The 57,671-nt window shown below is 70.8% G+C and carries 44 protein-coding genes and 2 pseudogenes (2 of these 46 running past the window's edge); 23 read left to right on the top strand and 23 right to left on the bottom strand.

The window, feature by feature from the left end; genetic code table 11:
• The 4 genes from MRBLMI12_RS10730 to MRBLMI12_RS10715 all read right to left on the bottom strand — a co-directional run.
• On the bottom strand, positions 1-2,297 hold the 5' portion of the coding sequence (locus tag MRBLMI12_RS10730) for an excinuclease ABC subunit UvrA (protein ID WP_363356464.1). 79 nt of this gene lie to the left of the window's left edge; 2,297 of the gene's 2,376 nt are visible here — the first part of the coding sequence; the start codon lies at positions 2,295-2,297; its stop codon lies off the left edge, out of view.
• Positions 2,298-2,703: 406 nt separating this feature from the next.
• Positions 2,704-4,983 carry an LLM class flavin-dependent oxidoreductase gene (locus tag MRBLMI12_RS10725; protein ID WP_363356462.1) on the bottom strand — a complete coding sequence of 760 codons (2,280 nt, stop codon included), beginning with the start codon at positions 4,981-4,983 and terminating at the stop codon, positions 2,704-2,706.
• 9 nt (positions 4,984-4,992) lie between these two features.
• Positions 4,993-5,601 carry a TetR/AcrR family transcriptional regulator gene (locus tag MRBLMI12_RS10720; protein ID WP_349425882.1) on the bottom strand — a complete coding sequence of 203 codons (609 nt, stop codon included), beginning with the start codon at positions 5,599-5,601 and terminating at the stop codon, positions 4,993-4,995.
• Positions 5,602-5,640: 39 nt separating this feature from the next.
• Complete coding sequence (locus tag MRBLMI12_RS10715; RefSeq protein ID WP_363357045.1) at positions 5,641-6,210, bottom strand: DNA-3-methyladenine glycosylase I; 570 nt, start codon at positions 6,208-6,210, stop codon at positions 5,641-5,643.
• A gap of 174 nt (positions 6,211-6,384) precedes the next feature.
• Between MRBLMI12_RS10715 and MRBLMI12_RS10710 the strand changes: the two genes are divergently transcribed.
• Positions 6,385-6,789 carry a glucose-6-phosphate dehydrogenase gene (locus tag MRBLMI12_RS10710; RefSeq protein ID WP_363356461.1) on the top strand — a complete coding sequence of 135 codons (405 nt, stop codon included), beginning with the start codon at positions 6,385-6,387 and terminating at the stop codon, positions 6,787-6,789.
• Between the two features lie 259 nt (positions 6,790-7,048).
• Here the strand turns inward: MRBLMI12_RS10710 and MRBLMI12_RS10705 are convergent, their stop codons facing one another.
• On the bottom strand, positions 7,049-9,154 hold the full coding sequence (locus MRBLMI12_RS10705) for an acyl-CoA dehydrogenase (RefSeq protein WP_363356460.1): 2,106 nt from the start codon (positions 9,152-9,154) through the stop codon (positions 7,049-7,051).
• Between the two features lie 194 nt (positions 9,155-9,348).
• Between MRBLMI12_RS10705 and MRBLMI12_RS10700 the strand changes: the two genes are divergently transcribed.
• Both MRBLMI12_RS10700 and MRBLMI12_RS10695 read left to right on the top strand, forming a co-directional pair.
• A complete protein-coding gene (locus tag MRBLMI12_RS10700; protein WP_363356458.1) occupies positions 9,349-9,708 on the top strand; it encodes a VOC family protein in 360 nt (119 codons plus the stop codon).
• A 78-nt stretch (positions 9,709-9,786) separates the two neighbouring features.
• Positions 9,787-11,058 (top strand): GNAT family N-acetyltransferase, encoded by a 1,272-nt coding sequence (locus MRBLMI12_RS10695; RefSeq protein WP_363356456.1) that lies wholly within the window; start codon positions 9,787-9,789, stop codon positions 11,056-11,058.
• Between the two features lie 347 nt (positions 11,059-11,405).
• Here the strand turns inward: MRBLMI12_RS10695 and MRBLMI12_RS10690 are convergent, their stop codons facing one another.
• Positions 11,406-13,370, bottom strand: a complete 1,965-nt coding sequence (locus MRBLMI12_RS10690) for a formate--tetrahydrofolate ligase (RefSeq protein WP_363356454.1) — start codon at positions 13,368-13,370, stop codon at positions 11,406-11,408.
• Positions 13,371-13,510: 140 nt separating this feature from the next.
• Here MRBLMI12_RS10690 and MRBLMI12_RS10685 point away from each other — a divergent pair, with 140 nt between their 5' ends.
• On the top strand, positions 13,511-13,972 hold the full coding sequence (locus MRBLMI12_RS10685) for a GNAT family N-acetyltransferase (RefSeq protein WP_363356452.1): 462 nt from the start codon (positions 13,511-13,513) through the stop codon (positions 13,970-13,972).
• 92 nt (positions 13,973-14,064) lie between these two features.
• Here the strand turns inward: MRBLMI12_RS10685 and MRBLMI12_RS10680 are convergent, their stop codons facing one another.
• A complete protein-coding gene (locus MRBLMI12_RS10680) occupies positions 14,065-15,861 on the bottom strand; it encodes a glycoside hydrolase family 3 protein (protein ID WP_363356450.1) in 1,797 nt (598 codons plus the stop codon).
• Positions 15,861-17,165 carry an MFS transporter gene (locus MRBLMI12_RS10675; RefSeq protein ID WP_363356448.1) on the bottom strand — a complete coding sequence of 435 codons (1,305 nt, stop codon included), beginning with the start codon at positions 17,163-17,165 and terminating at the stop codon, positions 15,861-15,863. Before MRBLMI12_RS10675 ends, MRBLMI12_RS10680 begins: the two co-directional genes overlap by 1 nt.
• A gap of 162 nt (positions 17,166-17,327) precedes the next feature.
• On the opposite strand from MRBLMI12_RS10675, the gene MRBLMI12_RS10670 reads away from it, so the two are divergent.
• The gene (locus MRBLMI12_RS10670; RefSeq protein ID WP_363356446.1) at positions 17,328-18,608 is read left to right on the top strand and encodes a TetR/AcrR family transcriptional regulator; all 1,281 of its coding nucleotides are present in this window, start codon (positions 17,328-17,330) and stop codon (positions 18,606-18,608) included.
• 136 nt (positions 18,609-18,744) lie between these two features.
• On the opposite strand, the gene MRBLMI12_RS10665 is transcribed toward MRBLMI12_RS10670, so the two are convergent.
• Entirely contained in the window at positions 18,745-19,128 is a 384-nt protein-coding gene (locus MRBLMI12_RS10665) for a hypothetical protein (protein WP_363356444.1), read from the bottom strand.
• A 38-nt stretch (positions 19,129-19,166) separates the two neighbouring features.
• Here MRBLMI12_RS10665 and MRBLMI12_RS10660 point away from each other — a divergent pair, with 38 nt between their 5' ends.
• Entirely contained in the window at positions 19,167-19,814 is a 648-nt protein-coding gene (locus MRBLMI12_RS10660; RefSeq protein ID WP_363356442.1) for a TetR/AcrR family transcriptional regulator, read from the top strand.
• A 117-nt stretch (positions 19,815-19,931) separates the two neighbouring features.
• On the opposite strand, the gene MRBLMI12_RS10655 is transcribed toward MRBLMI12_RS10660, so the two are convergent.
• The 4 genes from MRBLMI12_RS10655 to MRBLMI12_RS10640 all read right to left on the bottom strand — a co-directional run bounded on the left by MRBLMI12_RS10655 (position 19,932) and on the right by MRBLMI12_RS10640 (position 25,234).
• Positions 19,932-20,960 (bottom strand): NAD(P)-dependent alcohol dehydrogenase, encoded by a 1,029-nt coding sequence (locus MRBLMI12_RS10655; protein WP_349425872.1) that lies wholly within the window; start codon positions 20,958-20,960, stop codon positions 19,932-19,934.
• Between the two features lie 176 nt (positions 20,961-21,136).
• Positions 21,137-22,174 carry a hypothetical protein gene (locus MRBLMI12_RS10650; RefSeq protein WP_363356440.1) on the bottom strand — a complete coding sequence of 346 codons (1,038 nt, stop codon included), beginning with the start codon at positions 22,172-22,174 and terminating at the stop codon, positions 21,137-21,139.
• Between the two features lie 155 nt (positions 22,175-22,329).
• Complete coding sequence (recQ, locus tag MRBLMI12_RS10645; RefSeq protein WP_363356438.1) at positions 22,330-24,339, bottom strand: DNA helicase RecQ; 2,010 nt, start codon at positions 24,337-24,339, stop codon at positions 22,330-22,332.
• Positions 24,340-24,697: 358 nt separating this feature from the next.
• Complete coding sequence (locus MRBLMI12_RS10640; protein ID WP_363356436.1) at positions 24,698-25,234, bottom strand: DUF1697 domain-containing protein; 537 nt, start codon at positions 25,232-25,234, stop codon at positions 24,698-24,700.
• A gap of 275 nt (positions 25,235-25,509) precedes the next feature.
• Between MRBLMI12_RS10640 and MRBLMI12_RS10635 the strand changes: the two genes are divergently transcribed.
• The gene (locus MRBLMI12_RS10635; protein WP_363356434.1) at positions 25,510-26,382 is read left to right on the top strand and encodes an SDR family oxidoreductase; all 873 of its coding nucleotides are present in this window, start codon (positions 25,510-25,512) and stop codon (positions 26,380-26,382) included.
• Between the two features lie 55 nt (positions 26,383-26,437).
• On the opposite strand, the gene MRBLMI12_RS10630 is transcribed toward MRBLMI12_RS10635, so the two are convergent.
• Both MRBLMI12_RS10630 and MRBLMI12_RS10625 read right to left on the bottom strand, forming a co-directional pair.
• On the bottom strand, positions 26,438-29,002 hold the full coding sequence (locus MRBLMI12_RS10630; protein ID WP_414686217.1) for a DEAD/DEAH box helicase: 2,565 nt from the start codon (positions 29,000-29,002) through the stop codon (positions 26,438-26,440).
• A gap of 178 nt (positions 29,003-29,180) precedes the next feature.
• On the bottom strand, positions 29,181-30,020 hold the full coding sequence (locus tag MRBLMI12_RS10625) for an SGNH/GDSL hydrolase family protein (protein WP_363356432.1): 840 nt from the start codon (positions 30,018-30,020) through the stop codon (positions 29,181-29,183).
• A gap of 172 nt (positions 30,021-30,192) precedes the next feature.
• Between MRBLMI12_RS10625 and MRBLMI12_RS10620 the strand changes: the two genes are divergently transcribed.
• Complete coding sequence (locus MRBLMI12_RS10620; protein WP_349425867.1) at positions 30,193-30,513, top strand: GNAT family N-acetyltransferase; 321 nt, start codon at positions 30,193-30,195, stop codon at positions 30,511-30,513.
• Between the two features lie 14 nt (positions 30,514-30,527).
• On the top strand, positions 30,528-31,520 hold the full coding sequence (locus MRBLMI12_RS10615; RefSeq protein WP_363356430.1) for a pirin family protein: 993 nt from the start codon (positions 30,528-30,530) through the stop codon (positions 31,518-31,520).
• Positions 31,521-31,644: 124 nt separating this feature from the next.
• Here the strand turns inward: MRBLMI12_RS10615 and MRBLMI12_RS10610 are convergent, their stop codons facing one another.
• A complete protein-coding gene (locus MRBLMI12_RS10610) occupies positions 31,645-34,662 on the bottom strand; it encodes a S8 family serine peptidase (protein WP_363356428.1) in 3,018 nt (1,005 codons plus the stop codon).
• A 140-nt stretch (positions 34,663-34,802) separates the two neighbouring features.
• Between MRBLMI12_RS10610 and MRBLMI12_RS10605 the strand changes: the two genes are divergently transcribed.
• The 5 genes from MRBLMI12_RS10605 (at position 34,803) to MRBLMI12_RS10585 (ending at position 39,734) form a co-directional block, all read left to right on the top strand.
• The gene (locus MRBLMI12_RS10605) at positions 34,803-35,354 is read left to right on the top strand and encodes an ECF transporter S component (RefSeq protein WP_363356426.1); all 552 of its coding nucleotides are present in this window, start codon (positions 34,803-34,805) and stop codon (positions 35,352-35,354) included.
• Between the two features lie 86 nt (positions 35,355-35,440).
• Positions 35,441-37,348: an ABC transporter ATP-binding protein gene (locus MRBLMI12_RS10600; RefSeq protein ID WP_363356424.1), complete on the top strand. Its 1,908-nt coding sequence runs from the start codon at positions 35,441-35,443 to the stop codon at positions 37,346-37,348.
• Entirely contained in the window at positions 37,345-38,193 is an 849-nt protein-coding gene (locus tag MRBLMI12_RS10595; RefSeq protein WP_414686216.1) for an energy-coupling factor transporter transmembrane component T, read from the top strand. The genes MRBLMI12_RS10600 and MRBLMI12_RS10595 overlap by 4 nt, the downstream gene beginning before the upstream one ends.
• Positions 38,194-38,262: 69 nt before the next feature.
• Positions 38,263-39,138 carry a siderophore-interacting protein gene (locus MRBLMI12_RS10590; RefSeq protein WP_363356422.1) on the top strand — a complete coding sequence of 292 codons (876 nt, stop codon included), beginning with the start codon at positions 38,263-38,265 and terminating at the stop codon, positions 39,136-39,138.
• Positions 39,135-39,734 (top strand): ECF transporter S component, encoded by a 600-nt coding sequence (locus tag MRBLMI12_RS10585; RefSeq protein WP_363356420.1) that lies wholly within the window; start codon positions 39,135-39,137, stop codon positions 39,732-39,734. The genes MRBLMI12_RS10590 and MRBLMI12_RS10585 overlap by 4 nt, the downstream gene beginning before the upstream one ends.
• An 87-nt stretch (positions 39,735-39,821) precedes the next feature.
• Here the strand turns inward: MRBLMI12_RS10585 and MRBLMI12_RS10580 are convergent, their stop codons facing one another.
• Positions 39,822-40,985, bottom strand: a complete 1,164-nt coding sequence (locus MRBLMI12_RS10580; RefSeq protein ID WP_363356418.1) for an acyl-CoA dehydrogenase family protein — start codon at positions 40,983-40,985, stop codon at positions 39,822-39,824.
• Between the two features lie 205 nt (positions 40,986-41,190).
• Positions 41,191-42,528 carry a M15 family metallopeptidase gene (locus tag MRBLMI12_RS10575; RefSeq protein ID WP_363356416.1) on the bottom strand — a complete coding sequence of 446 codons (1,338 nt, stop codon included), beginning with the start codon at positions 42,526-42,528 and terminating at the stop codon, positions 41,191-41,193.
• A gap of 120 nt (positions 42,529-42,648) precedes the next feature.
• Between MRBLMI12_RS10575 and MRBLMI12_RS10570 the strand changes: the two genes are divergently transcribed.
• Positions 42,649-43,776 (top strand): Rv2578c family radical SAM protein, encoded by a 1,128-nt coding sequence (locus MRBLMI12_RS10570; protein WP_363356414.1) that lies wholly within the window; start codon positions 42,649-42,651, stop codon positions 43,774-43,776.
• A 21-nt stretch (positions 43,777-43,797) separates the two neighbouring features.
• Here MRBLMI12_RS10570 and MRBLMI12_RS10565 read toward each other — a convergent pair whose 3' ends face one another.
• Complete coding sequence (locus MRBLMI12_RS10565) at positions 43,798-44,757, bottom strand: alpha/beta fold hydrolase (protein WP_363356412.1); 960 nt, start codon at positions 44,755-44,757, stop codon at positions 43,798-43,800.
• A gap of 70 nt (positions 44,758-44,827) precedes the next feature.
• Between MRBLMI12_RS10565 and MRBLMI12_RS10560 the strand changes: the two genes are divergently transcribed.
• Positions 44,828-45,490 (top strand): TetR/AcrR family transcriptional regulator, encoded by a 663-nt coding sequence (locus tag MRBLMI12_RS10560; protein WP_363356409.1) that lies wholly within the window; start codon positions 44,828-44,830, stop codon positions 45,488-45,490.
• A gap of 55 nt (positions 45,491-45,545) precedes the next feature.
• On the opposite strand, the gene MRBLMI12_RS10555 is transcribed toward MRBLMI12_RS10560, so the two are convergent.
• On the bottom strand, positions 45,546-47,312 hold the full coding sequence (locus MRBLMI12_RS10555; protein WP_363356407.1) for a DEAD/DEAH box helicase: 1,767 nt from the start codon (positions 47,310-47,312) through the stop codon (positions 45,546-45,548).
• Positions 47,313-47,585: 273 nt separating this feature from the next.
• On the opposite strand from MRBLMI12_RS10555, the pseudogene MRBLMI12_RS10550 reads away from it, so the two are divergent.
• The 3 genes and pseudogenes from MRBLMI12_RS10550 to MRBLMI12_RS10540 all read left to right on the top strand — a co-directional run.
• Positions 47,586-48,275 (top strand): annotated as a pseudogene (locus MRBLMI12_RS10550) (DUF998 domain-containing protein); the annotation flags it as partial.
• A 140-nt stretch (positions 48,276-48,415) separates the two neighbouring features.
• Complete coding sequence (locus MRBLMI12_RS10545; protein WP_363356405.1) at positions 48,416-49,036, top strand: antibiotic biosynthesis monooxygenase; 621 nt, start codon at positions 48,416-48,418, stop codon at positions 49,034-49,036.
• Positions 49,037-49,124: 88 nt separating this feature from the next.
• Positions 49,125-50,210: a DUF998 domain-containing protein gene (locus tag MRBLMI12_RS10540; protein WP_363356403.1), complete on the top strand. Its 1,086-nt coding sequence runs from the start codon at positions 49,125-49,127 to the stop codon at positions 50,208-50,210.
• A 98-nt stretch (positions 50,211-50,308) separates the two neighbouring features.
• Here MRBLMI12_RS10540 and MRBLMI12_RS10535 read toward each other — a convergent pair whose 3' ends face one another.
• The gene (locus MRBLMI12_RS10535) at positions 50,309-50,635 is read right to left on the bottom strand and encodes a putative quinol monooxygenase (protein WP_363356401.1); all 327 of its coding nucleotides are present in this window, start codon (positions 50,633-50,635) and stop codon (positions 50,309-50,311) included.
• A gap of 148 nt (positions 50,636-50,783) precedes the next feature.
• Here MRBLMI12_RS10535 and MRBLMI12_RS10530 point away from each other — a divergent pair, with 148 nt between their 5' ends.
• From MRBLMI12_RS10530 to MRBLMI12_RS10515, 4 genes are all read left to right on the top strand, one after another.
• Positions 50,784-51,932 (top strand): flavin-containing monooxygenase, encoded by a 1,149-nt coding sequence (locus MRBLMI12_RS10530; RefSeq protein ID WP_363356399.1) that lies wholly within the window; start codon positions 50,784-50,786, stop codon positions 51,930-51,932.
• A 113-nt stretch (positions 51,933-52,045) separates the two neighbouring features.
• Complete coding sequence (locus tag MRBLMI12_RS10525) at positions 52,046-52,222, top strand: hypothetical protein (RefSeq protein WP_363356397.1); 177 nt, start codon at positions 52,046-52,048, stop codon at positions 52,220-52,222.
• A gap of 93 nt (positions 52,223-52,315) precedes the next feature.
• The gene (locus MRBLMI12_RS10520; RefSeq protein WP_349425851.1) at positions 52,316-52,546 is read left to right on the top strand and encodes a YkvA family protein; all 231 of its coding nucleotides are present in this window, start codon (positions 52,316-52,318) and stop codon (positions 52,544-52,546) included.
• Between the two features lie 113 nt (positions 52,547-52,659).
• Positions 52,660-53,097 (top strand): VOC family protein, encoded by a 438-nt coding sequence (locus MRBLMI12_RS10515; RefSeq protein ID WP_363356395.1) that lies wholly within the window; start codon positions 52,660-52,662, stop codon positions 53,095-53,097.
• A gap of 1,033 nt (positions 53,098-54,130) precedes the next feature.
• On the opposite strand, the pseudogene MRBLMI12_RS10510 reads toward MRBLMI12_RS10515, so the two are convergent.
• Positions 54,131-57,262: pseudogene (locus MRBLMI12_RS10510) on the bottom strand (efflux RND transporter permease subunit); the annotation flags it as partial.
• A gap of 117 nt (positions 57,263-57,379) precedes the next feature.
• A protein-coding gene (locus MRBLMI12_RS10505) for a fluoride efflux transporter FluC (RefSeq protein ID WP_363356393.1) crosses the window boundary here: on the bottom strand, positions 57,380-57,671 show its 3' portion. It continues 86 nt past the right edge of the window; 292 of the gene's 378 nt are visible here — the last part of the coding sequence; its start codon lies beyond the right edge, outside the window; its stop codon occupies positions 57,380-57,382.

Below are 57,671 nucleotides of genomic sequence, written 5' to 3'. Positions count from 1 at the left end.
AGGTCGGCCGGGGTGCCCTCGAACACGATCGCCCCGCCGTCGTGGCCGGCGCCGGGCCCGATGTCGATGATCCAGTCGGCGTGCGCCATGACCGCCTGGTGGTGCTCGATCACGATCACGCTGTTGCCGGCTTCGACCAGGCGATCGAGCATGCCGAGCATGTTCTGGACGTCGGCGAGGTGCAGTCCGGTCGTGGGCTCGTCGAGCACATAGATCGCACCCTTCTTGGCCATCGAGATCGCGAGCTTGAGGCGCTGCCGCTCACCGCCCGACAGCGTGTTGAGCGCCTGGCCGAGGGTCAGGTAGCCGAGGCCCACGTCGATCATGCGCACCAGGATGGTGTGCGCGGGGCCCTTGCCGAGGAACGCGGCCGCCTCGGTCGCCGACATCGCGAGCACCTCGGCGATGTTCTTGCCGTCGAGGGTGTACTCCAGCACCTCGTCGCTGAAGCCCGAGCCTTCGCACAGCTCGCACAGCGTCTCGACGGTCTGCGTGAAGCCGAGGTTGGTGATGATCACGCCGAGGCCGCGGCATGCGGGGCACGCCCCTTCGGAGTTGGCGCTGAACAGCGCCGGCTTGACCCCGTTGGCCTTGGCGAACGCCGAGCGGATGGTGTCGAGGATGCCGGTATACGTGGCCGGACTCGAGCGCCGGTTGCCCTTGATCGGCGCCTGGTCGACCACGACGACATCGTCGAAGCCGGGCACGTTGCCGTGGATGAGCGACGACTTGCCGGAGCCGGCGACGCCGGTGACGACGGTCAGGATGCCGAGCGGCACGTCCACGTCGACCTCTTTGAGGTTGTGCTGGGTCGCGCCGCGGATCTCGAGCGCGCCCTTCGCGTCGCGGGTCGACTCCTTGAGCCGCGCTCGGTCGTCGAGGTGACGGCCCGTGATGGTGCCGGACGCGCGCAGGCCGGCGACATCCCCCTCGTACTGCACCTCGCCACCCGCGCGACCGGCGCCCGGCCCCAGATCGACCACGTGGTCGGCGATCTCGATCACCTCGGGCTTGTGCTCGACGACCAGCACGGTGTTGCCCTTGTCGCGCAGCAGCTTGAGCAGCCGGTTCATGCGCTCGATGTCGTGCGGGTGCAGGCCCGCCGTCGGCTCGTCGAACACGTAGCTGATGTCGGTCAGCGCCGAGCCGAGGTGCCGGATCATCTTGGTGCGCTGCGCCTCGCCGCCCGAGAGCGTGCCCGACGATCGGTCGAGCGACAGGTATCCGAGCCCGATGTCGATGAACGACGCGATCGTCTGACGCAGGCCCACCATCAGCGGCGCGACGGACGGGTCGTCCACCGTGTCGAGCCACGCCGCGAGATCCGTGATCTGCATGGCCGCGGCATCCGCGATGCTGGTCCCGTTGATCTTCGACGACCGGGCGCCCTCGTTGAGACGCGTGCCGCCGCAGTCAGGACACGGCATGAACTTCACCGCGCGGTCGACGAAGGCGCGGACGTGCGGCTGCAGCGAGTCGCGGTCCTTCTGGAGGAACGACTTGGTGATCTTCGGCACGAGGCCCTCGTAGGTCATGTTGATGCCGTTGATCTTGACCTTCGTCGGCTCCTTGTAGAGGAAGTCCGCGCGTTCCTGGTCGGTGTAGTCCTGGATGGGCTTGGCCGGATCGACGAAGCCCGACTCGGTGAACCCCTTCACCATCCAGCCGTCGACGTTGTAGCCCGGCACCGTCATCGCACCCTCGGCGAGCGACTTGGTCTTGTCGTACAGCTCGTCGAGGTCGACGTCGCTCACCTCGCCGAGGCCCTCGCAGCGCGGGCACATGCCGCCGGTGATCTCGAACGAGCGGCGCTCCTTGACCTTCTTGCCCGACTTCTCGAAGGTGACCGCGCCGGCGCCCGAGACAGACGGGATGTTGAACGAGAACGCCTGCGGAGAGCCCACATGCGGCTGCCCGATGCGGCTGAACAGCAGCCGCAGCATCGCGTGCGCGTCGGTCGCGGTGCCGACGGTGGACCGCGCGTTGGAGCCCATGCGCTCCTGGTCGACGATGATCGCGGGGCTGACGTTCTCGAGCGCGTCGACCTCTGGGCGGCTGAGCTGCCCCATGAACTGCTGCACGAACGTCGGGTAGGTCTCGTTGATGAGCCGCTGCGACTCGTTCGCGATCGTGCCGAACACCAGCGACGACTTGCCCGACCCGCTCACCCCCGTGAAGACCGTGAGCCGGCGCTTCGGGATCTCGACCGACACGTTCTTGAGGTTGTTCTCGCGCGCACCCACGACCCGGATGACCTCGTGCGAATCGGCGACGTGCGAAGGGGGGTTCTCTGCCATGCCCACAGTCTGCCCGGCGATGCGGACACCGCGCTTCCTGAATCCTGCTCGATCCGTTTCCTACCCCAGCCCCCTCCCCGGGTTTGGGGCGCACCGCGAACGTTCGGGGCGCGCGGCGTGCCGGCGGCCGGGCTCCTATCCGGGTTTGGGGCGCACCGCGAACGTTCGGGGCGCGCGGCATGCGCCCCAAGGGGACGCCATGCGCCCCACACCCCGAGAATCCAGGACGGATGCCGCGGCTCGGCCGCGTCGGCGGGGGCATGCGTCGGCGGGGCCTGCGTCAGCTGGGGCGGCCTCGCTCCCTTCCGGGTTTGGGGCGCACCGCGAGCGTTCGGGGCGCGCACCGTGCGCCCCAAACGCACGGCGTGCGCCCCAAACCCGGAGAACCCAGGACGGATGCCGCGACTCAGGCCGCGTCGGGTTCCGCAGCGTCGCCGGCGGCGGCGTCGCCGGCGTCGGCGGCCGGCTCGATCGCGAAGTTGTCGCGGAAGACGCAGGCCGGGTCGTACGCGGCCTTGATCGCCCGGAGGCGAGCGAGCGTCGCGGGCGGGAAGGCCTCGGCGATCCGCTCCGGCCGCTCGGACGAGTCGAAGCTCAGGTACATGCCGTCCACGTGCGCGGCGAGCGCGCGCCACTGGGCGTCGAGGCGGTCCGGGTGGGATCCGAGCGCCGCCACCGAGAAGTTCGCCGCGCGGTGCGCGTAGGCGGTCGCGTCCTCGGCGACGTCGGCCACCGCCCCGCCGACCGCGCGCAGCTGGAAGAACGGCACGGCGCCGGATTCCAGCATCCGTGCCGCCGCCGCGGCGAAGGCCGGCGTGACGTGCTCGATCAGCCCGGAGCGCGAGTGCGGCTCGCCGGCCCCGTGCTGCGGGCCGAGGTCGGCGTTCGCCATGATCTGCGCGTACGTCGTCAGCTGCACCGACTGCTGCACGAGCGGGGCGAGTTCGGCGAACGGCTGCAGGCGGGCGATGATCGTGTCGGGATCGTCGGAGTCGACCACGCCGTACAGCTGCACCACCTGCGGCTGCCCCGGTCGGGGGCCGCCGGTCAGCAGGAACAGCGTGAGATCGCGGGGCGACGACTCCACGATGCGGCCGTAGCCCTCGAGGAACGCCGCGACGTCGTCGACCTGGAACGCGAGCTGCGCGTAACCCACCTGACCGACCTCGTCGACCTCGAACTCGAAGGCGGTGACGACGCCCACGTTGGCGCCGGCGCCCCGGACGGCCCAGAACAGCTCGGGGTGGGTCGAGGCGTCCGTCCGCACGATCGAGCCGTCGGCGAGCACCACCTCGGCCGCCCGCAGGTGGTCGATGGTGAGACCGTGCTCGCGCGCGAGCAGGCCGATGCCCCCCGCGGTGGCGAGCCCGCCGACGCCCACACCGCCGTAGTCGCCCGAGGTCAGCGCCCAGCCGCGCTCGCCCAGCACCGCGGCGACCTGCGCCCAGCGCGCGCCGGGTCCGATCCGCACGAGACGCCGCTCGGCGTCGAGCACCTCGATCCCATCGAGCCGCCGGAGGTCGATCACGATGCCGCCGTCGTTCGTGCTGCGGCCGCTGATGCCGTGGCCGCCGCTGCGGACCGAGAGCGGCAGTTCGGGATGCCGCCGCGCGAAGGCGATCGCCTGCCCGACCTGCTGCGGCGAGGCCGGCTGCAGCACGAGGCCCGGTGCGCCGCCGCGCATGTAGGTCGCGCGCACGTCGCCGTAGTCGAAGTCGCCGGGCTCGATGGCCGTCAGTCCTGCCGGAACGTCGTCGTACGCGATGCCGTCACGGCGGGCGGCGAGCGCAGCCGACGACCGCACCGGCGCCGCCGAGACGCCACGGGTGCCGCGTTCCACCGCCACGAGCTCGCGGACCGCCGGCGCCACGTCCTCCCCGAAGCGCTGCAGCAGGTTCGGGTCGTCGCCCGCGAGGATGAAGGTGCCGATGCCGTCCTCGAGCGCGAGGCGCGCGAGACGCTCGGCGAACTCCCGGGGGTCGGCGGCGAGCTGCCCGACGTTCAGCAGGCGCCGGATCTCGCGCGGATCACGGCCGACGGACTGCGCGGCTTCGTCGATGGCGGCGTTCCCCTTGGCGAGGTCGCCGGGCTGCATGTAGCCGAGCGAGGGCAGCCAGCCGTCGCCCTTGCGGCCGGTCAGCGCCAGCATGCGCGGCTTGTACGCCCCGATGTGGATCGGGATGTCGTGCGCGGGCCGCGGGCCGCGCTTCGCCCCGTGCACCCGGTGGTACCGGCCGTCGGTGAAGACGCCGCCCCTCTCGTCGGTGCGCCAGAGCGCCCGGATCACGTCGATCGCCTCTTCGAGGGCCGTCACCGCCTGACCGGGAGTGAGGCGCGTGCCTCCCATGGCCTCGATGGCATCCCAGAAGCCGCCGGCGCCGAGCGCGAGGTCGAAACGCCCGCCCGAGAGCAGGTCGATGCTCGCCGCCGCACGCGCCACGACGGCGGGCGGGCGCAGCGGCACATTGAGCACGTTCGGCGCGATCCGGATCGAGTCGGTGCGCGCCGCGACGAACGACATGAGCGTCCACGTGTCGAGGAACGCCGGCTGATACGGGTGGTCCTGGAAGGTGACGAGATCGAGCCCGGATGCCTCGGCCACCTGCGACAGCAGCACCGGGGCTTCGGGGGTCGCGGCCGCGGGGGTGATGAAGGCGCCGAATTCGAGGGAGTGTCCGTAGTCCATGGGGTCCTTTCAGCCGATGGCCGCGCTGCGGCGGATCGGCGCGGCCGTGGTCGCGGCCGGTGAGTCGAGGGCTGCCGGGCGCATGCCCGAGAGCAGGATGTCGAGCAGCAGGTCGCGATCGGCAGGAGCGCCGAGACGCACGGCGTGCTCGACCCCGCAGATCAGGCGCTGAAGCTGGGCGACCGAGAGGTCGCGGCGCACCACGCCGTCCCGCTGCGCGCGCGAGAGCACCGCGTCGTACCCCGTGAAGACCTTGCCTCGCGCGACGGTGCATTCGTCGTGCAGGTCGGGGTCGGTGAGGGCGAGGTCCGTGAGCACGGTCTCGAGGCCGCTGTCCTGCAGCTGCAGCGTGAGCGCGTCTTCGAGGAATCCCCGGAACGCCGCGTGCGCATCGGGCTCGGCGACAGCGCGGTCTGCGGCGGCGCCCAGCCGCATCAGGGTTTCGACGCTGAGAGCCTCGATCAGGGCCCGGACGGTCGGGAAGTGGCGGTAGACGGTGCCGATCCCGACGCCGGCATCACGGGCGATGTCATTGAGACGGAGGGTGCGGGCGTCGCGTCCGCGCGCGACCTCGAGGATGCGCTCACGGCTGCGAACGGCGTCGGCTCGGGGGCTCATGCCTCCAGCGTACACCCGAAACGGATAGACTATCCGTTTCTACGAAATCACCCGCCAGCAGCCGTCGACGTGGTCGTCGACCATGCCGGCGGACTGCATCAGCGCGTACATCGTCGTCGGTCCGACGAACCGGAAGCCGCGCTTGCGCAGGGCCTTGCTCAGAGCGTCCGACGCGGGAGTGGTGGCGGGCACCTCGGCGAACGTCGCCGGGCGACGGTGGGATGCCGGCGCGAACGACCACATGAATGCGTCGAGCTCACCCGGTTCGAGGTCGAGCACGAGCCGTGCGTTGGAGATCGTGGCCTCGATCTTGGCGCGATTGCGGATGATGCCGGCATCCGTCATCAGTCGCGCGATGTCGTCGTCGCCGAACGCCGCCACGGTCTCGGGCTCGAAGCCGGCGAACACCTCACGGAAGCGCGGACGCTTGCGCAGGATCGTGATCCACGAGAGGCCGGCCTGGAAGCCTTCGAGGCTCATCTTCTCGAAGAGCGCCCGGTCGCCGTGCAGCGGCACGCCCCACTCCTCGTCGTGGTAGCGGGCGTACTCGAGGTCGTCGCCGACCCACGCGCAGCGCGCGCGGCCGTCGGCTCCGAGGCGGACGTCGATGCTCACCCGGTCAGACTATGCGCGGGCGCCGACGCCCGGTCGGCAGCGAAGAGGCCGATGGACGGCATCCCCCAACCTTCATGTGGAGGTCGCACCTTCGGTCGCCGGATGCCTCCCCCGTCGCTTACCGTGGAATGTCGGGCCTCTGCCGGGCCCGCGCTGGGAGGAAACGCCATGAAGATCGTCGCTTCGTCGGACTGGCGGGACGCCATCCCCTTCGACACTCTCGTGCTGGTCGCCGACGTCGTGCCCGGGGAGCCGACGCGGTGCTTCACGTGCGGCGCGGACTCCGAACCGCGGGAGCGCACCGAACTCTGGGCGTACAAGCACCGGCACCCGAAGAACCACGACGGCTACGTGCGGTTCTACTGCGCGGAGCACCGCCCGGTCATCCAGCGGCCGCCGGCTGCGGCATCCGTCGCCCCGGCGCGCGGAACCGGGCGACCTGCATCGCGTCCTGCAGCCGAGCGCCGCGTCTCGAAGCCCACGATCCCCGACCGCGTGCGCGCGATGTGCCCGAACTGCTTCGTCGAGGTGTCGGCGACCGGCGAGTGCGGCATGTGCGGCTGGGCCGCCTGACCCGGACAGGGTCGCCGCATCCGTCCACTTCCGGGTTTGGGGCGCACCGCGCGCAGTTGGGGCGCACGGCGCACGCCCCGAACGTTCGCCGTGCGCCCCGAACCCGAGAGGACACGCCGGATGCCGCGGGCACAGCCGTCGACGACGGCGACGACTCGGAAGCCGCCTTCAGACGGAATATGTCCGGAACCCCGCGATTCCGGACACCCTTCCGCGCATCGTTACCGTTCCGTGACCTTCGCGGGCGGCAACCCCGCGGTCACTTCTTCTTGAGCGACTTCTCCGACACCGGCGCCTTGCCCGACGCGGCGAGCGCGCGGTAGTATTCGCGGGCCTCGTCCTGACGGGCGCGCTCGGCACCCGACGCGATGGGCGCCCGCACGTGCTCGGGCGCGAAGCCGTAGGCGTCGACCAGGTCCTGCGCGTGGGGGCGGAGCCGCGCGCAGAGGCGGTCGATGTAGCGGGAGACGGAGGCCGCACGCTGCGCCGACAGACGCCCGCTGACGAGGTACCAGGCGAGGTGCTTCTCGATCAGGTGCATCCCGAACAGATCGCGCAGCCAGGTCAGCACCTGCGTGGTGCCTTCGTCGGAGACGCGGTTGACCCCGTCCGTGAACGCCTCCCACTGCAGCAGCTCGGCGTGGGCGCGAGCCGCCTCGATGAGCTCGGCCTGGTGGCTGTTGAACAGGGCCGCGGCCTCTGCCGGCGACAGCTTGGACGCCGGGCGCAGCGCCGCGGCGACATCGGCGACCATCCGCTGCACGCGACCGGCGAGCAACTCGTGCTGCTGGTCCTCGCGCAGGCCCAGCTCCACCGAGCGTGCCGTCGAGCCGAAGTCGGCGACGGCCTGGCCGAGCTGACGCAGGCCCGCGCCGTGGAACAGCTTGCCGGCGGTCTGGCCGACGGCGAAGCGGGCCAGCTTCGCGGCATCCGCCCCCTTGAACTGCTTGGCGTAGTCCGACAGGAGGCGCTTGCCGACCAGCTGGAGCAGGACGTTGTTGTCGCCCTCGAAGGTGACGTAGACGTCGAGGTCCTGATGCAGGCCGACCAGGCGGTTCTCGGCGAGGAAGCCCGAGCCGCCGCACGCCTCACGGGCCTCCTGGATGGTGCTGAGCGCATTCCACGTGCTGAGCGGCTTCAGTGCCGCCGCGAGGGTCTCGAGATCCTCGCGCTCGTCGGAGGTGTCGGTGCGCCCCGAGAAGACCGCGTCGAACTTCCGCAGCAGCTCGTCGTGGCTGAAGAACTGCGCGTAGTTCTGCGCGAGGAGGGGCAGCAGGCGCCGCTGGTGCTTGCCGTAGTCCAGCAGCACGACCTCTTCGGTACCGGCGCCCGAGTCGAACTGGCGGCGCTGGTTCGCGTACGTCAGCGCGATGTGCAGGGCGAGGGCGGTGCCGGTGGTCGCTGCGCCGTCGAGCGAGACGCGCCCCTGCACCAGCGCCCCGAGCATCGTGAAGAAGCGGCGACCGGGGCTCGGGATGTCGGACGTGTACGAGCCGTCCGCGGCGACCTGGCCGTAGCGGTCGAGCAGGTTGAAGCGCGGGACGCGCACCTGGTCGAACGCGAGCCGGCCGTTGTCGATGCCGTTGAGGCCGCCCTTGACGCCGTCGTCCTCGCTGATGATGCCGGGCAGCATGCTGCCCTCGTCATCGCGGATCGGCACGAAGAAGCAGTGCACGCCGTAGTTGACGCCGCCGGTGATGAGCTGCGCGAAGACGGTCGCCGCCTTGCCGTGCAGCGCGGCATTGCCGAGGTAGTCCTTGTACGCGCCGCGGAACGGCGTGTGGATCACGAACTCCTCGGTGTCGGCGTCGTAGGTCGCGGTCGTGCCGATGGCGGCGACATCCGATCCGTGCCCGGTCTCGGTCATCGCGAACGCACCCGGCAGGCTCACGTCGATGACGCCCGGCAGCCACGCCTCGTGGTGCTTCTGGGTGCCGAGCTGGAAGATCGCCGAGCCGAAGAGGCCCCACTGAACACCGGACTTGATCTGCAGGCTGGGGTCGGCGAGCACGAGCTCCTGGAAGCCCGCGAGGTTCGCCCCGTTGTCGTTCAGGCCGCCGTACTCCTCGGGGAAGGCGCGGCGCGAGCCGCCGTGCTCGACCAGCAGGTGCAGCTGCGTCAGCACGCGCTCCCGGTGCTCGGGCATCGGCTGCCCGTCGATGCGCCAGAAGGCGGGGTCCTTGATCATCTCGCGGGCCTCACGGCGGGTGTCGCCCCATGTGCCGAGGAGGAGGTCGGTGACAGCGGCGATGTCTATGCGGGGATCGGATGCCTCGGCCGCCGTGTGCGGGGCGGTCGGGGCGCCACCGGCAGGCGTGCGCTTGCTGGTGGCGGGCTTCTTGGTGCGGACGGCGGCGTCGGCCATGTGCATCACCTCTCGGTGCGATGGAGAGAAGGAAGGTCACCTCGACCGTAGGACTCCCACAAGCCCTGCTCAAAGCGACTGGTGGATGTCCACAACAGCTGTCCAAGACGGGGCGACGCCGCGTTGTGCGAGAGGCACAGGTGGGCGCGTTCACCGCCTGTTCGAGGGCGGTGGACGGTCGTAGGCTCATCGCCATGACGCCACCGCCGACGGCCATCACGACCGCGTTCATCCCGGTCCACGACCCGCGCGCGGGGGCGCACTGGTATGCCGATGCCTTCGGCCTCGGCATCGGCGAGGAGACCGACGTCTCGAGTGTGCTCGCAGGCTCGCACGGCCAGGTGACGCTGATGGGCCCGAAGAGCGGCATCCACGTCGAGCCCGGTCTGCCGTGGGCGACGTGCAACTTCCGCGTCGACGACCTCGCGTCGGTGCACGAGCGGCTCGCCCGGCTCGGCGCGCACCCGACCGACGTGCTGGGCGACCCGGACCGCTGTCTGTTCTTCACCGCGACAGATCCCGACGGCAACACGATCCTCGTCACCGACCGCTGAGCCGAGGATGCCGGTGAGCCGGCGCCGCGGACACGCACGGGTGGTGCGGTGTCGGGGAGACGGCGCACAATGGGCGCGATGAACGCAGCCGTGACGCTCGCACCGTGGGGTCCCGCAGACCTGCCGCTGCTGGAGCGCGCCAACACGCCCGAGATGACGGCCCACCTGGGCGGGCCCGAGACGCCGGCGCAGCTCGAGGAGCGACAGCAGCGCTACCTGCGGCTCGGGGCGGCGGGCGAAGCCGCGATGTACCGGATCGAGCTCGACGGCACGCCCGTCGGCGGTATCGGGTACTGGCAGGTCGAGCACGAGGGCACGCCGGCGTGGGAGACGGGATGGCACGTCTTCCCCGAGTGGCAGGGGCGGGGCATCGCCCGCGCGGCGCTGCTGCTCGTCATCCGGCTGGTCGCCGCCCGGGGCGAGCGCGATCTGCTGGTCGCCTACCCGGGCGTCGACAATCCCCCGTCCAACGCGCTGTGCCGCACCGCCGGATTCGCGCATCGCGGGTCGGGGAGCATGCCGTGGCGCGGCTCGGAACTCACGTTCAACGCCTGGGTGCTCGACATGGCGCCCCTCGACCTCGACAGCCGCGAGCCCGACCTCGACGAGCGGTTCGACGAAGGCGTGCTCGACGAGAAGGTGTGGTGGCCCTACTACCTCGCGCACTGGTCGACGCGCGAGCGGACCGCGGCACGGTACTCGGTGGCTCCGGAAGGGCTCGAGCTGCGCATCGACGCGGACACGCCCGCGTGGTCGCCGGAGTTCGACGGCGGGAACCGCGTGTCGCACCTGCAGACCGGCCAGTTCTCGGGACCATTGGGCGGTTCGATCGGGCAGCACCGCTTCCGCGACGGACTCGTCGTGCGCGAGGCGCAGCCCGAGCGCCGCCTGCATCTTCCGCACTACGGCGTGATCGAGGTGCGGATGGCCGCGGTGCGGCATCCCGACGCGATGGTCGCCTTCTGGCCGATCGGGTTCGAGGAGCGGCCCGACGACTGCGGCGAGATCTGCGTCGCCGAGATCTTCGGATCCGAGATCGACGACGACGGCGGCTGGGTCGGTGTCGGCGTGAAGGCTCAGGACGATCCGCGTCTGCACCAGGACTTCGAGAAGGTCCGTGTCGACGGCGACCTCACCGGCTTCCACGACTACGCCGTGGAGTGGACACCGGACGGGCTGCGCTTCTTCATCGACCATCGGTGGGTGAAGACCGTGAACCAGACGATCGACTACCCGATGCAGCTCATGCTCGACGTCTACGAGTTCCCCCGCGCGGACGGCACACGCGACCTCGCTGCGCTCCCCCACGTGCTGCGGGTCGACCGCGTGCGGACGTTCCCGCCGGCGTGACGCCCGCCGCCGGCGGCGGTTGCCGCGGGTGGTACGCGCGTTCCTCAAATGAGGAGCAGAGCCGGGATGAGGAGCGACACGCCGATGCCCGCTCCGCAGCTCGGCAGAGATCCTCAACTGAGGACCGCCCGCGCGGACGGCACACGCGACCTCGCTGCGCTCCCCCACGTGCTGCGGGTCGACCGCGTGCGGACGTTCCCGCCGGCGTGACGCCCGCCGCCTGCGGCGGTTGCCGCGGGTGGTACGCGCGTTCCTCAAATGAGGAGCAGAGCCGGGATGAGGAGCGACACGCCGCCGCGCGCTCCGCATTTCGGCACAGATCCTCAATTGAGGAAAGCTCGCGACGGTCAGAAGAGCCCGACGATGCGTCCGTCGTCGTCGACATCGATCGTGTTGGCGGCCGGAACCGCGGGCAGGCCGGGCATCGTCATGATGTCGCCGCAGACCATCACCACGAAGCGCGCGCCGGCGGCGAGGCGCACCTCGCGGACGTCGACGGCGTGTCCGGTCGGCGCACCGCGCAGCTTCGGGTCGGTCGAGAACGAGTACTGGGTCTTCGCGACGCACACCGGATAGCCGCCGTACCCGTCGTCCTGCAGGCGCTTGATCTGAGCCCGCACCGCCGTCGAGGCCGTCACCTCCGAGGCTCCGTAGATGCGTGTCGCGATCGCGCTCATCTTGTGCCACAGCGTCGCATCGTCGGGGTAGGTGAAGCGGAGGCCCCCGGCTTCCTGGGCCGTACCCACGCCCGGAGCCGCATCAGGGCTCGGAGCCGCATCCGCGCCCCGAGCCGTACCCACGCCCGGAGCCGCATCAGCGCCCGAAGCCGCATCCGCGCCCCGAGCCGTACCCACGCCCGAAGCCGCAGCGCCCGAAGCCGCATCCGGTCCCTGCGCCGCATCCGGCCCCCGAGCTGCATCCGGGGCACCGCAGAGCCGCACGACCTCGCGCGCGAGGCTCTCGGCGCCCGCGCCGCCCTCGGCGAAGTGCTTCGCAACCACGGCCGTGACCCCGACGGCCTCCGACGCGGCGACCAGCGCCGCGATCTCGGCATCCGTGTCTTCCGCGCGATGGTTGATCGCGACGACCGCCGGGATCCCCCACGTCTCGCGGATGGTCTTCAGGTGCCGCACCAGGTTGGCCGTACCGTGCTCGAGCGCCGCGACGTTCTCGTGCGGCAGGTCGGCGACCTCCACACCGCCGTGGTACTTCATCGCGCGCACGGTCGCGACGACGACGGCCACGTCGGGCCGGAGGCCGGTCGTGCGGCACAGGATGTCGACGAACTTCTCCGCGCCGAGATCGGCGCCGAACCCCGCCTCGGTGACGACGTAGTCGGCCATGCGCAGCGCGGAGTCCGTGGCGAGGTACGAGTTGCAGCCGTGCGCGATGTTGGCGAACGGCCCGCCGTGCACGAACGCCGGCGTGTGCTCGAGCGTCTGGACGAGGTTGGGGGCGAGCGCATCACGAAGGATCGCCGCCATCGCACCGTGCGCGCTGAGGTCGCGAGCGCGCACCGGCGTACGGTCTCGGGTGTACGCGACCACGATCTCGCCGAGACGCTCCTTGAGGTCGGCGAGGTCGGTGGCGAGGCAGAAGATGGCCATCACCTCGCTCGCCACGACGATGTCGAAGCCGTCCTCTCGGGGGTAGCCGTTCGACGGCCCGCCGAGGCCGATCACGGCGTCGCGGAGGGCACGGTCGTTGACGTCGAGCACGCGCCGCCAGGTCACCCGGCGCACATCGATGCCCAGCGCGTTGCCGTGGTGCACGTGGTTGTCGATGAGCGCGGCGAGCAGGTTCGTCGCGATGCCGATCGCCGAGAAGTCTCCGGTGAAGTGGAGGTTGATGTCTTCCATGGGCACGACCTGCGCGTACCCGCCGCCGGCGGCACCGCCCTTCATGCCGAACACCGGCCCGAGCGCGGGCTCGCGCAGGCAGATCATGGCCCGTTCGCCGATACGTCTGAGCGCGTCGCCGAGCCCGACGGTGGTCGTGGTCTTGCCCTCACCGGCCGGCGTCGGCGACACCGCCGTCATCAGCACAAGCCGCCCGCGGGGTCTGTCGCGAAGAGTCCGCAGGTGCCGCAGGGACACCTTCGCCTTGTAGCGGCCGTACGGCTCCAACTCGTCGTCGGGGATGCCGAGATCCTCGGCGATCCTCCCGATCGGCCAGAGGTCTGCCTGCTGTGCGATCTCGATGTTGCTCGTGGCCACGCTCGCTCCCGGTGCGGGCGCCGTCGCCCGTCGCGCCCAGCCTAAGTGCACGGGCTGTTCGTCGGCCGTCGCCGCGACCCGCGCCGTCGAGTTCATGTGCACTCGCCGAGTGCACATGTCACGCGCGCGAACGGCGTGTGCGCTCGGCGAGTGCACACGAAGCGCGCGACCGGCGCCTTCCGGATCGGGCGGCGCTGCCGGTGGCGCGGCTGCGGACCGCTGTCTACCGTGGAGCCATGGCGTCCGCAGAGGTGCGCAGGGCCACGGTCGACGACGCCGAGCGCGTCGCGAGGCTGCTGCATGATTTCAACACGGAGTTCGACACCGACTCCCCGGGTCCGGTCGTGCTGGCCGAGCGCCTGCGCTGCCTGCTCGCCGGGCCGCAGACGTTCGCACTGCTGGGCGGAGAGCCCGCGCGCGGCGTCGCGCTCGTGACGCTGCGCCCCAACGTCTGGTACCCGGGACCGGTGGCCCTGCTCGACGAGATGTACGTCGCGCCCGAGGCGCGCGGGGCGGGTATCGGCGGAGCGATCGTGGCGCGCCTGGTCGCCGACTGCCGCCGAGACGGGGTGTCGGCCATCGAGATCAACGTCGACGAGGGCGACGTCGATGCGCAGCGCTTCTACGAACACCACGGCTTTCACGGGTCCGACCCGCAGACCGATGAGCGGGCGTACTACTTCTTCCAGGAGCTGTGAGCCGAGTGCCCGCGGTCGCGGGACCGGAACGCCTGAAGATGGCCCACGGATGCTGCGCCGCAAGGTCGCGGCGCGGCATCCGTCTCAGCGGCTCAGAGCGACAGCCCGTGCCCGAAGCGGAACAGCGGCTCGGCGGTGTCGAACGGCACGTCGGGGCGCGAGGCCTCGACCGCCGCCATCGACGAGGGGATGTCGAACGGCAGCTTGCCCTGTGCGGGTGCGGCGCCGCTCAGCACGTCGAGCAGCGCCGTGGCGCTCGCACCCCAGTTGCCGACGACCGCGTGCGCGGTCTCGACCACGGGGCCGAGGATCGCGGGGCGATCGAGGAACACGTCGACCACTGTCGGCACCGCCGCGGCGACCTCCGCGATGTGTGCGAGCAGCTCGGCGGGGAACTCGAGCGAACCTGCGTGGAAGAAGTTCTCGAACATCGTCTCGCGCTGCTCGAACGGCGCCTGCAGGCGCAGGATCGCGACATCCGCCTCGGCGGGCGACGCGACGACCTGCCCGTAGGCCGCGGCCGCCTCGGGGGCGATGCCCTCGACGTACAGCTTCGCCCCGCGCGCGAACGGCAGCGCCGCGTCGCGGTTGGCCAGCACGGTGATCGACGCGCGCTGCGCGGCATCGCCCTCGGCACGGAACTCGGCCGAGCCCACGATCGCGTCGGCCGCTCCGGCGTCGACGTACGGGTTCTCGAACAGGCCGAGGAGGAACTTCTCGCGCAGCAGGCGGCGCGCCGAGACATCGAGGCGGTCCTCGGCGATGCGGCCCTCGCCCACCAGCTCGACCACGAGCTCGGGGCACGCTTCGCCGCCGAACTGGTCGGCGCCGGCATCCAGGATCTTCTCCATGCGCTCGGCCGGAGTGAGGTGCTCGACACCCCACGCGCGGGCGGGGAACGGCTGGCCGAAGATCGCGGCGTCGTTGACGAGGCCCCAGTCCGTGCACACGATGCCGTCGAAGCCGTAGCGCTCGCGCAGCAGGCCGGTGAGCACCGACTTGTTGAAGCCGAAGCCGACCTCTTCGTACTCGGTGCCGACCGGCATACCGTAGTACGGCATGACCTGGCGGACGCCGGCCTCGAAGGCCGCCTCGAACGGCTTGAGGTGCAGCTCGAACTGTCCGCCCGGGTAGACCTGCTCGCGCCCGTAGGCGAAGTGCGGGTCTTCGCCGTCCTTCTGCGGACCGCCACCGGGGAAGTGCTTGACCATGGCCGAGACCGCGCCCGGACCGAACGACTCGCCGTTCTGGAACCCGCGGATGTACGCGGCGCCGAGTTCGCCCGACAGCTCCGCGTCCTCGCCGAAGGTCTGGAGCGCCCGCGCCCAGCGAGGCTCGGTCGCGAGGTCGACCTGCGGGTGCAGTGCGACGCGGATGCCGACCGCGGTGTACTCCTGGCGCGCGATGTCGCCGAACCGCTCGACGAGCGCCGCGTCGCGCGTCGCGGCGAGGCCCAGCGCGTCAGGCCACTGCGAGAACGGCCCCGCGAGCATCGCCGCACCCGGGTTCTCGGTGAACGAGTGGCGCGGATCGGTGGAGATCGTCACGGGGATGCCGAGTCGAGTGGATGCCGCGAGCTCCTGCAGCTTGTTGTGCCAGTGGGCGATCGCACCCGCGGTAGGGGCGACGCCGAGCAGGTTGAAGTGCGTCATGCCCTTCTGGAGCACGTACTCGCGGTTCGACGGCAGACCGAACACCGGGTCGGCCTCGGCGAGCTCGCCGTCCTCGCCCATCGTGATCATGGTCTGGAAGAGGAGGCCCGCCTTCTCCTCCAGCGTCATCTCTGCCAGCAGCAGCTCGACGCGCTCGGCGACGGGCAGGCTCGCGTCGAGCCACGGGCGGTCGGCAACGGCCGAGGTCGCGGCATCCGTTGTGGTGGTGTCGGTCATCACTTCACTCCCTTGATGCGGTAGACGAGCACGGCGCCGGCGAGGGCGACGAGCGCGCCGAAGAGGTAATACGTGGTGTAGCCGCCGAGCGGCGTGGTGGCGCCGATCGCGATGATGCCGGGAGCGATGGCCGGCGCGATCGACTGCGGAAGCGCGTTGGCGATGTTGAGCACGCCGAGGTCCTTCGCGGTGTCATCGGGGTTCGGCAGCACCTCGGTCGCGAGGGCGAGGTCGACCGACATGAACGAGCCGGCGCCGAGGCCGATGATCGCCTGGGCGATGAGCACCACCGCGACGCTCGGCGCGAACGCGAGGGTCACGAGACCGACGACCATGATGACCCCGGCGATGGCGACGAACGGGCGGCGCTTGCCGATCTTGTCGGACAGCACGCCGCCGAGCGGGCCCGAGATCGCCATGGCGAGCATGGAGGCGAGGTTGGCGATGAGGATCGTCGAGATCGCGGTCTGCTCGTCGAGACCGAACTTCTCGGTGAGGTAGAAGGGCAGGAACGTGGCGATGCCGGCGTAGCCGAACATGACGAGGAACTTGGTGAGCCAGGTCCAGCCGAAGTCGGGGTGCTTGCGCGGGTTGAAGACGAACGAGCCGAAGAACTGCCCGACTGTGAACTTCTGGGCGGGCTTCTCGTCGAGGCGGCGGTCCTTCAGGACGAGAACGAACAGCACCGAGAGCACGGTGGCGATGGCGGCCGGCACCACGAAGCGCGCGAAGTCGTCCGACAGGAAGTTCACCAGGAACGAGCCCGCGAGGATGCCGAGGGGCGTTGTGAGCCCGATGATGCCCGACACCTTGCCGCGGCCGCTGACCGGCACCTGGTCGGGCAGCGTCGCGTTCGCCGCCGCGAGGACCGCGTTCGTCGAGGTCTGCACGAGGCACCAGGCGATGAGGACGACCCACACCGAGTTCGCGACTCCGATGAGCGCGAACCCGCCGAGTCCGACGAGCGTGCCGCCGAGGATCCAGGGCCGGCGCATGCCGAAGCGCGACGTCGTGCGGTCGGAGAGGCGGCCTGCGAGCGGGTTCGCGATGAGGGCGAACAGCGCGCCGACACCCATGATCAGGCCGAGCTGCGCCGTGGCCTCTTCGGGCGTCGCGGTGATGTGCTGCACCTTGAAGGCCATGGACACGAGCACCGGCGTGAGCAGTGCGAGATAGACGCCGAAGTTGACGGCGGCAAGGCCGGGTGTGTAACCGCGCGGGGTCTTGTCGGGCGTGGTGCCGGGGGCCTTGAAGCCGGTCGTGCCGGCGGCCGCGATCGTCGCGGCGGGCGACAGCTCTGTCATCGGAGTCCTTTCTCGGGTGCGGCGCGCGTCGGCTCCGACGCGCGTCACTGCACGACGATACATGAATCCCGACCGATTGGTAACTGAAACCAGACCGATTGGTAAGGCCCCGGCGGTAGGATGGATGGGCATCGGACAGACGCGGAGAGGCGGTGCCACCACGTGACCACCACTGCGGCGCCGGGCGCCATCCGCACCGCGCGCACCGAGCGCACGCGAGCCGCCATCGTGGCCGCCGCGCACGATGCCTTCGTGACCCGCGGGTACCGCGCCACCTCGCTCCGCGATGTGGCTGCCGCCGCCGGCATCAGCCACCCGGGACTCCTCCGCCATTTCGCCACCAAGGACGAGGTGCTCGCCGCCGTCGTGGATCTCTTCGAGCGCGACAACGAGCTGGAGCTGCTCGAGCGGATGGCCTCCGAAGACCCGGGGACCCTCGCGTACAGCGAAGTGGCACGGCGCAACGAGACAGTGCCCGGCTATCTCGCGCTGTTCGCGGCGCTCACGGGCGAGGCCTCCACTCCCCGTCATCCCGCGCACCGGATCATGCGCGATCGCTATGCGCGCCTGCGAGACCAGTCGACCGACGTGATCGAGGAAGCCATCGCGCAGGACACGGTCGCCGCCGACCGCGACCCGGCGGGCGAGGCGGTGCGCGTCGCGGCCGCCTGGGACGGACTGCAGCTGCTGGCGCAGTACCTGCCCGACCGCGTCGACATCGTCGAGGCGCTGGAGACTCACGAGGGGTCACTGGCCCTGCCCGTCGGCTGGCGCGAGCCCGACGAGGCAGGGCCGACCGGCACCCCCGCACCGGTGCCGTCGATGCCGTCGTTCATGCCGGCAGCCATGGAATCGCCGCTGGGTTACCGGGTCGGACGCGAGCGCCGTGGACTCATCCTCGACGGCGCGACCGCGCTCTTCGCCGAGGAAGGGTACGGCGACACCAGCCTCCGCGACATCGCGGAGCGCGTCGGCGTCTCGAAATCGACGCTGCTGCACTATTACGGCTCGAAGGAGGAACTCCTCAGCGCCGTGCTCAGCCACCGCGATCGCCTCATCGAGTCGCGCGACTCGTACACGCCCGCCGACCGCGCGGCCGACGAGCTGCGAGCCCTCTCTCGCGGGGCGACGGAGAACGCCGCGAAGGCGCCGGGGCTCATCGAGGTGTACGCCGTGCTCTCGTGCGAGGCCGTCCCGGCTGATCACGCGGCGCATGCGTACTTCGAAGAACGCTTCCGCGGGGTCGTCGACCACTTCGCGGCGCTGTTCCGCGCGGCTCAGGAGGACGGCGATCTGCCGGCCCACCGCGATCCCGAGTTCGAGGCGGTCTGGCTCACCGCGCTGTGGGACGGGCTGCAGTACCAGTGGCTCTACGACCGCGACGCGGTGGATGTCGCCGCCCACCTCGACGCCCACCTCGACGACGTGCTGCCGCGGCGCTGAGCCGCGTCAGTCGGTAGGCGCGGGCTCGCGCCGCGGGGAATCTGGAGTCCTCAGACCTCGCGGTACTCGCTCCCAGGAGGCCGGCGGCCGACTCGTCGTCGTCGGTCGCAGGGTGACCGATCGCGCCACCGGGAGATCAACGCCAGAACAGCGCTATGGCGACGTTCCCCATGGCCAGCACGCCGGCGCCGATCAGAAGCGGCTTGAGTCCGCCATCGTCATCGCCTCGGCGCTGGAGCCGTCGGGAACGCACCAAGCCGACGATCGACAGAGTCAGCACCACGAGTGCCACCGCGAGCTTCGCGACGATCTTCCACCGGTCCACTTCGAGGTCCGACACCTCACGGACGGCGACAAGCGCGAGCCCGGTGACCAGCGCCACCGTCGAGCCGATCACGAGCGGCAGGAAGTCGAACCCGCGTTTCCAGGGCATCTGGAGGATGTACGAGCCGATGACAGCGGCGAGGCCCACTATATGCGCGAAGACGAGGACGAGACGGATGATCTCCATGGGCGGCATGGTCGGACTCCTAGGTAAGTGAGCGTTTACTTACTAAGATGGATGAACGTACCTCGACGCGTCAAATCACTGCGTCGGATCAAGCAGAGGACGACATGAACGCCCGTGAACGCATCTTGGATGCCGCCGCTTCGGTGCTGCGCGAGCGTGGACTTGCAGCCGCCACCACGCGCGAGATCGCACGCGCCGCGGGCTGCTCGGAGGGATTGCTCTACAAGCATTTCGCCGACAAGCAGGAGATCTTCATGGCGGTGTTGGGCGAACGGATGCCTCGCCTCGCCAGTCCCGCTTCCCTCGTCGGCACATCCGGTGTCGTCGCCAATCTCGAGACGCTGGTCGCGCAGCTGATGGACTTCTACGTGCAGAGCTTCCCCATGGCGGCTTCCATCTTCGGCACCCCTTCCCTACGCGACGCGCACCGCACCGACATCGGACGACACGGCGGCGGGCCGGACCGACCCGCGGCCCTTGTCAAGACCTATCTGGACGCCGAGGTCGCCGCCGGCCGGCTCAGCGAAAGCGTTGATACGGAGGCTCTCGCGCGTGTGCTGACCGGCGCTGCGCTGTTCGAGGCGTTTCAGGCGACGTACCGGGGGGAAGAAGCGATCGCAGACGCCGACGCGACCGCGCACCGTATCGTCGGGGCCGTCGAGGCCGGCCTCAGCGAACCAGCCGATCTCACCTGACGTCGAGTCGCGGGGCTGCCTGGGCGCCGGCGCCGACCGCGTCGGAGGTGACCGCATACCCGTCGGCCGGTCGCCTCACACTGCACGCCGGGACGCTCCTGTTCTCGCCACCGTCGCCTACTCGGACGGAATCCCCTGCGGATACACGACGGCCTTGAGCGAGTCGGGCACGCGGGACGCGAGCGTGAGGGCGTCCTGGGTCTGCTCGAGCGGGAAGCGGTGGGTGACCAGCGTCGAGACGTCCACGCGCCCCGACGAGACGAGCGAGATCGCAATCGGCCACGTGTGCGCGTACCGGTTGACGAGCGCGATCGAGATCTCCTTCACGTTCAGACGCGACAGCGGGAGCGACACGTCCTGCTTCGGCATCCCGACCATCGCCGCCCGTCCCCCGTTTCGCAGCCGCCACAGTCCCTGCGCCAGCACGCTCGGCGCACCCGAGCACTCGAGAAGGACGTCGGCGTCCTCGTGCCCGGGGCCTTCGCCGATCGCTCCGCTGCGCTCGACATCGAAGCCGAGCTCGCGGGCCTTATCGAGGCGGAACTCGGCGACGTCGCTGACCACGACCGACGATGCTCCGAGCGCTCGTGCGACCTGCGCCGCGAGGATGCCGACCGGCCCCGCGCCCGACACCCGCACCCGTTCGCCGGCACGCAGGTCTGCGCGGCGACAGGCCCAGATGCCGACGGAGAGCGGCTCGCAGAGCGCGGCCTCTTCGTAGGACATGGCGTCCGGCACCACGAAGAGGTTGCGCTCGTCGAGCGCGACCCGCTGGACCAGCGCGCCGTCGTACGGCGGTGTCGCCAGGAACTTCAGTCGCGGGCAGAGGTGGTAGCGCCCCGCGAGACAGTCCTCGCAGTCGCGGCACGGCGTGCCCGGCTCGATGGCGACGCGGTCGCCCACGGCGACCTGGGTCACGCCCTCGCCGATCGCCACCACCCGGCCCGACACCTCGTGGCCGAGGATGAGCGGACCGTCGACCACCCAGTCGCCGATCCGCCCGTGCGTGAAGTACGCCGTGTCGGACCCGCAGACCCCGACCGCCTCGATCGCGACGACGGCGTCGCGCGGCCCGGGCTGGGGCTCGGGGAGGTCGCGGATCTCGATGCGGCCCAGCTCCGGCATGACGGCTGCGAGATTGCTCATCACGTTCCTTCCTGCGGGACGATGGGCCCCGCTCAAGATCTTCCCGTTCCGCGCCTCGATGCGCACCGGTCAGGACAGTCCGAGCGCGATCCTTCCCGATATGACCGCGTTTGTCACCGCCTCGACCCACACCGTCAGGACGGCCGGTCCGAGCGATGAGGAGGTGCGCCGACGTCTCAGCGCGCGAGCACGGCGATCACGGCGGCGGCCACGGCTTCGGACTGGTCTCCGCGTACGAGCAGGCGGTTCGGCCCGACGACTGCCAGGATCTCGGTGCTTCGATCTCCATCCGAGTGCTCCTCGACGAAGCGGTATGCGGCATCTGCGCCGGGGATTACGGTCGGCTCGGCGTCAGCGACCCTCAGCTGTTCGTCGGAGGGAACGCCCACGCCCGACAACAGGTGGAGCTCCGTGATGAGGCTGGCTTGATCCATGATCTCGTACCACGGACACCACCGCACGATGCCGGCCCCCTCGAGCACGTCCCAGGTCGGCCCCTCAGGAACGTTGTCCCCGGGAAAGCCCGGCTCGGGAGTCGTCATCCCCGCCGCCTGAGTAGCAGCCGGCTCGAGGGCCTCGCACGGCGGCAGGCTCCACCAGTCTTCGGCCGGCTTTGTGGCGAACCCCGCGAACTCGGCCTGAGGCCGTGCGAAGACGGAACTGATCGACTGGTCCACCACCGACTCCAGGAGGCGCGCTTCTTCTTCCGACGGCGCCTCGTCCGGCTGCTGGAGTTGCGGCGTTTCCGCAAGCACCCACATTCCCGATCTCACTTCACCCCGACCACAGATACTCCAGCCGTAACAGCCGAATGTGTTGCGGGCGGCGAGAAGCTCCGCCGGCACGGCTTCCAGCGGGACGACGACGATCCCGAGGTAACGGATCTGCGACCCCTCCGATCCCCAAGTGCAGGCCAACCCACCGAGCTGGGCGATAGAGCCCGACACGTCGGGCATCACCCCGCGCACATAGCTCATCGCGCTGATAGTCGGGCTCCCGCCGTCGAAGATGTCGGCGGCGACATCGGCCGGCAGCACGGTCGAGCAATCACCGCCGAACGGGACTTTGGGCGCCGCCGCAGACGTGGGCGCGGTCGTTGCCGTGGGCGATGGACTGACTGTCGCGATCGTCTCAGCGGGGGCCGGTGTGGCAGCGCACCCGGCGAGGAGGAACGACACCGCGATCACTGCGATGGCGAGCGGGCGGTGCGTCATGTGGCCACCGTACTCAACAGCGCGAGATGCATCTGGCGCATCTCATAACGGATCGAGAACAGATGCATGCCCCGGCGGGAATGAACTGCTCGCATCAGTTGAGGCACTCACCGGGGGAGATGCTCGAACGCGTCGCGCGATGCCCGCGCAACCGCTCACGCGGCGGCGATGACCTCGAGCACGGCCTCGCCGTAGGCCTCGCGCTTCTTGGCACCGATGCCCGAGACCCCGTCGAGGTCGGCGAGGCTGCCGGGGCGGCGCTCGGCGAGGGCGCGCAGGGTGGCATCGCCGAAGACGATGTAGGCGGGCACGCCGAGCTCTTTCGCGACACCGGCGCGCCAGGCGCGCAGCGCCTCGAACACGCCGAGGTTCGCCGAGTCGAGGTTCGCGGGTGCCGTGGTCTTGCGCACGCGTGCGACACCACCGGAGCGGCCCATGACGTCGCGGCGCAGCGGCACCGGCGTCTCGCCGCGGAGGACGCCGGCGGCAGGCTCGCCCAGTGCGAGCGTGCCGTATTCACCGCGGGCGACCAGGATGCCGCGGGCCAGCAGCTGCCGGATGACACTGCGCCAGTCCTGCTCGCTGAGGTCGGCACCGAGGCCGTACGTCGAGAGCTTGTCGTGACCCTGCTGACGGACGCGGTCGGTGGACCCGCCGCGCAGGATGTCGATGAGGTGGCCGGCTCCGAACGCCTGGCCACGCTCGCGCTGCAGCCGCACGATCGTCGACAGCAGCTTCTGAGCGGGGACGAGACCGTCCCACGTCTCGGGCGCTTCGAGGCAGGTGTCGCAGTTGCCGCAGGGCGCGGAGGCCTCGCCGAAGTAGTCGAGCAGGTTCTGGCGGCGGCATCCGATCGTCTCGCAGAGAGCCAGCATCGCGTCGAGGTGCTGACCGAGACGGATCTTGAAGGCGCGATCCCCCGGCGACTGGTCGATCATGCGCCGCTGCTGCACCACGTCGCCGAGCCCGTAGGCCATCCACGCGACGGACGGCTCGCCGTCGCGGCCCGCGCGACCGGTCTCCTGGTAGTAGCCCTCGACGGACTTGGGGAGGTCGATGTGCGCGACGAACCGGACGTCGGGCTTGTCGATGCCCATGCCGAAGGCGATCGTCGCCACCATGACGACGCCGTCCTCGCGGAGGAATCGCGACTGGTTGGCGGCGCGCGTCTCGGCGGGAAGACCCGCGTGATAGGGCAGCGCGTCGACGCCCTGCGCGGACAGGAACTCGGCGGTCTGCTCGACCGACTTGCGGCTCAATGCGTACACGATGCCGGCCGATCCCACGCCCTGCGACCGGATGAAGGCGACGAGCTGGCGCCGCGGGTCGGACTTCGCCTCGATGCGGTACTGGATGTTCGGCCGGTCGAAGCTCGACACGAAGTGCCGGGCCTGCGGCAGCTGTAGCCGCTCCGTCATCTCGCGGTGCGTGGCGGGCGTCGCGGTGGCGGTGAGCGCGAGGCGCGGCACGCCGGGGAACCGCTCGGCGAGCGCGCCCAGCGCCAGGTAGTCCGGCCGGAAGTCGTGGCCCCACTGCGACACGCAGTGCGCCTCGTCGATCGCGATGACACTGAGCTTTCCGCGCCCGAGGAACCGCAGGGTGGTCTCGGTGTTGAGCCGTTCGGGAGCGACGTACAGCAGGTCGAGCTCGCCGGCCAGGTACGCGCGCTCGACGGCGGCGCGCTCGGGCGGCGCCTGCGTCGAATTGAGATAGGCCGCGCGCACGCCGTTGGCGACGAGGGCGTCGACCTGGTCATGCATCAGAGCGATGAGGGGGCTCACGACGAGCCCGGTGCCGGGACGCACCAGCGCCGGCACCTGGTAGCAGACGCTCTTGCCACCGCCGGTGGGCATGAGCACGACGGCGTCACCGCCCGAGATCACCTGGTCGACGATCGCCGCCTGCTCGCCGCGGAACGCGTCGTACCCGTAGACCTCTCGCAGTACGGTGCGCGGGTCGGCGCCGGTGAAGTCGCGTCGCGGACCAGCACCGGCGAACGGGTCGAGGTCGGCCGAGCCCCCGGCGCCGAAGTCGGGCGGCGGCTGCCAGCCGTCCTCCGGCGGCGCCCATGCGTCGTCCGGCGGGGGCGCATCGCCGAACTCGGGAGGCAGGAGGTCAGGCTCCCACGCGAGATCGGCGTACGGGTCGCCCTGCGGGATGGTCACCCGTCCCAGCGTAGCCGCGGCATCCGACGCGGTCCCCTCTGCGAGCGAGCCGGCGGAGAACCCGAGGTGATCCGGCCGACAGGCCCTCTGGGGAGGAACCGGCAGACGATGACGAACGGACTCAGCGGTCCTCAACTGAGGAACTGAGCCCGGATGAGGGGCGACACGCCGCGCCCCGATCCGCATCTCGGCGCAGCTCCTCAGTTGAGGACACGGAATGCGGGCAACCGGCATCCGCTCGGCGCAGCTCCTCAGTTGAGGACACCGATTGCGGGCAACCGGCATCCGCTCGGCGCAGGTCCTCAGTTGAGGACACCGATTGCGGGCACCGGCATCCGCTCGGCGCCGCTCCTGGCGCTCAGCACCACTTGGCGGCGATCGCGGTGATGACGGTGAGGTTGCGGCTGGTGGCGACGCCGAGCAGCTTCGCCGCGCCGAGCGGATCGACCGTGCCGGTCTGGTAGCCGGGCCCGAGCAGGGCGTGCGCGACGCGTCCGCGCACCACCATGCCGCCGGCATCCGTTGCGAGCCCTTCCACTCGTGCCACGACGTCGCGCGGCAGCTCATCCTTGAGCAGATAGACGTAGTGCCGCTCGAGCCCGGGCCGCTCGGCGCTGAGCGCCTCCGCCTCGCGGGCGATGTCGGCGACCTCGGCCGTGGTGAACACCATCGTCGGAACGTCGAACCCGCGGTCGGCGGCGAAGGCATCCTCGAGCGTCTTCTCGATCTTCGCCCGCGAGCGCATCGGAGTGGTGAACCGCACGTTGCCGGTGTTGATGTGCGTCTCGACATCGGTGAACCCGCTGCTCTCGACGACCCGCCGGATGTCGTCCTTCGCGAACTTCCGGTTGGCGCCGAGGTTGATCGCGCGCAGGAACGCCACATAGGTCGGCATGACGCCATCATCCCGGACGCGCCGGGCCGGCGCCTCACCCCCGGCACCCCAACGCCTCCCCCGCGCCGACCGCATGCACGCGGCACGTCCACGCGAAAACGGGGCATCCGTTATCGTCGTCGTCATGCAATGCCTGTGACCCGCCTCCGTCACCCACCCGTACACAGCGATCCCCGCGGTCGCTGATTCCGGACCGTCTCGGGACGCTCGTCGCTCCGTGTCGGGCGCTCGGCCGGGTATGCCCCGCCGACCCGGACGTCCTCGAAAGGCATCGCATGCTCTCCTCCTCGTCCCTGCCGCTGCGCGGCAAGACCGCCCTCGTCACCGGCGTCTCACGCCGGCGCGGCATCGGCTACGCCGTCGCGATCCAGTTCGCGCGACTCGGCGCCGACGTCTTCCTCCACCACTACCGCCCGCACGACACGCGCCTGCCGTGGGGCGGCGACGACCTCGACGCCGTGCGCGAGGGCCTGCGGGCAGAGCTCACCCCGGGTGCGCAGCTCGGCGACGTGAGCGTCGACCTGCGGGAGGCGGCATCCGTCCCCCTCATCGTCGACGCGGCGCGGGCGCTCACCGGACGACTCGACATCCTGGTGTGCAACCACGCGCAGTCGGGCGATGACGGATCGATCCTCGACATGACGGCCGACCGGCTCGACGCGTTCTGGCAGACCAATGCCCGCTCGACGATTCTGCTCACGCGCGAGTTCGCCGCGCTGCACGCCGGCGACGGGATCGCCGCCCGGCCCGGGGAGCGCGCGGAACGTCGCGGACCCTTCGCGGAGCCGGTCGGGCGGGTGTTCTGGATGACGTCGGGGCAGATCCACGGTCCGATGCGCGGCGAGGTCGCGTACGCGGCGAGCAAGGCGGCCCTCGCCGGCGTCACGAAGACGGTGGCGGCGGAGCTGCTCGACCTCGGGATCATCCTCAACACGATCGACCCCGGCCCCGTCAACACCGGCTACCTCGACCCCGAGACGGCCGATCGGCCGCTGGAGGAGATCGAGGAGTGGATGCGGTCGACCCCGTTCGGCCGCTATGGCGAGCCCGCCGATCCCGCGCGGCTCATCGGCTGGCTGTCGACACCCGAGGGCGCCTGGGTGGTCGGCCAGGTCCTGACCTCGGACGGCGGCCTCGGCCTGGGCTGAGCACCCCGGCCACCCCGGCCACCCCGGGCCGCGGCATCCACGCCACGGCCGCGGCTCAGAGCCGGACGACCTCGGTCACGCGCACCACGGCCGCGCCGGTCTCTTCGGATGCGGCCAGCTCGACGACGCCGCGGATACGCCAGTCGTGGTCGCCGGCGGGGTCGTCGATCGTCTGCTCGATGCGCCAGACACCGGATGCCGCGGCATCCGTCTCGTCCACCGTCACGAGTCGCGGCGACCGTGCCGGCCCGCCGGTGAGGATCTCGTCGTGCTCGTCGAAGTACGCGTCCAGCGCGGCCGGCCAGTCCACGTCGGGGTCGAGCTCGGTGAGCTCGTCGTCGCGCTGCAGGGCGGCCAGCTGCACGCGGCGGAACAGCTCGTTGCGCACCAGCACACCGAATGCGCGCCGGTTGGTCAGCACCGACGGCGGGGCGGGCGGCACGACCGGGGCCGTGGGGTCGTCGACGGGGTTGACCAGCGCCTCCCACTCGTCGACGAGGCTCGAGTCGACCTGCCGCACGACCTCGCCGAGCCACGCGACGATGTCGTGCAGCTCGTCGGTCTGCGCCTCGGTCGGCACCGTCTGCCGGATCGCGCGGTACGCGTCCGACAGGTACCGGAGCACCAGGCCCTCGCTGCGCGACAGCTGGTACAGCGAGATGAGCTCGGAGAACGACAGCGCCCGCTCGAACATGTCGCGGACCACCGACTTCGGGGACAGCTCGAAGTCGCGGATCCACGGCTGGCTCGACGCGAACACCTCGTACGCCTGGCTCAGCAGCTCCTCGAGCGGCTTCGGGTACGTGACCTCCTCGAGCAGGGCCATGCGCTCGTCGTACTCGATGCCGTCCTGCTTCATCGCCGCCACGGCCTCGCCGCGCGCCCGGTACTCCTGCTGCGACAGGATCTGGCGCGGATCGTCGAGCGTCGCCTCGATGACGCTCACCACGTCGAGCGCGTAGTGGCCGGTCCCTGCCGCGCCGGGCGCGTCCTCGGGATCCAGCAGACCGATCGCGGCGAGCGCGAACGGGGAGAGCGGCTGGTTGAGGGCGAAGTTCGGCTGCAGGTCGACGGTGAGGCGGATCAGATTCCGGATGCCGTGGCCCGCGGCATCCGTCCCGCCCCGGTCGATCTCGACCACGCCGGCGGTGAGGAGCGTGCGGAAGATCGCGATCGCCCGGCGTGCGAGCTCGTAGCGCCGCGCGCGCGGCTCGTGGTTGTCGAAGACGAGCGACCGCACGTTCTCGAACACGTCGCCGCCGCGGGCGATGACGTTGATGAGCATCGCGGCGGTCAGCGAGAGCTGCGGCACGAGCGGCTCGGGCTCGGCCTCGACGAGGCGCTCGAAGGACCCGAGCCCCCAGTTGACGACCCCCGTCGGCGCCTTCTTGCGCACGATCTTCTTGCGTTTGGCGGCGTCGTCGCCGGCCTTGCGCAGTGCGGCCTCGTTCTCGATCTCCCACTCGGGCGCCATCACGACGACCGTGCCCGAGGTGTCGTACCCGGCGCGGCCGGCACGGCCCGAGATCTGGTGGAACTCGCGCGCCGACAGCTGGCGCATCTTCGTGCCGTCGTACTTCGACAGCGCTGTGATCATGACCGTGCGGATGGGCACGTTGATGCCGACGCCGAGCGTATCGGTGCCGCAGATCACGCGGAGCAGACCCCGCTGCGCGAGCGTCTCGACGAGCCGTCGATAGCGCGGCAGCATGCCGGCGTGGTGCACGCCGATGCCGGCGCGCACGTACCGCGACAGGATGCGGCCGAACGCCGTCGTGAAGCGGAACCCGCCGATGGCCTCGGCGATCGCGTCCCGCTGCTCGCGCGACACGATGCGGATCGACGACAGCGCCTGCGCCCGCTCCATCGCGGCGGCCTGGGAGAAGTGCACGATGTACACGGGCGCTTCACCGGTCTGCAGCAGCTCCTCGACGGTCTCGTGCACGGGGGTGCGGGCGTACGAGAAGTGCAGGGGCACCGGGCGCTCCACGCCGGTGATCCGCGAGACCGTGCGGCCGGTGCGACGCTCGAGATCGTCGGCGATCGGCGTGACGTCGCCGAGCGTCGCCGACATCAGCACGAACTGGGCGCGCGGGAGGAGCAGAAGGGGCACCTGCCAGGCCCACCCGCGCTCAGGGTCGCCGTAGTAGTGGAACTCGTCCATCACGACCTGGTCGACCGCCGCATCGGACCCCTGGCGCAGCGCGAGGTTGGCGAGGATCTCGGCCGTGCAGCAGACGATCGGGGCGTCGGGGTTCACCGACGAGTCCCCGGTGACCATGCCCACGTTCGCGGCGCCGAAGATGTCGACGAGCGCGAAGAACTTCTCGCTCACGAGCGCCTTGATCGGCGCCGTGTAATAGGTGCGGCCGCCACGCGCCACGCACGCGGCGTGCGCCGCGACGGCCACCAGCGACTTGCCCGTGCCCGTCGGCGTCGACAGGATCACGTGCGAGCCCGACACGATCTCGATGACTGCTTCGTCCTGCGCGGGGTACAGGGCGAAGCCCTCGTCGGCCGCCCACTCGACGAACGCGTCGTAGAGCGCGTCGGCGTCGGGCGCAGCGGATCCGGATCCGGATGCCGCGGCCGCGGTCGCGATCGTCTCGAGAAGCGTCACCGTCCGAGTCTGTCAGGTCACGTCACCACCACCGACCGCCAGGTGGACGGCTGGGTGGGCGGATGCCGCGGCTCGCGGCATCCGTCCATCCCATGCCTGCGGTCCCCGCGCCTTCACTGCTCACCTGTCGCACATTGTCACTCAGCCCGACAGAACGTGACAGGCGAGCAGGACTCGTTCAGCGCCCCAGCTGCTCGAGGATGACGTCGGTGTAGGCGGCGTACCCCTCGTACGTCGGGTGGAGGTAGCCCGCCGGGTCGCCCACCGGGTCGAGTCCGAACCACGGATCGCTGGGCACCCCCGGCACGAGCTGCACGCCGTGCCCCGCGAAGGCGTCGACCACGTCCGCGTAGCGGACGTCGACACCACTCGCGGCAGCGGTGGCGACGGCGGCCTGGATGGCGGCGTTGAGCGCGTCGGTCGCACCGTTCACCGCGGCGACGAGCGCGGCGAGCTGCGCGAACTGCGGAAGGTCAGGCGGCGACTCGAGCAGATACGGGTAGCCGGTGACGACGATCGTCGCATCCGGCGCGCGCTCGGCGATCGCGCCGATCAGAGACGTGAGGGGAGCGACGATCCCCGGTGCCGAGCTGACGGCGCTCTGGATCGCGGCGAGGCAGGGTGCGGGATCTCCGCCGGCAGCGGCGATCGAGCAGGCCGCGTAGACCTGATCCAGACCGAGGTCGTTCGCGCCCACGGTGAGCGTCACGACGGTCGTCCCGCGGTTCAGCTGCGACAGCTGAGACAGGGTGCCCGCGATGGTGGCGCCGCTGCACGCCGCATTGCGCAGCAGGTTGAACTTCGGCTCCTCATCGAGCTGCGCCGGGTAGCCGCCGTCGGTCCGGGCGCAGGCGTCCAGCGGGGCGCCACCGCCTTGACCCGCGGCGATCGAGTCGCCGAGAGCGACGTGCTTGGCCACCATCAGCGGTGAGGCCGTGGCGGGCCCGGCCGCACCGGCCACGAGCATGCCCGCTCCGAGTGCGACGGCCGCGAGCGCGGCCAGTAGACGTCGTTTCATGATTCCCCTTCGAATCCCTGACAGGATCGATTCCCCCGAATCGAACCGCGCACACCGCGGTGATGCCGACGATAGACCTGTGGCATCCGTCCCGCCAGGGGTAGGCATGCACCCCCGCTGGCGGAATCACGCGGCGGAGACGTACGTTGAGAAGGACGACGGAAGGATTCCTGTGACCCACACCGATGCGCAGACCCTGGTGACCCGCAACGACGAAGACCGCCGATACGAGGTGCACGTCGACGGGGTGCTCGCGGGGTTCACCGTGTTCCGCGCCGACGCGCGCGGTCGCCTGCACTTCCCGCACACCGAGGTCGACCCCGCCTTCCGCGGGCGCGGCCTCGCCCAGACGGTCGTGGGCGAGGCGATGGCGGATGCCGCGCGCCGGGGCGAGACCGTCGTGCCGCACTGCCCTGTCGTGGCGAAGTACCTGCGCGAGCACGAGGTGCCCGGGCTCACCGTCGAGTGGCCCGACCAGCCGCACCCCGAGTGATCGGCGGCCTCGACGTGACCCGGCTGGACGCCGACGCGGCCATCGCCACCGAATCGGCGGTGGAGTGCGCAGGCCCGCGCACGCTGCTGCTCGAGACGCGCGAGGTGCCCCTCGGCGGGGTGCGCGCGATGTCGGTGCACCGCTCCCTGCCGCAGCGCGACCTGCCGCTGGTCGGAGCCTGGTGCTTCCTGGACCGCTTCGGGCCGCAGGAGACGCGCATGCGGGTCGAACCGCACCCGCACATCGGTCTGCAGACCGTGACCTGGCCGTACCTCGGTGAAGTGCGGCATCGCGACTCGGTCGGCAGCGACGTCGTCGTGCGTCGTGGCGCGCTCAACCTCATGACGAGCGGCGCGGGCATCTCGCACTCCGAGTACTCGGTGGGGACGGATGCCGCGCCCTTGGACGCCCTGCAGCTGTGGGTCGCCCTGCCCGAGGCCCGGCGCCACGGGGCTCCCGCCTTCGAGCAGCACGCGGTGCTCCCCGCGATGGAGCTGACCGCCACCACCGGCGCACCCGGAACCGCGACCGTGGTGCTCGGCGAGCTCGGCGGCGTGACCTCTCCCGCGACCGTGTACACCCCGATCGTCGGAGCCGAGCTGCAGATCGCGGGCGGCTCCGCAGTGCGCGTGCCGTTGAACCCGGAATGGGAACACGCTCTCGTCGTCGTGTCCGGCGACGCCGCGGTCGCCGGCGAGGGCGACACCGGGGAGACGGTCGCCGTCGACGCGGCGCACCTGCTGTACCTCGGCATCCACCGCGACGAGGTGGTGGTCTCGAGCCCTGCCGGAGCGACCCTGTTCCTGCTCGGCGGCGAGCCGTTCGAGGACGACGTCGTCATGTGGTGGAACTTCGTCGGGCGCACCCACGAAGAGATCGTGGAGGCGCGCGAGGCGTGGGAGTCGGGAACGGAGCGCTTCGGCCACGTGATCGACCACGGCGACGAGCGCATCCCCGCCCCGCCGATGCCCGCCGTCCGGCTGACCCGCCGCCGGCGCCGGCTCTAGCCCGACAGCCCGCTCCGCAGGTACAGCCCGCTCCGCAGGTACAGCCCGCTCCGCCGGCAGGATCACGCCCGCACGCGAAGAGGCGCCCGGGCCGGAGCCCGGGCGCCTCCTCTGTGCGGGACGGTTACGGCACGTCGACCGAGACGACCGTGCGCACCTGCGAGTCGCCGTAGCGCACGACACCCAGGTAGCTGCCGCTCTCGAGGCCCGACCACGACAGCTGGTACTCGGTCGGCGTGGCCTCGATCACGGGCAGCGGGTTCGGGGCCGCAGTGAGCGATCCGAGTCCGCCCGGCGTGACGAGAGCCGACGTGGCCTGCCAGGTGAACGGCTGCGTGTGCGAGTACACGTGCGCCTCGATGAGGTAGTAGCCCGCGGTCGGCGCGACCAGCTGCACGGCCTCGTCTGCCGAGGCCGAAGCCGACTGCCAGTTCTCGTAGTAGCGCAGGTCGGTCGGGCTCACCACGCGGTAGACCGTGAGGTCGAGGTCGGAGCCGGCGTCGTCGGACGAGTCGAGCGCGAAGCGCGCCAGCTCGGTTCCGGCGGCCACCTGGACCAGTTCGTACGAGTAGCCATCGTCCTCCGCGCCGGTCGCCTCGGTGCCGTCGATGAGCACGTCCTCGGCGGCGAGGCCCGCCACGCGCAGCGGCAGGTCGCCTGTCAGGCCGGGCGTGATCTCGATGTCGAGGCTGCCCTCGGCACCCTCGCCCTCGACCGATTCGGGAGCGGCGGCCGTGACCGGGAACACCGCGATGGGCGAGCGCACCTCGGTGGCCCCCGATGTCCAGGTGAGGAACCCGGTGGTCCACTTCTCGACCGGGGCGTCCGCCTTGGTGAACGACACCGTGAACGACTTCGTCTCGCCGGCGGCGCCGAAGGTGAGCGTGCTCGGCTCGACGGTGACGTTCATGCCGGGCACCGACGCCGACGCGGTGAACGTGCCGGCCTGCGTCGAGGTGACCGAGCGGGTCACCGTCTGCGGCCCCGGGAACGTGCCGATGCCGATCGACGCGAGGTTCAGGTCGCTGGGATCCGTCGCCTCGATGCCGTCGAACAGGTCCTCGCCGAGCGCACCCTCGAGGTAGCCTGCCCAATCTTCCGCACCGTTGAGGTACAGCAGACCCGGGCTGAAGTACTTCGTCGGGTCGACGTGGCCGGCACCCTGCGCGAACGGGTCGGTGCTCTCGGTGCCGTCTGCCATGACCGTGTTGTACGCGGTCGTCATGAGCGCTGACTTGATCTCTGCCGGCGTCGCGACGGGGCGCTCACCGAGGTAGAGCGCGCCGAGGCCGGCGACGTGCGGCGACGACATCGACGTGCCCGACTTGAAGCCGAACGTGGGCGCCTCGCCGGGGCCGTTGTGGGTCGCCGCCAGGATCGCGACGCCGGGGGCCGACACATCGGGCTTGATGACGTCTGCACCGTCGGCAAGCATCGGGCCACGGCTCGAGAAGCCTGCGACCTGGGGCGTCGGGGTCTCCTTGCCGGTGACGTTGTCACCCACGAGTGTCGCCGTCGCGCCCGCCGTCTTGCGCACGTAGTCGAGCAGCGCCGTGCGGTACTGCGCGTCGAGGTGCACGGTCGGAACAGAGTGGAAGTCGTTGTCGAGCGAACCCGGCGTGACGTTCACGAGGATCATCGCGGTGCCGCCGGCGGCGGCGACCTCCTGCGACTTCTCGACGCGAGCGTTCGTGCCGCGGTCGCAGACCACGGTCTTCCCGGCGACCTTGGCCGGGTCGAGCGTGCCGAGGAAGCACAGCGCCGCCTCGTTCGGAGCAGCGCCCGCCTTGGCGACGTCGGCGGAGTACACGACCGGACCGGTCAGGCTCTCGCCGAACGGCACGGTGATGGACGCTCCGGCGGCCTGGAAGCCGTTCGGCAGCTGGACGGTGCCCTCGTACGTCGGGATCGTGGATGCCGCGACCGTGGTGTACCAGGGCGAGGCGTGGTCAGCCGTCGCGGCGCCGGGGCCGCTGTTGCCCGCGCTCACCGCGACGAACACGCCGGCAGCCGCAGCGTTGAAGAACGAGATGTCCTCGGGCTGGAGCACGGTCGTGGCCGAGCCGCCGCCGATCGAGTAGTTGATGACGTCCACGCCGTCCGCCACCGCGGTGTCGATCGCCGCGAGAAGGTCGCTCAGGGCGCAGATGTCGTCGGTGGTGACGAGGTCATCCGGGCCGACGTAGCAGGCCTTGTACGACGCCACCTTGGCGGCCGGTGCGACGCCCGACGTGTCGCCGAAGCCGATCCCCTCGACCGAGGCCTCGACGCCGAAGTTGCCGGCGGCCGTGCTGGCCGTGTGCGACCCGTGGCCGTCGCCGTCACGCGGCGACAGGAAGTCGTAGCTGAAGTCGAAGCCGGTGGCCGCAGCGCCGTCGGCGAAGAACTGCGCGCCGATGAGCTTGGTGCTGTACAGCTGCTTCGTCCAACCCTGGTCCTCGGCGGCGACGCGACGGGCGCGGTACTCGTTGCCGTCGGACTTCTTGAAGACGACGTTGTCGCCGTTGATGTAGGGCGAATCCGTTCGGGGCTTTCCCGTGAGACTGTCGCCCGCGAACGAGGGGTTCTCCGGTGCGATGCCGGTGTCGACGACGCCGACGACGACGCCCTTGCCGGCCTCGCCGACGCCTCCGACGGCATCCCACACTCCGCCGGTGCCGGCGTCGCCGGACCCGAGCCCGATGAACTCGGTGGACGGGATCGCGTCGGGGTGACGGATCTCGTCGGGGTACACGCCCAGCACGTTCTTGTCGCTCTGCAGCTTCGCGACCTGCGCACCGTCGAGGTCGGCGGTGAAGCCGTTGAGCGTCACCTGGTAGGTGGTGGCGGGGGTCACGCCCGCCTCGGCCGCGACGTCCTGCTGCTCCTTCTTCAGGTGCGCGACGTACTTCTGCGAGTTGGCGGAGTGCGCGTCGAGCTGCATGCCCTTGTCAGGCTTGGTGCGCTGGATGCCGGCCTGGCCGCCCTGGTACGTGGCCAGCGGAGCGTCCTTCAGCATGACGATGTAGCGGCCGGAGGGGGCATCGATCGGTATGGGTGTTGTCACCTCCTCGGGTACGGCGCCGAAACTTGCGGTGGCTGTGCCCGTGAACAGGGCGGCGAGTGTGACGACCGCTGCTGCTCTGACGGAGGATCGACCCATATGTGGCCTCCATTGATTTGTGGGGAAGAGGCCGCGCCACATCGTTGGGGCGCAGCGACCTCAAACGTAACTGTCAGCGGAATCCCAGTAAATGAGAGGTCAGTGAGAAACGCGACGCCGAGTCCCAGTACCCTGGGCAGGTGGCTGACCGAACCCGGATTTCGACGAGCGTTCTGCTCACCTGTGCGGCGATCGGCGTCGCGACCGGTGTTCTCCAGGCAGGTGCGGGCGCGATCAGCGGCTTCGTCTCGGCGGGCGCGCCGATCCTCTACGGACTGGTTCTCGGGGTCCACGTGCTGCCCGGCGTCGTCGCGCAGGAGCTGCTGCGACGCCCGTGGGTCGCTCTCATCACGCACCTCGTCGCGGCGCTCGTCGCCAGCGCCGTCGTGCCGCTGTGGATCGGCCGCTACATCGGCACCGCCCTCCTGATCGGCGGACTGCAGGAGATCATCGCGGCGACGTCCCGGTACAAGCGATGGGAGCCCTGGCGCTTCTTCCTCTCGGCGGTGATCGTCGGCGCCGTGATCGCCGTGGCGATCTGGTTCGCCGCCGATGTGTCGCGCTTTCCGCTCTGGGGTCAGATCGTGTACGTCGCGCTGTTCATCGTCGGCCCGGTGGCATGGACGGCCGTGGGCCTCGCGATCGGCAACGCGCTCCGCCGCGCCGGTGTCGCCCGTCGCAGCCGCCGCTGACGCGTTCATCCGGGTCTTCCGCACTGTTTCGCGGAGCAGGAGGGCACAGGTAAGTTAGGGAAGGCTAAGTTTCCCTCGACGATCGGATGCCCGTGTCCTCTGCCATGCCGCTGCTGCGGGTGCGCGAGCTCGGCATCACCCACGACGGCGAGACCACGCCCGCACCCTCCGCCGTCTCCTTCGAGATCGCCCCGGGCGAGGTGGTGCTGCTTCTCGGCCCCAGCGGATCCGGCAAGTCGACGCTGACCCTCGCGCTCAACGGCCTGCTGCCGCAGGCGGTGCCCGCCGACGTCACCGGGTCGATCGAGGTCGACGGACTCGACACCCGGACCACACCCGTCGCGGAGCTCAGCACGCGGGTCGGCATGGTCTTCCAGGACCCCGATGCGCAGCTGGTGACCGGCACGGTCTTCGACGAGGTGGCCTTCGGCCCCGAGAATCTGCGGATGCCGGTCGCCGACGTCCTCGCCCGCGCCGAAGACGCGCTGCGCCGCGTGGGCCTCTGGGAGCGCCGGTCGGAGAACCCCGACCGGCTGTCGGGCGGGGGGCGCCAGCGCCTCGCGATCGCGTGCGCCCTCGCGATGGGGTCGCCGCTCCTCGTGCTGGACGAGCCGACGGCGAACCTCGACCCGGCGGGGATCGAGGAGGTCTACGCGGCGCTGGCCGAGCTGGTCGCGGCGGGCGATCGCGCCATCCTGCTGGTGGAGCACAACCTCGACGCGGCGGCCGGCTTCGTCGATCGGGTCGTCGTGCTCGACCACGACGGTCGCCTGGCGGCCGACGGCACCGTCGACGAGGTGCTGCGCGGGCGGGCAGAAGACCTGCACGACATGGGCGTGTGGCTGCCGGTGTCGACGCTCGCCGCGCTGCGGCTGCGCCGCGCGGGCTTCGCCCTCGACCCGCTCCCGCTGACCCCCGACGAGCTGCGCGCCGCGCTGGAGGCGGAGGATGCGTCGGCGGGATCGCGGTCGTTGAGCGAGCGAGGAACGAGCGAGACGAAACGCGCCGAGCCCCCGTCGCGCGTCGGTCCGGAGCGTTTCGACTCGCAAGCTCTCTCAACGACCGGTTCCGAGGCTCCCCTCATCACGGTTCGGAACCTCACGCTCCGCCGCGGCCGCAGCGAGGTGCTGCACGACATCGACCTCGATCTGCCGCGTGGCGCGTTCGTCGCGGTGGTCGGAGCCAACGGCGCGGGCAAGACGAGCCTCATCCAGGCACTCGCCGGCGTGGTCGCCCCGCCCAAGGGCACGGTGCACGTCGACGGACTCGACGTCGGCCGCGCCGACGCGCGCACGCTGAGCACGCGCATCGGATTCGTGTTCCAGAACCCCGAGCACCAGTTCATCGCGCACACCGTCTTCGACGAGATCGCCCATGGCCTGCGCCGTCAGCACCTTCCCGACGACGAGGTGCGCAGGCGCACCCTCGAGCTGCTCGAGCGGTTCGGGCTCGCCGCCAAGGCCGACAGCCACCCGTTCCTGCTGTCGGGCGGGCAGAAGCGGAGACTCTCGGTCGGCACCGCGCTCGTGGCGGGCGCGCCGGTGCTCGTTCTCGACGAGCCGACGTTCGGCCAGGATCGCGCCCGTGCGGACGAGCTGCTGTCGCTGCTGTCGGAGCTCAACGCCGAGGGCACCACGATCGTGGTGGTGACGCACGACATGCAGCTCGTGACGGACTACGCCGACCGCACCGTCGTGCTCGCCGACGGCCGCGTGCTGGCGCAGGGGGCGACCGCCGAGATCTTCGCGGACGATGCCCTCATCGCGCGCGCGGGGCTGCGCCCGCCACCGCTGCGCCGCGCGCTGCGGGGCGTGCAGCGGCATCCCGAGCTGTCGCACGTCACCCGCCTCGCCGACCTCACCGGCGCCGCGGGCGTGCGTTCCGAATTCAGGAAGGATGCGACGAACGCTGCCGACACCGCGCCTCCGGGGCCCATCCATCCTGAATACGGAACAGCACAGACGGGTGCCATCAGCGGCGGGAGCGGGACGTGACCGACACCGGCCCGCTCACCGCCGCGACGGCCACGCATTCGTCGGTGGATCCGTACGCCCCGCGGCCTCCGGCATCCGCCGTCCGCTTCCTGTACGGGCTCAACCCGCTGGCGAAGCTGGCCGCGCCGCTGCCCGCCATGGCCCTCCTGGTCTTCGTCCGGGATGCCGCCACTCCCGCCGCCTTCCTTCTGCTGGCGTATGCGGTGCTGCTGGTCGGCGTCGACTTCACGAGGCGGCTCGCGGCGGTGCTGTTCCTGGTGCTGCCCGTCAGCGCTCTCGTGATCGGCTTCGGGTTCGCGCTGTGGACCGACCCCTCGCGCGTGGACCAGTCCGTGGTGGTGTGGCAGATCGGCGGCTGGACGATGTACGGCGGCGCGTTCGCGGTGGGCGCCGCCACGGGCCTGCGCCTGTCGGCCATCGTCGCCCTGACCCTCATCGCCGGGCTGTCGACGACGGGCCCCGACCTCGTGCGGGCGACGGTGCAGCAGCTGCGCGTGCCGTACCGCATCGGGTACACGGCGCTCGCCGCGTTCCGGTTCGTGCCGCGGTTCGGCCACGAGCTCGACGTCATCCGCCAGGCGCACCGCGTGCGCGGCGCCCACGGCGGCCGTGGCCCGATCGCGGCGGCCGCGCGCTGGTTCGGGTACGTCGTCCCGCTCATGGCCGGCGCGATCCGTCATGCCGAGCGCGTCGCCCTCGCGATGGACGCCCGCGCGTTCGGCGCGCACCCCGACCGCACCGAGCGCTACATCGTGCCGTGGCGCGCGCGCGACACCGGCTTCATCATCGCCTTCTGGGCGGTGTCGGCCGTCCTGTTCGCCGCCTTGTTCCCCTGGGGTCTCTGATGACTCCGGCCGTCCTCGACATCCCCGCCGTCCTCAACACCCCTACCGTCCTCAACATGGAGCGCTGACATGGCACCGGTCCCCCGACTCGTCAAGCCCGACACCCAAGGCCTCGTGCACCTCCAGGTGCTGCGCACCGAACGCCTCGCGCCGCACTGGCTGCGCGTCACCCTCGGCGGTGCCGAGATCGACAGGTTCCGCCCCATGGGCTACGACCAGTGGTTCCGGCTCTTCCTGCCCCTCGGCGGCGACGAGGGACTGGACCGCCTCCCCGCGAAGGCGAACAAGATGTTCGGGTACCTCAAGTACCTCCGCATCCCCGACGGCGTCCGTCCGGTCATGCGCAACTACACGGTGCGGGCCTATCGCCCCGCGACGGCCGACACGGGCGCCGAGATCGATGTGGACTTCGTGCTGCACGGCTCCGCCGCCGAAGGCACGGCGGGGCCGGCGTCGCGCTGGGCGGAATCGTGCCGCGCGGGCGAGAGCGTCGTGATCATCGACGAGGGCCTCACCTTCAACCCCGATCGCGGCACCGACAGGGTCGTGCTCGTCGCCGATGAGACCGGGCTGCCCGCCATCGCCGGCATCTGCGCCTCCCTGCCCTCGCACGCGACGGGGCTCGCGATCGTCGAGGTGCCCTCGGCCGACGACGCTCTGGAGTTCCCCCGCCCCGCCGGGATCACGGTGCGCTGGATCGTGCGCGATCACGATGCGACGCCGGGCACCCTCGCGCTGCAGGCCCTCGGCGACGCCTCCCTTCCGGATGCCGCGTTCCACGCGTACGTCGTGGGCGAGCAGGCACTTGCGACCGAGGGCCGCCGTCTCCTCGTCGGCGAGCGCGGCGTGTCGAAGGATCACGTGAGCTTCTGCGGCTACTGGCGCGTCGGCGTCGCGTCGCCCGCTCCGAAGTCTCAGCGCGTCACGACGGAGGCCCACTCGTGAGCGGCGCGGACGGGACGTCCGATGCCCGCACGTCGCCCGCCGCCACGCCGACCCGGTCGAACCGGGGTCGCGTGACGACCGCGTACCTGCTGACCTGCGCGGCGATCGGCGTCGCCGGCGGGGTGATGCTCTGGGGCGCCGGCTGGATCTCGACGGTGCTCTTCGCCACCGTCCCGTTCGTCTCGGTGGCGATCGCGGGCCTGTGGCTGCTGCCGGCGACCGTCGCGCTGCGTCTGCTCGAACGCCCTCTGGCCGGCATCCTCGTCGGCGTCATCTCGGGGCTCGTGGTCTTCCCGTTCCTCGGCGCGGCCGTGTGGTGGGCGTTCTTCGCCGAGCTCGCGTTCCTGGTCTGCCTCTACCGCTCCTGGCGCACGTGGCAGTACTACGCCGGCGCCGTCTTCGTCGGCGTGGTCTATCCGATCTTCGCCGCGGCGTCGTTCAACCTGGCGGCCATGCAGCCGTGGGCGCTGGTGACGTTCTTCGCGCTCACGATCGCCAGCTGCGTCGCCGGTGTCGCGCTCGGCATCCTCGTCGCCGACCGCCTGCGCAAGGCCGGCGTCGCGAAGCTCGCCCGCCGCCGCCCGACACCCGTCTGAGACACCTGCCGCGCCCACGACGACGGATGCCGCGACCCGCGCCCTCGCAAGAGGGCCGGGCCGCGGCATCCGTCGTTCAGGAGTGCGTCAGCGCTTGCCGACGATCTGGCGGCTCACGATGTCGCGCATGATCTCGTTCGTGCCGCCGTAGATGCGGTGCACGCGGGCATCGAGGTAGGCGCGGGCGATCGGGTACTCGGTGATGTAGCCGTAGCCGCCGTGCAGCTGCACGCCGATGTCGAGCAGCTCCGCCTCGCGGTCGGTGGTCCAGAACTTGACCTTCGCGGCCTCTTCGGCCGTGAGCTTCTGGTCCTTGTAGAGCATCATGGCGCGGTCGACGTACGTCCACATCACGTCCACCGTGGTCGCCATGTCGGCGAGCTTGAAGCGGGAGTTCTGGAAGTCGGCGATGCGCTCGCCGAACGCCTCGCGGCTGAGGGTGTAGTCGCGGGTCCATACGAACGCGGCCTCGCCGGCGGCGGCCGCCGCGACGCCGATCGAGAGGCGCTCGAGGGGCAGGTTCATCATGAGCTGGATGAAGCCGAGGCCCTCCTTGCCGCCGATGAGGTTCGCTTCGGGCACGAAGACGTCGGTGAACGACAGCTCGGCGGTGTCCCAGCCGTGGAAGCCCATCTTCTCGAGCTTCTTGCCGTGGTCGAAGCCCTCCATGCCGTCCTCGAGGATCAGCAGGCTGAACGCATCGGGGCGGTTGCCCTCTCCCGTCTTGACGAAGGTCACGACGATGTCGGCGGTCTTGCCCGACGAGATGAACGTCTTGGCGCCGTTGACGATGTAGCCGCCGTCGACCTTCTTCGCGGTGGTCTTGATGCCGCGGAGGTCCGAGCCGGCACCCGGCTCGGTCATCGCGAGAGCGCCGAGGATCACGCCGGTCGCCATGCCCGGCAGCCACTTCGCCTTCTGCTCCTGCGTGCCCATGTGCACGATGTACGGCACCGCCAGGTCGTCCTGGATCCCCAGGGCGCCCGCGAGCGAGCCCTGGCCGGCGCCGATGGTCTCCTCGAGCACGATCGAGCGGAAGCGGTAGTCCTGCAGCATGCCGGCGCCGCCGAACTCCTCGGGCACCGACAGGCCGATGACGCCGGCCTCGCCGGCGGCGAGCATGGTGGCGCGGTCGATCTCGCCGTCGGCCTCCCACTGCTTGCGCTTCTCCTCGGACGCGTAGCGCTTGACGAACTCCTTGACGACGTCGCGGAACGCCTCGTGGTCCTCGTCGTAGATGTCGCGCTCCATGGTGCGCCTTCCTCTCGTCTGTCTTCTCGTCGCTGAGGTCGAGTCTGCGGAGATGGTTCCCCGGTTGGAATTGCATCTCACCGCATATGGTACTCAGTTTCAGCCGAGCGGATGCCGCAGCCGGGCGCCGCATCGCGGCCGGACCGGCGACTGACCCCGTCGCGCGGCCATGGCGCTGCCGCGGTGGGTGGAGAGGCGGAGGCTGTCAGCCGAGGTACGCGGGGGCGGGGTCGAGCGCGAAGAACTCCTCGAGCGAGGTCCATCCGCCGTCGTGGTAGGCCTTCGCGAGCTGCGGTCCGATGTAGCGGAGGTGCCAGGGCTCAGGGAGGTAGCCGGTCACCGGCGTGGCGCCCTCGACGTACCGCACGATCCAGCCGTGCTCCCACGCGTGGTCGGCGATCCACTGGCCCTGGGCCGTCGCCGCGAGGTCGTCGAGCGTGCCGCAGGCGCCGGCACACGCGACGACGTCTGCGGCGAGCCCCAGCTGGTGCTCGCTGTATCCGGGGCGGGCGCTGACCTGGTCGGCCCGCTCGCCACGCTCGGCGAAGTGGCGTCCGTACGTCTGCTGCTGAGTCTGATACGACCGGAACCCGCTCTCGAGCGCGATCTCGCCGACTCCCGCCGAGCGCGCGCCGGTGACCAGCGACGCGAGAGCGGCTGCCGCATCCGAGCGCAGGGCGCCGCCCTCGACGTTGCGCACCCCATCGGGCAGCACCAGTCCGCTCGGGCGGTAGTCGATCGGGCTCGTCGGCCGGATCTTGTCGACCACGGTCCACGTGCGCGCAGAGTCGCCCAGGTTCACGCAGGGGGCGCGGCCCTCCACGACAGCGGCTCGGAACGCTTCGCCTCCGCCTGCGGCGACGATCGCGGCCTCGTCATCGCCGGCCTGCACTGCCGCCACCACGTCGGGCAGCGCGCAGATGTCGGCAGCGGGCGGCGACTGCTCGACCTGCGGCACGGGAAGCTGGTCGACGTGCTGAGGCTGCACCGTCATCGACAGCGCAGCGTCGGCGCCGCCGCTCGGTGAGACCGAGGGCAGCATCATGGCGGTCATCGCTGCGGAGCCGAGCAGCAGCGCGGCGCCGGTGGCGAGACCGGCGACGACGGCGATCCGCCGAGTGACGCGGCGGGGACGCGCGTGCTGCACCGGCAGCGCGTCCTCGTGGACCGAGAGCAGCTCTGCAGCGCGGGCCGCGCGACGCTCGCTGGAGGCGGGACGGTGCTGCCGGGCGGCACGGCCGCGCGATCGCGGGGGCAGCGGCGGGACTTCGCTCGCTGCCGATGCGCCCCCCGGCGAGGCGCTCGCCGCGGCGGGCGCGGGCGCGGCGGGCAGGAGGTCAGGCGGCAGTGCCGCCGGCGCGGCATCCGAGACCGATGCCGGCACGAACTCCTCGCTGGGCAGCTCGAAGGCCACGAATGCGTCAGTGGGGGGCTGGGTCTCGGCCGCGCGGGCGCGCCGTTCGGCCTCCTCGCGCATCGCTCGGGCGGCACGACGAGTCTCGGGGGCGGCTCGGGGGGTAGCGAGCCGGCCAGGCTCCGTCACGCCTGCCATTCTGGTCGCGACGGCGCGATTTGGCCAGCGAGGCGGCATCCGCTCCGCCGATGTTCTACTCGAAGCTATCACTGCCTTGACTTAAGTTCGAAGCTTTGTTCTCATGGATTCATGCGATGGCAGGGACAGGAACTGGGTGTGGCGGATGCCGCGGCCCTGCCTGGCCTCGAGCAGCTGAACGGTCTGGTGCGCTCGGTGACCACTCCCGAGTTCGCCGGCGTCACCTTCCACGAGGTGCTCTGCAAGTCGGCGCTCAACCACGTGCCGAGCGCCTCGGCCATGCCCTTCGACTGGACCGTGAACCCCTACCGCGGCTGCAGTCATGCATGTGTCTACTGCTTCGCCCGGGGGACGCACGAGTACCTCGAGCTCGACGCGGGGCGGGACTTCGACACCCAGGTCGTGGTCAAGGTGAACGTCGCGGAGGTGCTGCGGAAAGAGCTGCGACGCGGCAGCTGGCAGCGCGATCCCGTGATGCTCGGCACCAACACCGATCCGTATCAGCGTGCCGAGGGGCGGTACAAGCTGATGCCCGGGATCGTCTCGGCCCTCACGGAGTCGGGGACGCCGTTCTCGATCCTCACGAAGGGCACGCTGCTGCGGCGCGACCTCCCCATGCTGAAGGATGCCGCCGCCGACGTGCACGTCACCCTCGCGATGTCGATCGCGGTGTTCGACGATGAGCTGCAGCACCTCATCGAGCCCGGCACGCCGAACGCGACCGCCCGGCTGGAGACCGTGCGGGCGGCGACCGAGGCGGGCTTCCGCGTCACCGTGTTCCTGATGCCGATCATCCCGCACCTCACCGATTCCATCGCCGCGATCGATCACGCACTCACCCGCATCAAGGAGGCCGGCGCCGTCCGCGTCGTCTACGGCGCGCTGCACCTGCGCCCCGGCGCCAAGCAATGGTTCCTGCAGTGGCTCGCGGAGCGGCATCCCGAGCTCGTGTCGTCCTACCGAGGGCTGTATCCGGGCGCGACGAGCACGGCTCCGAAGCCCTATCGCACCTGGCTCGCCAAGCGCGTGCGCCCCCTGCTTCGGGTGCATGGTCTCGACGGGAGCGCCGAAGACGAGAGTCCGCGCGGCGCACCGGTCTCGGGCCTGGCCGATCGCGCGGACGCGCGCAGCGCCCCGCCGATCGTCACGACGTCGCGAGGACGCGCGGCGGCCGCCTCGCTGCGCGCGGCACCTGCGCGCGGCACTCCCGGCCCAGAGGCGTCGGCTCGCCTGTTCTGACCAGTCACAGAGCTTCGCGCGCTACGCGGCGACGGATGCCGCGATCAGTTCGTCGGCCGCGGCTGCCGGCATGACCGCTGCTGTACGCGCACCGGACGGAACGGGCGACGTGCGAGCGGCGGACGGCGCTTCGACGTGCTCGAGGACGGCGTCCAGCACGGCATCCGCCACGAGGATGCGATTGTGTCCGAGCCCGGTCGTCGCGAGCAGACGGGCGCCGGCGTGCGCCGACATGATCCGAACGGCCTCGGCGTACGGCACCATGCGGTCGCCTTCGTCGTGGATGACGAGCAGCGGCACGTCAGCGGGGAGCGGGCGCCGCACGCTCGACAGCCACGCGAAAGGATCGGACTGTCCCGGGAAGTAGCGGCTCGCGAAGCGTTCGCTCATCCGTGTCGCTACCGCGTCGGGATAGCGGAGCATGCTCTGGAACTGGCTCAGCAGCAGGTCGGCGTCGGCCGGAGCGGCGATCGTGACGACGCGCGCGGCATCCGTTCCTCCGGCAACCCCCACGAGGGTCGCGAGGCCGCCGAACGAGTGCCCGATCATCGCATCGAAGGTGCGGTAGCGCTGCTGCAGTGCGGAGAAGACATCGAGCCAATCGACGAGGTAGGTGCGGCGGCCGGCCGACGAGCCATGAGCGGGAGCGTCGAACGCGACCACTCGGCAGCCTCCGGCGACGAGCTCGCGGACAAGCGGCGTGAACTGGCTCGCGCGACCGTTCCAGCCGTGCGCCAGCAGCACGGTGCGCGTGCCGCTGCCCCACTCATAGGTGTCGATGTCGACGCCGCGGCGATCCACGCCGGCGATCCGCACGGTGCGGCGGCGGGCGCGCCACATCGTCGCCTCGTCGTCGGGGCGGACGGGTCGTGGCTTCGCCACGGAGCCGAACAGCGGCATCGCGAGGCTGGCTCCCCACTCCGGCGAGACGGCCGCGACGCCTCGAATGGTCACCCCTGCGGCGGTCAGTGCGAGATTCATGATGCTCCGATCCGATGAATACGAACGATCGTACTTATGAATACGAACGATCGTACGGTAACCTGGCGCCATGGCACAAGCACCCGTCGATCGCCGTCGCCTCCGGGGCGATGAATCACGGCGCTCGGTGCTCGCACACGCGGTCGACACGGCGACCGTCGACGGACTCGACGGCCTGACGATCGGGCGACTCGCGGATGCCTCGGGGCACAGCAAGAGCGGCATCGCGACGCTGTTCGGCTCCAAGGAGCAGTTGCAGCTCGCCGTCGTCGCCGCCGCGCGAGAGGTGTTCATCGATCGGGTGGTCGCGCCGGCTCGCGCGCGCACGCCTCGCGGTCTCGTCCGCGTGTGCGCGCTGATCTCGGACTGGCTGGCGTACTCGCGCGACCGCGTCTTCAGCGGTGGATGCTTCTTCGCCGCGACCTCCGTCGAGTTCGATGCCAGACCAGGCGTCGTCCGCGACGCGATCGTCGCGGCGTCCGGCGACTGGGAGGACTACCTCACCGTGAGCATCGAGCACGCGATGGCAGCCGGCGAGCTCCCCCTCCTCGACGACGCACGGCAGCTCACGTTCGAGATGGTGTCGTTCCTCGAGGCCGCGAACACCCGCTCGCTGCTCTACTCGAGCGCCGAGCCGTACCGCCGCGCGGAGGTCGCGCTGCGCGCACGCCTCACCGCACTCGGCGCCGATCCCGAACTCGTCGCGTCGATCGGCGCTGCTCCCGAGGCCTGAGCCCGGTCACCTCGACGACATCGTGTGCTCTCGCCGAGCGAGCCGCGCGCACGCGTCAGCGACCGGCGAGTTCCTCCAGCAGCTCGTCGCCGGGGCGTACGTCGTCGAACGGCGCCTCGATGTCGGCGCGCTCCAGCAGGTCGGCGAGGCGATCGCGTCGTGCCCGCGTCACGAGGGTGACGACCGTGCCCGCGCGGCCTGCCCGACCGGTGCGGCCGGAGCGGTGCAGGTACGTCTTGTACTCGTCGGGCGCGTCGGCCTGGACCACCAGATCGATGTCATCGACATGGATGCCGCGGGCAGCGACATCCGTCGCCACGAGCACGTCGATGCGGCCCGACGTGAGCTTCTCGAGGTTGCGGGTACGGCGGGCCTGGTCCAGGTCGCCGTGCAGCGCCAGCGCGCGGATGCCGGCCTCGTCGAACTGCTCGGCGAGCATCTCGGCGAACGCGCGCGTGCGCGTGAACACGAGCGTCTTGCCGTCGCGGTCCACGAGGGACCGCAGGATCTCGCGCTTGTCGCGGTGGTCGACCACCAGCACCCGGTGGTCGATGGTGCCCGACCGCTGGGTCTCGCCGGCGACCTCGTACACCGCGGGGTCGGTCAGGAACTCGCCTACCAGGGCCGACACCTCGCCGTCGAGCGTCGCCGAGAAGAGCAGCCGCTGGGCGTCCCGGGGCGTCCGGCGCATGATGCGCTGCACCGGCTCGAGGAATCCCAGCTCGCACATGTGATCGGCCTCGTCGAGTGCCGCGACGCGTACCTGCGACAGGTCGAGCGCGCGCGACTCGACGAGATCCTCGATGCGGCCCGGCGTGCCGATGACGATGTCGATCCCCTTCTTCAGCGCGCCGAGCTGCCGCGCCTTGGGCACGCCGCCGTAGATCTGCGTGGTGAAGAGGCCGACGCTGCGCGCGATCGGCTGGATCGTCGCGTCGATCTGCAGCGCGAGCTCCCGCGTCGGGGCGAGGATCAGCGCGCGCGGTGGCCGGCCGATCTCGCGCTTCTGCCCCGCCTGCGACCGCAGGACGCTCTCCACGAGCGGTGCGCCGAAGGCGATGGTCTTGCCCGAGCCGGTGCGCCCGCGTGCGAGCACGTCGCGTCCGTCGAGGATCGCGGGGATCGTCGCGGCCTGGATCGGGAATGGATGCTGCGCCCCCAGGTCGGCGATGGCCTTGACGATGTTCTGGCCGAGCCCGAGATCGCCGAATGTGGCGCCTCCGCCCTCGGTCGGCGCGATCGCATCGGCGTCGAGCTTCTCGTGCACGACATCGCGACGTGCGGGCGTCTCCCCTCCACGGGGCGCGGCGTCCCGCCGTAGCGCGGCGTCCCGCCGTGGCGCGGCATCCCGCCGTGGCGCGGCATCCCGCCGTGGCGCGGCGTCCCGCCGTGGCGCGGATTCCCGGCGCGGACCGGAATCGCGGGCGGCAGCATCCCGACCACGGCGGCCGTCGCCGTCGCGATCGCGCCCCGGTGCCGAAGTCCTTCCGCCGGTCGCCGGCCGCCCGCGGTCGCCGTCCGAGCGAGCCGGGCGCCCACGGTCATCGCGCGCGTGCGTGCGGATCGACCGCGCCTCGTCGCGGCCGGCCCGCTCCTGGGCTGTCCAGCGCCCCTTGGGGCGACCGGCGCCCGCGTCCGTCGAGGGCTCCTCGGCACGGAATCCCCGGTGTCCGGCGCTGCGGCTGCCGGGCTTGCCCGACGACGAGTCGCCCGGGCGGCGCTTCGCGTCCTGCCCCTGGCTCGCGGCCCGATTCTTGGGGTTGTAGCGCGGGTCGTAGTTCTTCGCCGCGCGTCCGCCGCCGGGCTTCTTGTTCTTGGGCATCCGGCTCCTCCAGGATCGGCGGGGCGTCGCATCGACGCCGCCGCGGCGCCGTGCACACGCCGACCTCACCAGCGTACCCGCGCACCCACGTGACCGATCCGTATCAGAACCAGAGCCCGGCCAGCGCTTTCTCGGCCGATCGGGATACTGTTTGACTGAGCGGTTCGCCGCTGAACTGGGGATTTGTCGTCAAAGCCGGCGGGCCTCGGTGTCGGGGTCTATGGGGGATGTCCGGCATCCGGGCGCGTCGAACAGAACCCGATCGTGAGTCGAATGTCTTCCACGACCCTTTCCGACGCAACCAGCGGTCCTGTCGTGCCGCTTCGTGCGAAGGTGTCCACCGCCTCCTCGGCGCGCCCGCGCGCCACGAACCACCGGCCGGCCGCGTCTGCGCCGCGCGCCACGCCGGGGATGATCACCGATGACGCCGACCCGCCGGGACCGGACGCCGCATCCATCACGGCGACCGCCGTCGAACACACCCTCATCGCGCACCGCATCGGGCGACTCGCGGTGCTCTCACTTCCCGTGGGTGTCCTCCTCTCGTTGCTCACCAGCCACGACCCGACGTGGTGGCACCACCACTTCTCGCAGCTCGGGACGCACTCCGACTTCTCGGGCCGCACATTCAACTCGATCGCGATCTTCTCGGGCTTCTTCCTCGCCGCCTACGGCGTGTTCATCGTCGTCGCGCTGCCCAGCGGCATCCGTCGTCGCTCGGCGCGCGGCTTCCGCGGGTCGATCGTCTCGGCCGGCCTGCACCTCACCGGCGTCGGCCTCGTGCCGATCCCGGTGAGTCCCGTGATGCACGACCTCATCGCGACCGGCCTGGGCCTGTCGTTCCTCGCGACCGTCGCCACCGGTCTCGCCATCCCCGGCCGCAGCCGCCGGTTCCGCCGCGCCACCGCGATCTGCGTCGCGCTGCTCGCCGCCGGCATGGTCGTGCTGACCGCCGGACTCATCACACTCGCGCTGTTCGAGCTCGTGGCGTTCGTCACCATGGGCGCCTGGCTGCTGACGCTCCCTCGCACTCTCTCGCAGGCGCCCGCACCCGCAGCCGTCCGGCGACGCGCCGCCGCGCGGACGCCCCGAGAATGGATGCCATGGCAGAACCCGTGGCCCACCCCATCACCGTCGCGATCGAACGACGCATCGACCCGTCCCGCACCGCCGAGGCCACGAGCTGGATGCAAGCCGGCACTGATCTCGCGGCCGGCTTCGCGGGCTTCCTCGGCTCCGGCTGGGTCCGCGCGGGCGAGGGCAGCGACCTCTGGTACATGCTCTACCGCTTCCGCGACATCCCGACCCTCGAGGCATGGGAGGATTCGCCGCAGCGTTCGTGGTGGCTCGATTCCGGCCGCGCCTTCGCGAACGAGGTCAGGGTCGAGCGACGCACCGGCATCGAAGGCTGGTTCGACGCTCCGTTCGCGACCCACGTCGAGTCGCGGCATGCGGGTACCGCCCCGTCACCGGCCACCGGACCGGTCCAGCAGCCCATCCCGTCCGCCCCGCCTCGCTGGAAGCAGGCCGTCACGATCTGGCTCGGCTTCTTCCCCACGAATCTCCTCGCGTCGTGGCTCCTCGGGTTCGTCCCGGGGTTCGCGGAGTGGCCGCTGATCGCCCGCGTGCTGCTCTCGACGGTGCTGCTCACCCCGGTGATGACGTATGCAGTTCTCCCGTGGGTGACGCGGATGCTGCGCCCCTGGCTGCAGCGCGGCGCCTGAGCGAGCCGAGCAGAGAGCGTGGGAACCGTCGCCAGATCGTGTCGCGGCGAACGCCCCGCACGCCCGGGCGCGGTCGTATTCTGACCTCGTGAGCACCACGAACACCTCGCCGCCGGCTGAGACAGCCGCACCGACACCCGGGCGCCGTGCGGAGTCGCAGGCGGTCTACGCCGGTCTCGCCGCCGGCGCGATCGGCGCGATCTACGGCCTCCTCGTCGGGCTGTTCGCACCGGACCTTCAGCTCGCCGGCCAGGCCGACTCGTTCGCGGTGTGGGCGGCGTGCGGGGCGGCGGTGGTCGCAGCGGCTGCTTCGACGACCGAGTACTGGCGTGCGCGGAACCGGCCGGGACAGGAGTGGCGGCAGACGCTGCCGTCGTGGAAGTACATCGTCAACACCGTCTCGGTGGTGATCGTCCACACGGCGCTCGCGTTCGTGGCGGTGTACGCGCTGTATCGCGTGCTCGCGATGGGCTTCATCGGGCTTCCGCTCGTGACGTTCTGGTCGGTCGTGCTGATGGCGGTCACCCTCGGCATCACCACGTGGATCGTGTTCCTGTCCGTCTCGGCGATGACGACGCAGCGCATGTCGTCGCTGCTGCTCGCGTTCATCGCGATCGGCACGCTGACAGCCATGGTCACGACGCCCGACCCGAGGTGGTGGACGATCCACTTCAGTCATCTCGGCACCTTCGAGGACGACCTGTCGAGCTGGGTGTTCAACGGCACCCTCATCGCTGCGGGCCTGCTCGTGACGACCTTCGCGGTCTACATCGCCAACGACATGCGCGTGCTCGCCGCGGCCGGCGTGCTCGAAAATCCGCGCGGCACACGCATCGTCCCCGTGCTCTTCGTCGTGATGGGCATCATGCTCGCGTGCGTCGGGATCTTCCCCGTCGATGTGAATTTCGCGCTGCACAACATCTCGGCATCCGGCATGGCGGCGATGTTCCTCGTCCTGCTCATCGGCGGGCCGAACTTCCTTCGCGGGATGCCGCGCACCTACTTCGTCGCGTCGTGGGCGTTCCTCGCGGCGATGGCGGCCTCGGTGGTCCTCTTCATCCCCGCGGTCGGCTTCTTCTCGCTGACGGCGTTCGAGATCATCGTGTTCGCGCTGATCTTCGGCTGGATCGCGGTCTTCATCCGCTTCCTCGGCGTCGCCGGCCGTCAGGACTGACGAGGACGGTCCGCACGCCCGCGGGTGCGCAGGACGCGACGGCCGCGCGCCTCAGCGCTGATGCGCCCGACGGCCCGAGCGCACACCGGGCGACGTCGTCAGGACGGCGCCTGAGCCGTTCCGTCGTCGCGCAGCGGCGACCCGATGACGTCGAACCGGAAGCCGCCGAAGTGCCCGGAGAGCAGCGGGCGGGCATCCGCGATCGAGGCCTGCACCTCGGGCAGCGCCAGCGAGGCACGATGGGCCTCGGCGCTCTCCCACAGCTCGACCACGAACACCGTGTCGGGGTCCGCGTCGTTCACGCCCACCTCGTACAGGAGGCAGCCGACCTCGCGCAGCTGGTCGCTGCGACGCGTGAGGTGGCGCACGAGCTCGTCCCGCTTGCCGGGTGCGGCGCCCAGACTTCCTGCGTTTGCGAACACCATGCGTGCCACGGTAGCCCAACGCTCGGACAGAGGGTCGGCCGATCGTGGTTGATGTGTAGGTGCCCCCCATGCGCCCTGTGAGCCCGCGTGTTCGACGCCGGTGATGACGTGCGCGGGATCCCCCGCTAACGTTCCCCTCGGGAGGACCATGTCTGCTGATGTGCTCGTCGTCGGAGCGGGGCCTGCGGGGCTCGCCGTCGCCGCCTGTCTGCGGCGCCAGGGGATCGACGCGGTGATCGTCGACCGCGGCGAGGCCGTCGGCGACACCTGGGCCGCGCGTTATGAGCGGCTCCATCTGCACACGCCGCGCATCCAATCCGCCCTGCCGGGACTGCGCATGCCCCGGCGGTTCGGACGCTGGGTCGCCAAGGACGACATGGCGCACTACCTTCGCGTCTACGCGCGGCGTCACGGCCTCGCCCCGCAGTTCCGCACCGAGGTGCGCCGCCTCGACCGCGCAGACGGGCGTTGGACCGCGACCACCGACACCGGCATGCTGACGGCGCGACAGGTCGTCGTCGCCACCGGCTACAGCAATACACCGGTTCAGCCGCACTGGCCGGGACAGGAGGATTTCGGCGGCTCCGTCATCCACGCATCGGCGTATCGCAGCCCCCACCCGTACGACGGTCAGCGGGTTCTCGTGGTCGGCGCCGGCAACACGGGTGCCGAGATCGCTGCCGACCTCGCCGAGCACGGCGCCGCCGACGTCCGCCTGTCGATCCGGACGCCGCCGAACATCATCCCGCGGCAGTTCGGACCCCTTCCGACAACGTTGATGGCGGTCCCGATGGACGTTCTGCCCGCCGCGCTCGTCGACCCGGTGAACCGGTTGCTGCAGCGTGTGACTCTCGGCGATCTGGCCCGATACGGAATGCCGCGCGCACGCGCCGGCGTGGTCGCACAGGCACGGTCGACGGGCGTGACGCCGACGATCGACGTCGGTCTCGTCGCGGCGCTGCGAACCGCCTCGGTCACCCCTGTCGCCTCGCTCGAGCGATTCGACGGATCCGAGGCCGTCCTCACCGACGGCAGCCGATTCGCGCCGGATGCCGTGATCGCCGCCACCGGCTACAGCACGGGGCTGACCACGATGATCGGCCACCTCGGTGTGCTCGATGAGCGTGGTGCTCCGATCGTGACAGGCCGGACGTCCGCGCCCGGCACGGACGGGCTGCGGTTCGTCGGCCTCTGGAACCCGCTGAAGGGGCAGCTCTTCCAGATCGGCCTCGACGCGCGCGTCGTCGCGCGCGTCATCCGCCGAGAGCTGCGAAGCGCGGACCTCCGCACGTCCTGACGCGGTCGCCCGTCGGAACGCAGCGCATTGCCGCGGTGCTCCGCCGTTTGTCAACCGGGATCCGTGCGCCCGCGGGTCGGCGTACGTTTCCATGACGAGCAAGGGAGCAACCGATGGATCGCAACGCAGAAGAGCCGAAGACCGACGACGAGGGCACCCGCAAGCCCGGCGGCCTCGGACGCGACGGGACGATCCCCGACGCGCCCGACGGGGTCGCGGCGGGGCACACGGGCGTGCCGTCGACGTTCGAGCCGGAAGAGGACGAGAAGGCGGGGCAGGGCGAGCCGTGACCCGCTGACCACGGGCTGTGGATCTTCTGACTGAACGATCACGATTCCGTCTCGGCCGGCCGTCCGACGTGCTGCACGCGCACACTGGGGAGCATGTGGTGGAGGTTTGTCAGGGCGGTCAAGCGCCGCGAGCACCGTGTCGCGCCGACGACATGGGTCGTCGCGATCGCCGCTGTCGTCTACACGTTCGCGCCGATCGATCTGATCCCCGAGCTGCTGCTGGGACCACTCGGCTTCGCCGACGACCTCGGCGTGTGGGGCATCTTCGCCGTGCTCTTCGCCCGCGAGCAGCACCGGTGGCAGTCCGCCCTCGCGTCGCACTAGATCGCACACGACCAGCCGATCACCTGGCGCCGGCCGGAGCGCGAAAGGCACGGCTCTCACCGTAGCGACACGACCATCAGCCCGTGTGGGCGGTGCTGAGTAGCATGCAACGCATGGCCATCAAACTCGAGAATGTCGGCATCGCCGTGCGCGACCTCGATGCGACCATCGCGTTCTTCACCGACCTCGGTCTTACGGTGGTCGGCCGCGACACGGTCAGCGGGGAGTGGACCGACACCGCCGTCGGACTCGACGGGAACCACGCCAGAATCGCGATGCTGCAGACGCCCGACGGCCATGGCCAGCTCGAGCTCTTCGAGTACATCCATCCCGAAGCGATCGAGACCGAGCCCACGCTCCCCAACGAGATCGGCATGCACCGGGTGGCCTTCTCCGTCGACGACATCGACGAAGCCCTCGAGATCGCCGCGAGACACGGCTGCCATCCGCTGCGCGGCGTGGCCACCTACCAGGACGTCTACAAGCTCACCTACCTCCGCGGTCCCAGCGGCATCCTGGTGATGCTCGCCGAGGAGCTGAAGAAGAACTGAGAAGGGACGGTCCCCGCTCCAGGCGGCGCGGGACCGTCCCCGTCAGACGCGTTCGAGACCGGCGTCAGGCGTCGTGGCGACGGTCGTCGCCGTCGCCATCGCGTTCGGAAGCGGGCTCCTCGCCCGTCTCGGAACCCTCGGCTTCGGGTTCCGCATCCTCGGACGGACGTGCCTCGTCCGCGACGGGCTCCGATTCGGACTCAGGGACTCCAGCCGCGCTCTCGGCGTCGTCGACGGACTCCGGCTCGGACTCCAGCCCGGGCTCGTCGGTCGAACCGGCCGAGCCCTCGAGCGGCTCGTCCGCCGCGGTCTCGGGATGCTCTGCCGGCTCGATCTCGGACTCACCGGAGGCGTCGCTCTCACCCTCGGTGCCGGCCGGTGCGACGTCTGCCGCATCGGTGTCCGCCGCGCTCGTGTCCCCGATCGCCGCGTCGGACTCTTCCGGCTGCTCGGCGTCGGACCCGAACGCACCCACCGACGACTCGGATGCGAGCGCCTCCGGCTCGGTCACGGATGCCTGCTCGGTGGCATCCAGCCCGCCGGCTTCCGCGTCCTCCTGCGGCTCAGCGATCCCGTCGGCCGAAGGCTCAGCCGTCGGCACGGCATCGATGACGGTCGCCTCGGTGTCGACCGGCGCGTCGGCATCGGCGTCGACCGGCGCGTCGGCGTCGGCGTCGACCGGCGCGTCGGCGTGGGCGGAGGCCGGAACGTGCTCCTCGGACGCCGCGGGCACGGCGTCGACGACCGCGGGTGCGGGCGCCGAGTCCGATACCTCGACGTCGGGCCCCTCCTCGATCACCGGCACGGCGACCTCTGACACCGCACCGCGTTCGCGCTGGCGACGCTCGCGTCGCGTCTCGAGTGCAGCCGCGCCTGCCACGCCTGCCGCGACGCCTGCCGCACCTGCGGCACCGGCACCCGCGCCGCCCGCGGTCTCGCCGGTCCCCGCCGCACCGAGACCCGCGCCCACGCCGGCGCCGACACCGGCGCCGACGAGCTCACGCTCGGCCTCGGCATCCGTCCCGTCGCCGGGACCCTCGCCGTCGGGAGCCGGACCGCCGTCGCCACCGTCGTCGTCGCCGCGACCGCGGCGGCGCGCCGCGCGCCGCTCCTTCGCACCCTCGACGAGGTTGTACAGCGTCGGGAGCACGAGCAGCGTGAGCACGGTCGACGACACCAGGCCGCCGATCACGACGATCGCGAGCGGCTGCGAGATGAAACCGCCCTGTCCGGTGATCCCGAGCGCCATCGGCGTGAGGGCGAAGATCGTGGCGAGGGCCGTCATGAGGATCGGGCGCAGACGTCGCGAGCCGCCGGCGACGGTCGCATCGTGGGCCGTGAGGCCCTTCTCGCGGTACTGGTTCACGAGGTCCACGAGCACGATGGCGTTCGTCACCACGATGCCGATGAGCATCAGCACGCCGATGAGCGACGCGACGCCGAGCGGCACACCCGTGATGATCTGCAGCAGGATCGCCCCGGTCGCCGCGAACGGCACCGACACGAGCAGCAGCAGCGGCTGGCGCAGCGACTTGAACGTCGCCACCATCACGATGTAGACGATGAGGATCGCGGCGAGCAGGGCGAGGCCGAGCTGCGAGAACGCGTCCTGCTGCTGCGTCACGACGCCGCCGAGCGTCGCGTCGGCCGACGCGGGCAGGTCAGCATCGGCGAGCGCGGTCGTCACCGAGGCGGAAGCGGTCGCGAGGTCGTCGGTCGACGGGGTCACCGTGACCGTCGACGTGCGCTGGCCCGCCTCGGTCGTGATCGACGTGGGGCCCTCGCTCTGTTCGACCGTCGCGACCTCTTCGAGCGCGATCGGGCCGGTGGCGCTCGGCACCTGCAGCTGACGCAGCTCGTCGAGCGACGCCGGCGTCTCGGACGCCGCGAGGTAGACCGTCAGCGACGTGTCGTCGATCTCGACCGTGCCGATGGACCGCGGCTGCATCGTGTTCGACACCAGCGCGCCGACCGCGACCTCCGACAGGCCGAGCTGGGCGGCCTTGTCGCGGTCGACGGTCACCGCGATGTACGGCAGGGATGCCGCGAGGTTGCTCGTGACCTGTCCCACGCCGTCGGTGCCGTCGACGGCCGCGATGACGGCATCCGTCGCGGTCTGCAGCGTCTCGGAGTCGGGAGCCGTCACGTCGATCGCGATGTCGGTCGAGCCGAAGCCGCCGCCGCCGGCTGCGACCGTGATCTCACCCGCGTCGTCGAGGTCGGCGACGGCCTCCTGCACCTCTTCGCGCAACGCCACCTGGTCGACATCCGGGTCGGTGGTGATCGAGTACGTGACGCCGCTGCCGCCGCCCGAGAAGGCGTCGCGCAGGGCGGAGCCGCTCGAGCCGATCGACACCTGCACCGTCTCGATGCCGTCGATGCCGAGCAGCACCTCCTCGACCTGCTCCGCCGCGGCGCTCTCGGCCTCGAGCGAGGGCGCCGGACCGATGTCCTGCGTCATCGTGAAGGTGTTCTGACCCGAGTCGCCCAGGAAGTTCGTCTTCATGAACGGCGCGGCGGCGATCGTGCCGACGAGAACCAGCACGGCGAGCGCGAGCGTCACCCACGAGTGCTTGAGCGTCCAGCGCAGGATCGGCAGGTACGCCTTCTGCAGGCGGCTCGGAGGTGCGACCGGGTCTTCGGGGTCGATCGCAGCACCCTCGGTGTCGAGGATCTGCTTCCCCGGCTTGAGGAACCAGTAGGCGAGCACCGGCACGATCGTCAGCGCCACGAACAGCGACGCGGTCATGGCGATCGTGACCGTCATCGCGAACGGGCGGAAGAGCTCCCCCGTGACGTCGCCGACGAACGCGATCGGCAGGAACACCGCGACCGTCACGATCGTCGACGCCGTGATGGCCGAGGCGACCTCGCGCACGCCGCGCAGGATCGCGGTCGTCTTGTTCGCGTCGCCGACGTAATGCCTCTTGATGTTCTCGATGACGACGATCGAGTCGTCGACCACGCGCCCGATCGCGATCGTGATCGCACCGAGCGTCAGGATGTTCAGCGAGTACCCGAACGCCTGGAGGCCGATGAAGGTGATGAGCAGGCTCGTCGGGATCGAGATCGCCGCGACGAGCGTCGAGCGCACCGACAGCAGGAAGACGAAGATCACCAGCACCGCGAAGACGAGGCCGAGCAGACCCTCCTTCGCGAGCGTGTCGATCGACTCCTGGATGTAAGGGGCCTGGTCGAAGACGACCGTGAACTCGGCGCCGTCGAGGGAGTCCTCGAGGTCGGGAAGGATGGCGAGCACACCACGCGAAACGTCGACGGTGTTGGCCGCGGGCAGCTTCGTCACCGCGATCGTCAGGGCAGGCTCGCCGTTCACGCGCGAGACCGTGGTGACGGGGTCGGCCTCCTCGGCGACGGTCGCGACATCCGCGATGGTCTTCTCGCCGCCCTGGAGCTGCTCGGCCGTCGAGGGCACGAGCGGCAGCGCCGCGATCTCGTCGACCGACGTGATCTTCGAGCCGGTCTGCACCGTGAGCGTCTCGTCGTTCTCCGTGATCTCGCCGCCGGGGAACAGCACGCCGTTCTGATCAAGCGCGTCGGTGATCGCCTGCTGCGTGTACCCGGACGCGGCGAGCTCCGCCTGGTCAGGCGTGATCGTGACGCGCTGGCCGACGCCGCCGACGATCTGTGCCGCGTTGACGCCGGCCACATCCTCGAGATCGGGCACGACGGATGCCTCGAGCTGGGCCTGGATCGTCGCTTCGTCGTCGTAGCCGGTCACCGCCAGCTGGATCACCGGGAAGTCGTCGATGCTCGCCGAGATGACGTTCGGATCGACCCCCTCGGGCAGCTGGCTCTTGATGCGGTTGATCGCCTGCGTCATCTTCTGCTCGGCGGTCGCGAGGTCGGTGCCGTAGGTGAAGGACGCCTGCACGATCGAGGCGTTCGTGGTGCTCGTGGCGGTCGACGACTCGAGTCCCGGAACGCCCTGGATCGCTGTCTCGATGGGCACCGACACGTCGTTGCTCACGACCTCGGGCGACGCGCCCGGGTAGGTGGAGACGACGATGAGCGCGGGGAACTCGATCGAGGGGATGAGCTCTTGCTTGAGATTCGTGAGCGCGAGTCCGCCGAAGATGGCGGCGACGATCGTGATCAGAGCGATCAGAGCGCGGTTCTTGAGACTCAGGACGGCGAGGTTCGACACACGGGGCCTTCGCTGGTGTGGTGGTGCAGGGGATGCGGGAGCCCGCACGATACGGAGATGTATCGGTTGTCAGTATTTCATGCGGTTCTCATATGAGATTCCTGAACCAGGCCGCGCTCAGACCGCCGCGATCCCGCCGCCGAGCAGGAGTCCGAGGCCCGCGGCGAGCACCGCGAGCGCCAGCGTGCCGAACAGGTTGAGCGCGGCATCCCGCCGGCGTCTCCGCTGGGCGATCAGCACCGTCTCGACGGAGACGGTGCTGAAGGTCGTGTAGCCGCCCAGGAGGCCGAGACCGAGCACCAGCGACAGTTCGGGCGCGATGGCGGCACCGAGCCCGGTGATCACCCCGAGGGCGAAGGACCCCGACACGTTCACCACGAGGATCCCCCACGGGAACCGCACGCCCCCC

It is taken from the genome of Microbacterium sp. LMI12-1-1.1, from assembly GCF_040676455.1.
Taxonomy (GTDB): domain Bacteria; phylum Actinomycetota; class Actinomycetes; order Actinomycetales; family Microbacteriaceae; genus Microbacterium.
This window is presented reverse-complemented; position numbering and strand designations above follow the sequence as displayed.

Coding starts and splice junctions, on each gene's coding strand:
- MRBLMI12_RS10725 (WP_363356462.1), bottom strand. CDS start 4,983: ATGGACTACGGACACTCCCTCGAATTCGGCGCCTTCATCACCCCCGCG.
- MRBLMI12_RS10720 (WP_349425882.1), bottom strand. CDS start 5,601: ATGAGCCCCCGAGCCGACGCCGTTCGCAGCCGTGAGCGCATCCTCGAG.
- MRBLMI12_RS10710 (WP_363356461.1), top strand. CDS start 6,385: ATGAAGATCGTCGCTTCGTCGGACTGGCGGGACGCCATCCCCTTCGAC.
- MRBLMI12_RS10705 (WP_363356460.1), bottom strand. CDS start 9,154: ATGGCCGACGCCGCCGTCCGCACCAAGAAGCCCGCCACCAGCAAGCGC.
- MRBLMI12_RS10700 (WP_363356458.1), top strand. CDS start 9,349: ATGACGCCACCGCCGACGGCCATCACGACCGCGTTCATCCCGGTCCAC.
- MRBLMI12_RS10695 (WP_363356456.1), top strand. CDS start 9,787: ATGAACGCAGCCGTGACGCTCGCACCGTGGGGTCCCGCAGACCTGCCG.
- MRBLMI12_RS10690 (WP_363356454.1), bottom strand. CDS start 13,370: ATGAACTCGACGGCGCGGGTCGCGGCGACGGCCGACGAACAGCCCGTG.
- MRBLMI12_RS10685 (WP_363356452.1), top strand. CDS start 13,511: ATGGCGTCCGCAGAGGTGCGCAGGGCCACGGTCGACGACGCCGAGCGC.
- MRBLMI12_RS10680 (WP_363356450.1), bottom strand. CDS start 15,861: ATGACCGACACCACCACAACGGATGCCGCGACCTCGGCCGTTGCCGAC.
- MRBLMI12_RS10675 (WP_363356448.1), bottom strand. CDS start 17,165: ATGACAGAGCTGTCGCCCGCCGCGACGATCGCGGCCGCCGGCACGACC.
- MRBLMI12_RS10665 (WP_363356444.1), bottom strand. CDS start 19,128: ATGCCGCCCATGGAGATCATCCGTCTCGTCCTCGTCTTCGCGCATATA.
- MRBLMI12_RS10660 (WP_363356442.1), top strand. CDS start 19,167: ATGGATGAACGTACCTCGACGCGTCAAATCACTGCGTCGGATCAAGCA.
- MRBLMI12_RS10655 (WP_349425872.1), bottom strand. CDS start 20,960: ATGAGCAATCTCGCAGCCGTCATGCCGGAGCTGGGCCGCATCGAGATC.
- MRBLMI12_RS10650 (WP_363356440.1), bottom strand. CDS start 22,174: ATGACGCACCGCCCGCTCGCCATCGCAGTGATCGCGGTGTCGTTCCTC.
- MRBLMI12_RS10640 (WP_363356436.1), bottom strand. CDS start 25,234: ATGCCGACCTATGTGGCGTTCCTGCGCGCGATCAACCTCGGCGCCAAC.
- MRBLMI12_RS10635 (WP_363356434.1), top strand. CDS start 25,510: ATGCTCTCCTCCTCGTCCCTGCCGCTGCGCGGCAAGACCGCCCTCGTC.
- MRBLMI12_RS10625 (WP_363356432.1), bottom strand. CDS start 30,020: ATGAAACGACGTCTACTGGCCGCGCTCGCGGCCGTCGCACTCGGAGCG.
- MRBLMI12_RS10610 (WP_363356428.1), bottom strand. CDS start 34,662: ATGGGTCGATCCTCCGTCAGAGCAGCAGCGGTCGTCACACTCGCCGCC.
- MRBLMI12_RS10600 (WP_363356424.1), top strand. CDS start 35,441: ATGCCCGTGTCCTCTGCCATGCCGCTGCTGCGGGTGCGCGAGCTCGGC.
- MRBLMI12_RS10590 (WP_363356422.1), top strand. CDS start 38,263: ATGGCACCGGTCCCCCGACTCGTCAAGCCCGACACCCAAGGCCTCGTG.
- MRBLMI12_RS10580 (WP_363356418.1), bottom strand. CDS start 40,985: ATGGAGCGCGACATCTACGACGAGGACCACGAGGCGTTCCGCGACGTC.
- MRBLMI12_RS10570 (WP_363356414.1), top strand. CDS start 42,649: ATGCGATGGCAGGGACAGGAACTGGGTGTGGCGGATGCCGCGGCCCTG.
- MRBLMI12_RS10565 (WP_363356412.1), bottom strand. CDS start 44,757: ATGAATCTCGCACTGACCGCCGCAGGGGTGACCATTCGAGGCGTCGCG.
- MRBLMI12_RS10560 (WP_363356409.1), top strand. CDS start 44,828: ATGGCACAAGCACCCGTCGATCGCCGTCGCCTCCGGGGCGATGAATCA.
- MRBLMI12_RS10555 (WP_363356407.1), bottom strand. CDS start 47,312: ATGCCCAAGAACAAGAAGCCCGGCGGCGGACGCGCGGCGAAGAACTAC.
- MRBLMI12_RS10545 (WP_363356405.1), top strand. CDS start 48,416: ATGGCAGAACCCGTGGCCCACCCCATCACCGTCGCGATCGAACGACGC.
- MRBLMI12_RS10535 (WP_363356401.1), bottom strand. CDS start 50,635: ATGGTGTTCGCAAACGCAGGAAGTCTGGGCGCCGCACCCGGCAAGCGG.
- MRBLMI12_RS10530 (WP_363356399.1), top strand. CDS start 50,784: ATGTCTGCTGATGTGCTCGTCGTCGGAGCGGGGCCTGCGGGGCTCGCC.
- MRBLMI12_RS10525 (WP_363356397.1), top strand. CDS start 52,046: ATGGATCGCAACGCAGAAGAGCCGAAGACCGACGACGAGGGCACCCGC.
- MRBLMI12_RS10520 (WP_349425851.1), top strand. CDS start 52,316: ATGTGGTGGAGGTTTGTCAGGGCGGTCAAGCGCCGCGAGCACCGTGTC.
- MRBLMI12_RS10515 (WP_363356395.1), top strand. CDS start 52,660: ATGGCCATCAAACTCGAGAATGTCGGCATCGCCGTGCGCGACCTCGAT.